Origin of the sequence: Pseudarthrobacter enclensis, from assembly GCF_001457025.1 — a bacterium.
Lineage (GTDB): Bacteria > Actinomycetota > Actinomycetes > Actinomycetales > Micrococcaceae > Arthrobacter > Arthrobacter enclensis.
In genome coordinates this window covers 57672-115342 of sequence record NZ_KQ758604.1, presented here as the reverse complement: position 1 = coordinate 115342, position 57671 = coordinate 57672, and the positions used below count along the sequence as shown (strand labels likewise).

The window sequence follows — 57671 nt, the reverse complement described above, 5'->3', positions numbered from 1 at the left end:
GTTGCAACACGGCTAAGGTTGCGAGGGAGATGTGATAGCAGCCACGGCATGCCTCCGGCCAACGAGGGCCCCGCATGCCAGCACCAAGGAGAAACCGTGAGCGAGAACGCAACCTGGCCCCTGTCCGGATTCGGCGACGAGGTGGATCCCGATCCGAACGTCCAGGCGGCCGTCCTGCTGGCCTTGGGCGCCAGCCACATCGAGGTCCGCAGCGCCTGGGGAACCAACGTTTCCGAGTTCACTCCGGAACAGGTGGAGCGGCTCAAGGCCATCCTCGATGAACGGGGACTGAAGGTTTCAGCCGTTGCCAGCCCCATCGGCAAGGTGGACGTGAGCCTGCCCGTTGAACACGAAGTGCAGCGGCTCCGCCAGGTCATCTCGGTGGCCAAGGGGCTGCAGGCCACATACATCCGGATCTTCTCCTTCTACCGCGCGGACGGCCAAAGCGCAGAAGCCATCCGCGACGACGTCATGGTCCGCATGGCCGCACTGGCAGCCGAAGCCGAAGCGGCCGGCGTCGTGCTCCTGCACGAAAATGAGAAGGACATCTACGGTGACACCCCGGAGCGCGTCCTGGACATCATGGAAACCGTAAATTCCCCTGCTTTGCGGGTGGCCTGGGACAACGCCAACTTCGTCCAGGTGGGGGTCAAGCCGTACAGCGACGGCTACGCCATGCTGCGCCCTTACCTTGAATACTTCCAAGTCAAGGACGCCCTGTCCGGCACCGGCGAAGTGGTGCCCTCCGGCCAGGGCGACGGCGAGCTGGACGCCACGGTGGCCGCCCTCAAGGCCGACGGCTTCAACGGCTTCGCCTCCCTGGAACCCCACCTTGCCAGCGCCCACGAGCTGGGCGGTTTCTCCGGTCCGGTCGCCTTCGGCATTGCCGCCCGGGCCTTTGCCGCCCTCGCCGACAAGCACGGCGTGCAGCTCAGCTGAGCCGGCCGTTCCATTACATCCTTCGAAGGAGCAGGATCATGACCACAGCGGCAATCATCGGGTGCGGCGATGTGTCCAGTGTCCACTTCGCGGCCCTGGCCGGCATGCCTGATGCCACGCTCGTGGCAGTGTGCGACGCCGATCCCGGGCGGCTGGCCGCGGCGGAAGCTGCCCACGGCGTCCCCGGCTACGCGGACCACCTCGACATGCTGGCCACGGCCCGCCCCGACGTCGTCCACATCTGCACGCCGCACCACCTGCACGCCGCAATGGCCATCGACTGCCTTGAGCGCGGGATCAACGTGATCGTCGAGAAACCGCTGGCCCACACGCTCGAGGAGGGGCGGCGGGTGGCCGCCGCGGCGGAGCAAAGCTCCGCCCGGATCGCAGTCTGCTTCCAGAACCGCTACAACGCCACGTCGCAGGCCATGCGTGAACTGCTCGACGGCGGCACGCTGGGTCGGGTGCTCGGCGCCTCCGCCACCGTGATGTGGCACCGCACTGCCGACTACTACCGGGACCGGCCATGGCGCGGCACGTGGGCCAAAGGCGGCGGCGGCCTGATGATGAACCAGGCCATCCACACCGTTGACCTGCTGCAGTGGCTGGTAGGTCCGGTGGCGAAAGTGGAAGGCAGCGCCTCGACGCGGGCCCTGGCGGCCGTCATCGAAGTGGAGGACACCGCCGAGTTTGCGGCGGAGCACGACAACGGTACCCGCAGCGTCTTTTATGCCACCCTGGCCAATCCCGTCAATGCCCCGGTGACGCTGGATATCACCACTGAGAATGCTTCCCTGAGCCTGCGCGGCGACCTCACGGTCACCTACTCGGACGGGACGGTGGAGGTGGTACCCGAACGTGTCCTGGACACCGGCGGGCGCTCCTACTGGGGAGCGTCCCATGAGCTCCTCATCAAGGATTTCTACGCCACGCTGCATGAGCCTGGGTCCTTCTGGATCGATGCGGCGGAGGCCGCGAAGTCGCTGCAGGTGGTTAAGGACCTCTACGCCCAGGCCTACCCCGACCACGCCGGCCGGGTGGCCTGACCGGCCTGCCTTTCGGGCGCTTGGAGACGGCCGGGAACCGAAACGGTTTCCGGCCTTTTCCGCGCCGATACAGGGTCAGGGACTGGAGGGGCAGCCGGCCTGGCAACATTTTTAGAAACTTTTGACAATCGGTTGCCAAGACCGTTCAAAGACCGTACCGTAAGTCCCACAGCCACAAATATGTGTCACAGAACACACTCCCGCTCTGATCCGGAACCCGTTCGCATCAGGCAAGACTCATTAGGAGCCAACAATGAAGTTAGGTCCCAAGGCGGCAGCTGCCGCCCTCGTGCTGAGTGCCTCACTGGCCCTCACTGCCTGCGGCGGCGGCAATGCCGGTGCAGGAGCGAATGCAGGCGGCACCACTGTCACGGCACTCACGCTGGGAACCCTGCGTGACCTGACCTCGTGGGATCCGGCCCAGGCCCACGTGGGCCACGCGCTCCAGCCCTACCAGGCGGCGTACGACTCCCTCCTCCTTCGTGAGCCGGACGGCAAGCTCAGCCCCATGCTGGCCACCGACTGGAAGTACAACGATGCCCGGACCAAGCTGACCCTGGACCTGCGCACCGACGTCACCTTCAGCGACGGTGCCAAGTTCGACGCCGAGGCCGCCAAGGCGAACCTGGACCACTTCAAGAAGGCCAACGGTCCGCAGATGGCGCAGCTCAGCACTGTCTCCGACGTTGCCGTGGTGGACGCGGATACCATCGACATCAATCTCAGCGCCCCGGAACCGGCCCTTGAATTCTTCCTCAGCCAGGCGGCCGGCCTGATGGGCAGCCCCAAGGCACTCGGCACGGACGCCATCAAGACCGAGCCGGTCGGCTCCGGCCCTTACGTGATGGACAAGGCGGCTTCGGTCAAGGACTCCCAGACCGTCTTCAACGCCCGCGAGGGGTACTGGAACAAGGACCTCCAGAAGTACAAGAAGCTGACCCTCAAGATCCTCCTGGACCCCACCGCCCGCACCAACGCGCTGGTCTCCGGCCAGATTGACGCCACCCTGCTGGACCCCAAGAACGGCAAGCAGGCCGAGGGGGCCAAGATGAAGCTGGAGGCCAACCAGGTGGACTGGGCCGGCCTGCTCCTGCTGGACCGCGATGGTGCCAAGAACCCGGCACTGGCCAACGTCAAGGTCCGCCAGGCCATCAACTACGCGTTCGACCGCAAGACCATCCTGGACCAGGTGATGCTGGGCCAGGGCACGCCGACGTCGCAGCCGTTCGGCAAGGACAGCGGGGCGTGGTCCGAGGAGCTGGAGAACTATTACAGCTACGATCCTGAGAAGGCCAGGCAGCTGTTGAAGGAGTCCGGCTTCGAGGGCAAGGTCAGCATCGACGTTCCCACCCTTCCCGGCGCCGAAACACTGATCTCCGTGCTCAAGCAGCAGCTCGCCGACGTAGGCATCACCCTGAACCCGGGCGCCGCCATCACCAACACCTTCACCGCGGACGTCGCAGCCCAGAAGTACAGCGCCATGTACTTCAACCTCTTCCAGGGCGAGCCCACGGTGGCCATCGACCAGATCGTCTCCACCAAGGCCCTGTACAACCCGTTCAAGACGACCACGCCTGAGCTGGAAGCCAAGATCCAGGCCGTTCGCGCGGCTGGGGATGCGGCCGGCGAAGAAGCCAAGGAAGTCAACAAGTACGTGGTGGAGCAGGCCTGGTTCGCGCCGCTGTTCCGCGTGAACCAGATGTACTACCACAATGACAAAGTCAACGTGGTGCCGCAGGCGCAGCAGGCCGTCCCCTCCATCTACAACTACTCGCCTGCCAAGTAGGACCCCATGATCAAGTTCATTGCGAAGAGGCTGGGCAGCGGGGTGGTGGTGCTGTTCGTTGTCTCCGTGCTCACCTTCACCCTGCTGTACACGGCCAGCGGCAGCATTGCCCAAAACATCCTCGGCGACCAGGCCACCCCTGAGCAGGTCGCCGCGAAGGAACATGAACTCGGGCTCGACCAGCCGCTGTTCACCCGTTACTTCTCCTGGCTGGGCGATGCCCTGAGCGGAAACCTTGGGGCCTCGTGGTTCACCAATGAACCGGTGGCCAACTCCCTGGCCACCCGGATCCCGGTCACCATGACCATGGTTTTCGCCGCAATGATCCTGATCGCCATCTGCGCAGCACTGATTGGTGTTGCCGCAGCCGTGAGGCGCGGCTGGGTGGACAGGGTGGTCCAGATCGGCGCGATCATCGGCGACTCCATCCCGGGGTACGTGATCGGCGTGTTCCTGGTGACCATCCTGGCCATCCAGCTTGGCATGTTCCCGGCAACGAGCACCATCTCCCCGGAGGTCGGGCCCGAAGCCTGGGTCGTGTCCATGACCCTCCCCGTCATCGCCCTGCTCATCAACGGCGTGACCGGCGGCGCCCAGCAGATCCGCAGCGCCGTCATCAAACAGCTCGAACGGGACTACGTCCGGACCCTCCGCAGCCGCGGAATCGGGGAGCGGGAGATCCTGTTCAAGCACGTCCTCCGCAGCGCGGCACCGGCGGGCCTCACGGTGCTGAGCCTCCAGTTGATCGGCATGCTGGGCGGCGTGGTGATCATCGAACAAATTTTCGCCCTTCCCGGCATGGGCCCGCTGGCGGTCGCGGCAACAGGGCAGACCGACCTCCCCGTCGTCATGGGCGTGGTCATGTACACCGTGGTGGTGGTCATCGTGGTGAACCTCCTGGTGGACATCCTCAATGGCTGGCTCAACCCGAAAGTACGTGTGTCATGAGCGATTCCGTAGAAACAGCAGCAGTTGCGCCGTCGGCCCTCCCCACGGGGCAAAGCGGCACCGTGGTCCGCTCCACCGTGATGCGCCGGCTCCTGAAGAACCCGCTCGGCATTGCCTCGCTGGTCATCCTCACCACCATCGCCCTGCTGGCGATCCTGGCACCGGTGCTGGCCCCCTTCGAGGAAAACTTCGCCAACATCTCCAAGACCCTGGCGGCCCCGGACTCCACCAACATCCTGGGAACGGACAGCGCCGGACGGGACACCTGGAGCCGCCTGCTCTTCGGAGCCCAGCTGACGCTGCTCTCCGCCCTGCTCTGCGCCGGGGTTGCCATCGCCATCGGCCTCCCCGCAGGACTGATCGCCGGATACTACGCCGGCAGGTTCGAGGCCGTCTCCAACTGGGTGGTCAGCATCCTCATGAGCCTGCCCGGCCTGATCGTGCTGCTCACCATCCGCGCGGCCTTCGGCCCGTCCGTGTGGTTTTCGATGATCGCTTTCGGCATCCTCATCAGCCCGTCCTACTTCAGGCTCACCCGGGCCGCGGTCCAGTCGGTCCGCAATGAGCTCTACGTGGACGCAGCCCGCGTCTCCGGCCTCTCGGACCTGAGCATCGTGGCCCGCCACATCTTCTCCGTGGTCCGTGCGCCGATCATCATCCAGACCGCCGCCATCGCCGGCGTGGCCATCGCCATCCAATCCGGCCTGGAGTTCCTGGGCCTCGGTGATCCCACCAAGGCAACCTGGGGCGTCATGCTCTCCGAAGGCTTCAAGAACGTCTACCTGACGCCAAGCCTGCTCCTGTGGCCGGCCCTGGCCATGGCCCTCACCATCGGCGGGCTGGTGCTCCTGGGCAACGCCATCCGCGATGCCCTGGAAGACGGCGAAAAGATCAAGCACCGCAGGAAGCGCGGGCCCGCTTCCGGCCCCAGCGGAGGGAGCACGACGGCGGCACCCGCCAAGGCGCGCCCGTCACGGAAGTCCGTTGCCGCCGTCGAACACGGGACCGAGCACCACCTGGTCAAGGTGACCAACCTCGGCGTCGGCTACCCCCAGGCAGACGGTTCCATCAAAAAGGTGGTGGACAACGTCTCCTTCCACGTGGACCGCGGCGAGATTCTGGGCATCGTGGGGGAGTCGGGCTCGGGCAAGTCCCAGACCGCGTTCTCCATCCTGGGCCTGCTCCCGGACAATGCACGGATCGTTGCAGGCTCCATCCAGTTCGACGGCAACTACACGGTGGCGCCGGGGGAGGACCGGGTCAGCCAGGAACGGCTGTCCAAGCTGCGCGGCAAGCGCATCTCCTACATCCCGCAGGAACCCATGAGCAACCTGGACCCGGCATTCACCATCGGATACCAGCTGGTCACTCCCATGGTCAGGGTGCTGGGGATCAGCAAGGCGGAAGCCCGGACCCGGGCGCTGAAGCTGCTGACCGACGTCGGCATCGTGAACCCGGAACGCACCTTCAACGCCTACCCGCACGAGGTCTCCGGCGGCATGGCCCAGCGCGTGCTGATCGCCGGCGCCATCAGCTGCGAACCGGACCTGGTCATCGCGGATGAGCCCACCACCGCCCTGGACGTCACCGTGCAGGCGGATGTCCTGGACCTGCTGCGCGAGCTGCAGCAGCGGCTGAATATCGGAGTCATCCTGGTGACCCACAACTTCGGCGTGGTGGCCGACCTCTGCGACCGCGTGGCCGTGATGCAGAACGGCCGGCTCGTGGAGGAAGGCACCGTCCGCGAGATCCTCCGCAACCCGAAAGAGAACTACACCCGGACCCTCCTGGGGTCCATGCTCGAAGGCAAGACGCCCATGACCATGCTGGTGTCCCCGCCCGAAGGACCCGTGGCACACGGTGAAGCATCCCGTCACGCAAGCGCAGAAAAGGAGCCGGTGGCATGAGCACAGTTTCACGGCAGGACGCACCACTGCTGAGCGTCGAGGACCTGGTGGTGGAGTACCCCAGCAAGAAGTTCCGGGCCAAACCGTTCCGCGCGCTGACGGACATCAACATCACTATCGGCCAGGGCGAAACCCTGGGCCTGGTGGGCGAGTCCGGTTCCGGCAAAACCACCCTGGGCCGCGCGGTCCTGGGCCTGGCGCCGGTCACCCGGGGAAAGGTCATCTTCGAAGGCAATGACATCAGCAACGCCTCCCGCAGGGAACGCCGGACGCTGAGCCGGGACCTGCAGGTGGTCTTCCAGGACCCCTACACGTCGCTGAACCCGGCCCTGGAGATCGGCGACATCCTCGCTGAACCCCTGGGCGTCCAGGGCCTCCAGAAGGATGCCGCCCGGAAGCGCGTCAAGGAGCTGCTGGACCAGGTTGGCCTGCCGTCGGATGCCATCCACCGGCTGCCGCGCGAATTCAGCGGCGGGCAGCGGCAGCGTGTGGCCATCGCCCGCGCCCTGGCCTTGTCTCCCAAGCTGATTGTCTGCGACGAACCCGTCAGCGCGCTGGACCTTTCCACCCAGGCCCGGGTGCTGGACCTGTTCCTGCAGATCCAGCGGGACACCGGCGTCTCCTACCTGTTCGTCTCCCACGACCTGGACGTTGTCCGGCACATCAGCCACCGCGTGGCCGTCATGTTCCGCGGCGAAATCGTGGAGCAGGGGCTGGCCGGGACCGTCACCCGGGACCCTGAACACCCCTACACGCAGCGCCTGCTCCTGGCTTCCCCGGTTCCGGACCCGGACCGGCAGGAACAACGCCGCGCCGACCGGCACCGGCTCCTGGAGCAGCAGCGCCAACAGACCGAACAGGCGGGAGCGGCAGCCTGACGCAGCCGCCCCCGCAGCACAGACCCACAAGGCCCCACCGGGCCGGAACAACGGAGGAACGACGTGGCCACAATTGGCGTACAGGCGATGATGCTCAAGGAGAGCTTCGCCGACATCGGAGCATTCGAAACCCTGCGGAAAGTCAGCGCGATCGGCTACAACGCGGTGGAGATCTCCCAGATCCCCATGACGCCGGAGAACGTGACGGAACTGGACCGTGCCCGCTCCGAGCTGGGCATGGACATCGCAGCGCTGTCCGTCAACGTCGAGGGCCGCAAAGGCATGCCCGTGGAGTCCCTGGCGGACAACTTCGACAAGATCGTTGACGACGCCAAGCGGCTGGACAGCAACCTCCTGCGCATCGGGATGCTGCCGTTTCCGGCCATGAAGTCACTGGATGCCGTGGTGGAGTTCGCCAAGCAAGCCAACGGCTACGCCGAACGCCTCCAGGAGCACGGCATCAGCCTCTACTACCACAACCACCACGTGGAGTTTGCGAAGTTCGACGGCAAGTACATGCTGGACATCATCGCGGAGAACTCCCCGGCAATGGGCATGGAGATCGACGTCCACTGGGTCCAGCGCGGCGGCCTTGATCCCGTCCGGACCCTCGAGAAGTACGCCGGAAAGACGGCCATGGTGCACCTGAAGGACTACCGGATCGGAAGCATGCCCGCGGAAGCCTTCGGCATGCTCGAAACCGGAGACTTCCCCGGCTTCATGGCCGAGTTCAAGAACGTTGTCCAGTTCGCCGAAGTGGGGGAGGGCAACCTCGACTTCCCGTCGATCGTGCCCGCGGCGGTCCAGGCCGGTGCGCAGTACCTCCTGGTGGAGCAGGACGAACTGTACGGCCGCACCGTCTGGGACGCGCTCCAGACCTCCCACGACAACCTGGTGGCCATGGGCCACAGCGGCCTTTTTTAGATTTTCAACACAGGAGAACCCACATGAGCAAGAAAGTACGCCTCGGCATCATCGGCCTGGGCCAACAGGGCGGCGCCTACGCCAAGTTCATCACCGACGGCCTGGTCCCCAACATGGAGATCGGTGCCATCTGCGACACTGACCCGGCCAAGAAGGAACTCGCAGCGTCCACGTACCCGGACGTCCCCTTCCATGACGACTACGTCGCCCTGCTGGAAAGCGGCGACGTCGACGCCGTTGTCACCTGCGTGCCGCACTACCTGCACCCGGAGATGGGCATCGCCGCGCTCCAGCGGAACGTCCACGCCCTGGTGGAGAAGCCCGCCGGGGTCTACACCAAACAGGTCAAGGAACTGAACGGGTTCGCGGCATCCAAGCCTGAGCTCTCCTTTGCCATCATGTTCAACCAGCGGAACAACCCGCTGTACCGCCGGATCAAGGAGATCGTGGACAACGGCGAGATCGGAGCCATCCGCCGCACCAACTGGATCATCACCACCTGGTGGCGCCCGCAGGGGTACTACAACTCCAGCGCCTGGCGCGCCACGTGGGGCGGCGAGGGCGGCGGCGTCCTGGTCAACCAGGCTCCGCACCAGCTGGACCTGTGGCAGTGGATCTGCGGCATCCCCAAGTCCGTGTACGCCAAGGTGGCGTACGGCTTCCGCCGAAACATCGCCGTCGAGGATGAAGTCACCGCCGTGGTGGACTACGGCGACGGCGCCACGGGCGTGTTCGTCACGGCCACGCACGACCTCACCGGAACCGACCGCTTCGAGATCCTGGGCGACCAGGGCAAGATCGTCGTCGAAGGTTCCAAGACCGCCACGGTGACCCGCCTGGCCAAGCCGGAGCGTGAGCTGAGCGACGGCATGGACATGGAGGATGTCCGCAAGCTCTTCATGGGCCAGCTCAAGCCCGAGGAGTACTACACCACCGAGGTCATCGAGTTCGAATCGGCCTGGGGCGGCCAGCACGCCGGCGTCCTGGAGAACTTCGCCGCGAACATCCTTGACGGCACCCCGCTGCTGGCGCCGGGTTCGGACGGGATCAACGGCGTCCGGCTGGCCAACGCCATCCACCTCTCCAGCTGGACCGGAACCGAGGTGGGCCTGGACTTTGACGAGGACGAGTTCCTGTCCGAGCTCAATAAACGGATCGCCGCCGAAGGCCAGTTCCCAGAGCGGAGCTGACGCGCATGTTTGGCCGGCGGTTGCCCTGCAACAACAGGGCAACCGCTGGCCATTTTCCGGTCCCTCCCTCGTTAGGATGGGGCAGTGAGCGAACCCAGGACGCAGGACCTTTCCGAGCCGCCCGCCGACGCGCCCAAGCCGGCCCGGGGCGGAAAATCGAGCCCCACCATCTACGACATCGCCAAGCTTGCCGGCGTGAATCCGTCCACGGTTTCCCGGGCGCTCAGCAAGCCCGGCCGGGTCAGCGCCAAGACGCAGAAGTTGATCGAGGACGCCGCAGCCCAGCTGGAGTACCGGGTCAACCCCTTTGCCCGCGCACTTCCCACGGGCAGGACCAACACGCTGGCGCTCATCGTCGCGGACATCACCAACCCCACGTTCTTCGGCATCATCCGCGGCGCTGAAGCCACTGCCACGGCGCGCGACTACACCATGATGCTGGCCGAGTCCGCGGAATCCCCGGATACCGAACTGACGGCCGCGCGGCGCATGCTGGCCACCGTGGACGGGATCATCCTTGCCAGCCCGCGGATGGAGGACACCAGGATCCTCGAACTGGCCAGGGAAAAGCCGGTAGTGGTGATCAACCGCCAGGTCGAGGGAGTGCCGTCTGTGGTGCCGGACGTCAATAAGGGCATCGGTGAGGCCGTCCGGAACCTGGCCGCCAACGGCCACCGGAAGATTGCCTACGTCGCCGGGCCGCCACAGTCCTGGATGACCGCGCGCCGTTGGGAGGGCGTGAAGGCGGCGTGCGAGTGGTCCCACCTGGAGTGCGTTCAGCTCCCGTCCACCAAGCCAACGGTCGACGGCGGCCGGCAGGTTGCGCGCGACGTCGTCGCCAGCGGTGCCACGGCAGTAATGACGTACAACGACCTCCTGGCCATCGGCCTGATGCAGGAGCTCCAGGCCGCCGGCATGCAGGTCCCGGACCAGATCAGCATCGTGGGCTTCGACGACATCTTCGGTGCGGACTTCACCACCCCGGCGCTGACCACTATCCGGTCGCCCATGACCGACTGCGGCACGGAGGCTGCCACGCTGCTCCTGGACCTGCTGCACGGCGGAGGGGAAGCAGTACCCGCCCTGCAGGTAGAGACCGAACTGGTCCTGCGCGGCTCCAGCGGAAGGCTCCTGGCCAGCTGACACGTCAGCCGGCGTGCGGAACGCCAACCAAATGGCAATTTTTGGCAACCGGTTGACAAAGGAAGGTTGCCAAACGGATCATTGACGTATGTCACAGTCGATTGCTTCCCACCCCGACCGGCTTCTGCCCGCTGACCCCGGAACGCGGAGCATCGCCCGCGACCTGCTGGCCCGCGTCCAGGACCTGCCCATCATTTCGCCCCACGGCCACGTTGACGCCGCTGTCATCGAGCACAACACTCCCTTTCCGGACCCGGCAGCGCTGCTGGTCAGCCCGGACCATTACGTCACCCGCCTGATTCATGCCAGCGGCGTGGACCACGACCTGCTGCGACCCCAGACCGGCGCTCACGGTGATCCCCGGGCCGTGCCGGACGCGCGGACTGTTTGGCGGGAGTTCTGCAAGGCCTGGCCCCTGTTCGAGGGCACCGCCTCCGGATATTGGCTGCGCACCCAGTTCCAGAGCGTTTTCGGCCTGCAGGAAGAGCCGGACGCCGGGAACCCCGATGCCAGCTACGACGCCATCTCCGCCCGCCTGCAGGAACCCGGCTTCCGACCGCGCGAGCTCTTCAAGGACTTCAACATCGAGGTGCTGGCCACCACCGATGATCCGCTGGACAGCCTGTCCAGCCACCAGGCCATCGCCGCGGACCCGTCCTTCCACGGCCGCGTCCTGCCCACGTTCCGTCCGGACCAGTACCTGAACATCGCCCACCCGCAGTGGCGGGACAACGTGGACCGCCTGATCACCGCGGCGGGGGACGGCGGCACCGGCTACGCGGGGTACATCACCGCCCTTGAAAACCGCCGCCGCTACTTCGTGGACAACGGCGCCGTCTCGGCGGACCACGGTGTCCGCACGCCGCGCACCCTCAAGCTCACGGACGCCGAAGCGTCCCGCCTCTTCGACGCAGCCCGGTCCGGCAAGGCCACTGCCCAGGACCGCGAGGACTTCGAGGCGCACATGATGTACCAGATGGCCCGGATGTCCGTCGAGGACGGCCTGGTGATGACCATCCATCCCGGGTCCTTCCGCAACCACCACGAACCCACCTTCAACACCTACGGCGCGGACAGCGGCCATGACATCCCGTTCGCCATCGACTACACCGAAGCCGTCCGTCCGCTGCTGGAGGACTTCGGCACGGCCAAGGACTTCCACCTGGTCCTTTTCACCATGGATGAGACGGTCTTCTCCCGCGAACTCGCGCCGCTGGCCGGGTTCTACCCCTCCGTCTTCCTGGGCGCCCCCTGGTGGTTCCTGGATGCACCGGACGCGATGCTCCGCTTCCGCTCCGCCGTCACCGAGACCGCAGGGTTCTCCCGCTCGTCCGGCTTCATCGACGACACCCGTGCCTTCTGCTCCATCCCCGCCCGGCATGATGCCTCCCGCCGGATCGAGGCCTCTTTCCTGGCCCGCCTGGTCGCCGAGCACCGGGTCAGCGAGGACCGCGCGCACGAGCTGATCCTTGACATCGTGGATGCCTCCCCGCGAAGGGTCTTCAAGCTGTGACCATGGAAAAGACTGCTCCCGGAACGTCCGACGCCGGCGCCCTCCTTCCCGGGAAAGCCTCACCTTCCGTTCCCCAACTGTCCCGCACGGTCCGCCCGGTGCCGAAGGCGCCGGTGCGGATCGTGCACCTGGGGCTGGGTGCCTTCCACCGCTCACACCAGGCCTGGTACACCCAGCATGCCGGTGACGCCCCGGACTGGGGGATCGCGGCCTTCACCGGCCGCCGGCCCGACGCCGCCGCATCCCTGTCCGGACAGGACGGCCTGTACACGGTGGTGGAGCGCGGCGATGAGGGCGACACCTTTGAAGTGGTCGGCAGCATTGTCGAAGCCGTGGATGGCGCCGATATAGGCCGGCTCGCCGGGCTGATTGCGGCCCCCGGTACCGCGGTGGTGACGTTGACCATCACGGAGGCCGCCTACGGACTCCGGGCCGACGGCCGGCTCGACCCAAAGGACCCGGGCGTTGCGGACGACCTCCAGCAGCTGAAGGCCGGCCCGGACGGCATGCCCACCACTCCGGTGGGCCGGCTGGTCAATGCCCTGGCTGCCCGCCAGGCCGCGGGCGCCGGACCACTCGCCGTCGTCTGCTGTGACAACCTCTCCCACAATGGCACCGTGGCACGCAACGCCGTGGTGGGCATGGCCGAAGCCTGGGACCCGCGGCTCGCCGCGTGGATCGACGCGAACGTCAGCTTCGTCAGCACCTCCGTGGACCGCATCACCCCGCGGACCACCGATGCTGATGTCGAGGCTGTGACGGCTGCGTGCGGCTACCGGGACAACTCCCCGGTGGTGGCCGAACCGTTCCGTAACTGGGTCCTGAGTGGGGACTTCCCTGCGGGGCGGCCGCGCTGGGAGGACGCCGGCGCCGTCTTCGTCGACGACATTGAACCCTACGAGAACCGCAAGCTGTGGCTGCTGAACGGCGCCCATTCGCTGCTGGCCTACTTGGGGCAACTGCGCGGTCACACGACGGTTGCCGAGGCGCTGGCGGACCCGGCGTGCCTTGCCGCCGTCGAGCGTTTCTGGGACGAGGCCGAAGCCAACCTCTCGGGTGCTGCTGCAGACGGCGCGGACCTGCAGATCCCGGCCTACCGGGTGCAGCTCCTGGCACGCTTCCGCAACGCCCGGATTGCCCACCACCTCACGCAGATCGCCATGGATGGCAGCACCAAGCTGCGGATGCGTGCGGTCCCCGTCCTGGCGGCAGAGCGGGAAGCCGGGCGGACCGGGGAGGGGGCAGCCGGCATGATCGCGGCGTGGGTCGCCTTCTGCGGGGCGGCTACACAGGAGGGCCAGGCCATCCAGGACCCGCTCGCCGGTGACATAGCCGCCGCGTGCGCGCTTCCCGGACCGGACCGTGTGCGGGCCCTGGTTGCGCTGTTGAACGAACCGCTTTCGCAGGACGGCGGGACTGTGGAGCTTGTGGCAACGCTCGCCGCAGGATTTGTCCGCCAGGAGGCGCAGGCGTAGAACGGGTCTGCGCCCCAACCGGTGCACCAACTGCCCGGGAGCCCTGTGCTTCCGGGCAGTTTTTTATGGTCCGGCGCCGGCCGTGGCCCCGGCACACAGGCGTTCGCGGCACCACGGGCGCACAGCAAAATCCTGCTGCGCAAAACAAAATGGCAACCGCTTGCCATTTTCTTGCCACGTGACTAGGATTACAACCAGACTCAATCGAAGTGCTGCCTCGCGGCAGTGGGTAAAGGAGCCCATCGTGAAGAAGCTGAACAGGCTCAGCATCATCGGCTATGGCGCCGGCGACGCAGCCAACAACCTCGCATTCACCACCGCCACCATGTTCCTGCTGGTCTACTACACCGATGTTGCCGGAATCTCCGCGGCCGCCGCCGGAACCCTGCTCCTGGCCGTCAGGATCTTTGACGCATTCGCCGACGTGGTGGCCGGACGGGTGGTGGACCGCACCTTCAGCAAGCGCTTTGGCAAGTTCCGCCCGTTCATCATGTTCGGTTCCATCCCGCTGCTCCTGCTCAGCGTTGCGACGTTCTCGGTGCCGCAGATCGGCGAGACCGGAACCCTCCTCTACGCCTACGTCACCTATGCCGCGCTGGGCCTGGCCTACAGCCTGGTGAACATTCCCTACGGATCCCTTGCCGGTGCCATGACCCAGGATCCCGGAGAGCGTGCCAAGCTCGGTTCGGCCCGGATGATCGGAGCGGCCCTGGTGGGCTCGTCCCTGGGTATCTTCGTTGCCCCGCTGATCAAGCCGGGCGCGGACCTGCAGGCCACGTTCACCGGCATCACCCTGGCATTTGTGGTGATCGGCGCGGCCCTCTACTTCTTCACGGTTTTCACCGCCAAGGAGCAGGTCCACCGGGCCGTCCCCAACGTCACCCTTAGGCAGAGCATCGACACCCTCAAGGGCAACAAACCGCTGATGATGCTGTGCCTGAGCTCCTTTCTCTTCCTCTCCGGATACCTGGCCCTGACCTCGGTCCAGCTCTACTACCTCCGGGACGTGCTGGGCCGGCTGGACCTGTACCCGGTGCTGTCCGTCATCCAGCTGGTGCTGACCTTCGTGCTGGCAGCCATCATGCCGCGCCTCGTCAGGGCAGTCGGGAAGAAAAACGTCTACGTCTACGCCTCGGTGGTCACGGTGGTGGGCGGCGTCATCGTCTTCCTCACCCCGGCCAGCCAGACGTGGATCGGCTTCGGTGGCCTGCTCATCAGCCTGGTGGGTGTCATGGCCGTCAGCATCGTCGTCTGGGCACTCGAGGCCGACACCGTCGAATACGGCGAATGGAAAACCGGTGTCCGCACCGAGGGCATCACCTACGCGCTCTTCTCCTTCACCCGCAAGACCGGCCAGGCCGTGGGTGGCGCACTGGCCGCCTACGCCCTGGCCCTGGGCGGCTACAAGTCAGGGGCAGCCCAGACGGCCGACGCCGTCTTTGGCATCCAGGTTGCCGCCGGCGCGATCCCGGCCGCCCTTGCACTCCTGGCTCTCCTGGTCATGACCAAGTACAACCTCACCGACGCCCTGCACGCCCGGATCCTTGCCGATATCCGCGCCCGCCGTGCTGAAGGCGAAGCTGCCGCAGCCGCTGCCGGCGCAGCGCAGGACGGAGCCGGTGAACCACTGGCAGTCAGGCCTGCTGCCGCCAACTGACAGCCAAACCTCGCTTCGACACACCCGAACCGCCACGAACTACCTGCACCAGAACCGCCCTCCACTGACCAACCCTCCCGGCCCCGCCCGAAAGGACCCGCTGTGAAAATCATTGCCGCCGACGTCTTCGTGACCAGTCCCTCCCGGAACTTCGTGACGCTCCGGATTACCACCGAGGACGGTGTGACCGGCATCGGCGATGCCACCCTCAACGGCCGTGAACTCGCCGTCGCCGCCTACCTGAAGGAACATGTCGCCCAGCTGCTGATCGGCAAGGACCCGCACCGGATCGAGGACACCTGGCAGTTCCTGTACCGCTCCTCCTACTGGCGCCGCGGCCCCGTGACCATGGCGGCCATCGCCGCCGTCGACATGGCTTTGTGGGATATCAAGGGCAAGCTGGCCGGGATGCCGGTGTACCAGCTGCTGGGCGGAGCGTCCCGCAACGGGCTGCGTGCCTACGGCCATGCCTCCGGCTCGGACATCCCCTCGCTGTTCGATTCGGTGCGGGAGCACCTGGAACTCGGGTACAAGTCCATCCGGATCCAGACCGCCGTCCCCGGCATCAAGGCCGTCTACGGTGTGGCCGCCCAGGCCCAGGCCTCGGGGGAGCGGTATGACTACGAGCCTGCTGGCCGCGGCGCGTTCCCCGTGGAGGAGGACTGGGACACCCGCGCCTACCTGCGGCACCTGCCCACCGTCTTCGAGGCCGTCCGGAATGAGTTCGGCCCGGAAATCCCGCTGCTGCACGACGGGCACCACCGCATGACGCCCATCCAGGCCGCGAAGCTCGGCAAGGCGCTGGAACCCTACGACCTGTTCTGGCTCGAGGACTGCACCCCGGCCGAGAACCAGGAGGCCCTGCGCCTGGTCCGGCAGCACACCACCACGCCGCTGGCCATCGGGGAAATCTTCAACACCGTGTACGACTACCAGACCATCATCAAGGAACAGCTGATCGATTATGTCCGCGCAGCGTCCACCCACTTCGGCGGTATCTCCCCGCTGAAGAAGGTCATGGATTTCGCCGCGCAGTACCAGATCAAGTCCGGCTTCCACGGCCCCACCGATATTTCCCCGGTGGGCTTCGCCGCCCAGCTGCACGTGGGCCTGGCCATCCACAACTACGGCATCCAGGAATACATGCAGCACTCGGACAAGACCAACGAGGTCTTCCACCAGACCATGACCTTCAAGGACGGCTACCTGCACCCCGGCGACGAACCCGGCATCGGCGTGGAGTTCAACGAGGAAGCCGCCGCGGCCTTCCCGTACCAGCAGGCCTACCTGCCCTACAACCGCCTCGTGGACGGCACGGTGCACGACTGGTGAGCGCAGGCACCACAGGTAAGGCAGCAGCAATGACCAAGCACCGCATCGTTGTCATGGGCGTTTCCGGTTGCGGAAAGACCACCATCGGTGACCTCGTGGCCCGCGAACTGGGCGTCCCGTTCGTCGACGGCGACTCCCTCCACCCGGTGGAGAACGTCGCCAAGATGGCGGCCGGGACCCCGCTGACGGACGAGGACCGCTGGCCCTGGCTCGCCACCGTCGGTTCCGAGCTGGCCAACGCCGGAAACGGGGGACTGGTCCTGGCCTGCTCGGCCCTTCGCCGCAGCTACCGCGACGCCATCCGGGCGCAGGCGCCGGACACCGTCTTCCTGCACCTGCACGGAACCAAGGACGTCCTCAAGGCCCGCACCGAAGGGCGGACCGGGCACTTCATGCCGCCCGCCCTGCTGGACTCCCAACTCGCCACGCTGGAACCGCTCGAAGCCGACGAAGCCGGGTTCGTCGTCGACATCGCCGCGCCCGTGGACGAAGTGGTGGCGTCGGCACTGGCCAATATTGCCGCCGTCGTACCCTCGGCCGAAGGTGCCGCGGGCACCCGCCCGCGGCAGTTCGACGTCGACCTTTCCGCCGCTCCGTACAATCTCGACGACGGCGCGGTGACCTGGGTGGAAGAAACCATCAGCGCCATGACGCTCAAGGAAAAGATCGGGCAGCTGTTCATCAACCACAACAACGGCTACTCGCCCGAATACCTCGACGACGTGCTGGAGAACTACCACGTGGGCGGCATGCGCTACCGGCCTGGTCCGTCCGCCGCGGTGCAGGAGCACATCCGGTACGCACAGTCGAAGTCCCGCGTCCCGCTGCTGATCGCCTCCAACCCGGAAATGGGCGGGGCGGGCAGCTGCGACGACGGCACGTTTGTCTCCACGCACCTGCAGGCCGGCTCCCACCCGGACAAGAACATTGCGCGGCAGATGGGGCAGGTGGCCGGCGTCGAGACTGCGGCCCTGGGGTGCAACTGGGCGTTCGCGCCGATCGTGGACATCCACTACAACTGGCGTAACACGGTGATCTCCACCCGCTCGTTCGGCAACACCCCGGAGATCGTGGTGGAGCGCGCCAAGGAGTACTTTGACGGCATCAGCGAGTCGCCCACCGTCTGCGCCATGAAGCACTTCCCGGGTGACGGCGTTGACGAGCGCGACCAGCACGTGGTCACGTCCTACAACACGTTCTCCTACGAGGAGTGGGACCGGACGTACGGGCATGTGTACCGCGAAATGATCGGGCACGGCGTGCAGTCCATCATGGTGGGCCACATCGGTGCACCGGAGGTGTCCCGGCACTTCCGTCCGGGCCTGTCCGACGCCGACATTCTGCCTGCGACGCTGGCGCCGGAACTTCTCCAGGACCTGCTGCGCGGCGAGTTGGGCTTCAACGGCCTGGTGCTCACCGATGCTTCCCTGATGGTGGGACTCACGCAGGCGCAGAAGCGCAAGGACCTGGTGCCGGCAACCATTGCGGCCGGCTGTGACATGTTCCTGTTCTGCCGCAATCCGGCCGAGGACTTCCAGTTCATGCTGGACGGCTACAAGTCGGGCGTCATTACCGAGCAGCGGCTGCATGACGCCCTGCGGAGGATCCTCGGGCTGAAGGCGTCGCTGGGGCTGCACCGGAAGTCCCTGGACGAGCTTGTCCCGCCGGCCGATGCGCTGTCCGTCATTGGTTCCGAAGCACACCGTGCCATTGCCGCAGAGGTGGCGGACAAGACCGTCACCCTGGTCAAGGACACCGCCGGGAACCTGCCCATCACGCCCGAAACGCATCCGCGGATCCGGCTCTACGGCATCTCCGGCGGGGCGGACTTCACCCGGGCTGATCCGCTGGCCTACCTGGACACGGTGAAGGAAGAGCTTGTTGCCGCGGGCTTCGAGGTGTCTGTGTTCCGGACAGCCGAGCAGCGCGAGGCCGCGGGGGAGACAGGAGTGAACTTCATGTCCGTCCTGGCTGAAGAGGCCACCGCGGACTACGCGGACCGGTATGACGCCGCGTTCGTGTTCGCCAACGTCAAGGGCTTCGCGCAGGAGGCAGCCATCAGGATCAAGTGGTCCTCACCGATGGCCGCAGAGATCCCCTGGTACGCCACGGAAGTACCGACCGTCTTCGTCTCCTTGAACCAGCCGAACCACCTGATTGACGTGCCGATGGTGAAGACCGCCATCCACGCGCACGCCGGCTCACGCGAGGCCATCCGGGCTGCCGTGGCGAAGATCCAGGGCAAGTCTGAATTCCAGGGCACGTTCAACGAGAACGTGTTCTGCGATTCCTTCGACACCCGGCTGTAACAGCCGCCGGGCTCAGGGCGCCGGGCGCGGGGAGATCCCCTGCGTCCGGCGCTTTTGCCTTCCCCGGGCGGGAGGCCTTGGCACCCGCAGGTCCAGTTGCAGGGTCCCTTGAGGAAATGTGGGACAAAAGCGAAGGCGCCTGGTTCGCTGTTTTATCAGCGGTCCAGACGCCTTCTGCATTGGCGGTGACGGTGGGATTTGAACCCACGTTGGCTTTTACACCAAACAACATTTCGAGTGTTGCACCTTCGGCCGCTCGGACACGTCACCAACCTGAATAGGGTACCGGAGCAAGACGCACATCCCCAAAACGACGCCTTGGCACTCTCTTGGAGAGGGACGTACTCGACGGTCCAAAGAGGCTCACTCTGAATGTCAGACCCTCGCGCGAGGATGCCTGTATGGGAAGCTCGGGCGTTGGAGCAGCAGCGATGGAGGGTCTTCGGACCTCGGTCGCCGCCCTTGGCGCACTTTTCCTGACGGACGAGGGCCTGGACCGGGCTGACCCTCAGGCCGTGGACTGCGAAGCGGTCGATGTTTTGGAGCGGAAGTCGGAGCTTCGGTTGGAGCGGCTGGCGGTATGGGCCCGCTTGGAGGCCCAGATCGCCGCAGGGAAGTCACGGGACGCCGCGGAGTTCGCGGAGTTCCAGGAAGCGATGACGCCGCCGGAGGCCACCGGGTCGGAGCGGGCGTTCGTGGAGATGTCCACAACGGCGGAGGTCGCCGGGGTCCTCACTGTCCCGGACGCTGCCGCGGCAGCGTTCATCAGCCAGTCCCGGAAAGTCTGCGCGATGCCAGCGGTCGCGGGTGCGCTGGCGGCGGGGTCGATGTCCTGGCGGCACGCGGTGATCGTGGCCGACGAAGCGGACTGCCTTGCCCCGGAGGGTGCTGCGGCGTTGGTGGCGCATTTCTTCGACCCGGACGCACCCCACCGTGCCCGGGGGTCGGAGCCCGGGGACCTCGTCCCGTCCCTGTTCCGCCGGAAAGTCAGGACCTGGCGCGAACGCACCTACCCCGCCTCCGTCCAGGAACGGCACATCAGGTGTGTGGCGGACCGGCGGATGGAATACCGGCCGGACGCCGACGGGATGGCATGGATTAACCTTCACCTGCCCGGGGACACCGCCTGCGCCATCTGGAACAAGACCACTGCCATCGCCCGCGGCCTCCAGGCACCCGACGAGACCCGCACCCTCAGCCAGCTTCGCCCGGACGTCGCCGCAGCGCTCCTGCTCGGCGCCCACACCGGTACCGCGGCCCCGGACCGGCACGACGACGGCCAACAACCAGGCAACACAGCCGGCTCCCACGGCACCGGCACGCACGGCACCGGCACGCACGGCACAGGCATCCAGGGCACCGACCCTTATGCCGTTGACCTCAGCAAGATCCCCGCCCCCAAGGCCGACGTCCTGGTCACCATCCCGATATTCACACTGCTGGGCAGCACCGACGAGCCAGCCGACCTGGACGGATACGGGCCCATCCCCGCCGCCATGGCCCGGAAACTCGTCGCCAACGGGGCCAGCTCGTTCTACCGGGTCCTTGTTGACCCCCGCAACGGTGCACCGCTCGAGATCGGCCGGACCAGCTACCGACTCACCGAAGCAATGAAACGCTGGATCAGGATGCGCGACGGACACTGCACCTTCCCCGGCTGCACCAACCCCACCCTGGACAACGAGACGGACCACCTCACCGCCTGGCAACACGCCGGAACAACAGGCGTGAGCAACCTGGCACAACTCTGCCCCAAGCACCATCGGCTCAAGCACAACAGCGGCTGGACCCCCACACCCGCCACCGAAACTGAACCACCCGGCTGGACCTCGCCCACAGGCCGCCACTACCCAGCCCAACACCCCGACCCACAACCACCACACTGGCCACCCGGACTCCCTGACGCGCTGCACATGACAGGCTCCCTGGAACAGAGGATTCTGGCCGGAGAGGCGGTCTGCCCCGACTACCTCCTTGCTGACCCACCGGATGACGAATTGCTGGACGAAGAATTCGCTTGCGGGAACCGTATTGTCCCCGACGACGTCTCCCCGGATAATCCCCTCTGGGAGGCCTTCTACGCGGGACCCTTCGAGCTGCCCTCTGATCCGCAGAAGGACCACTGGCTTCATGATCTCGCGCTCACATGACCGCCCGGGCTGAAGGCTGTAGGACATCTGTTGCTGCCCAGGTTTCCGCTCCGACGTCGGAAGCCAGCACGTTGAACCAGCCCCAGCAGAACCCTTCAGGTTGCCCTTCACCCGCACACGTGCCGCTGCTGAAATGGCGACACCCGCCGTCGGACCTTCCTCCCGAACGCGCGCCCCGCTAGATTCGACAGCAAGATGACTAATTCAGAAATGCCGCACCGCGCCACCGCCTACTGGACTACCGCGAAAGAACAAGGCGAACTCCGGTCCGAGGACTTGCCGGCTCCAGAGCCGGGGGAGGCCGTGGTCCGTGCACTGTACTCCGGTATCAGCCGGGGCACCGAGATGGTCGTCCACCGGGGCGCGGTTCCACCCCGGGTTGCTGATGAGATGCGCGCCCCGCACCAGGAAGGTGATTTTCCCGGCCCGGTAAAGTTCGGCTACCTGTCAGTCGGCGTCGTGGAGGAAGGCCCGGACGAGTGGAAGGGGCAGCGCGTTTTCTGCCTCAGCCCACACCAGGACCGGTACGTCGTTCCGGTGGCCGCCCTCACACGGATCCCTGACGGCGTCCCGTCACAGCGAGCCGTGCTTACGGGAACGGTGGAAACGGCCGTCAATGCCCTGTGGGAGGCCGAACCGAAACTGGGGGACCGCGTCGCCGTCGTAGGGGCCGGCCTGGTGGGCGGGATGGTGGCCGCCCTGTTGCGCACCTTCCCGCTTCAACGCCTACAACTCGTTGACATTGATCCAGGGCGGAAGAAGCTGGCGGACACCATCGGCGTCGACTTCACGAGCCCCGAGGACGCCCTTGACGACTGCGACATCGTGATCCACTGCTCCGCATCCCAGGAAGGCCTCGAACGCAGCCTCCAGCTTGTGGGCGACGACGGTGACGTCATTGAGATGTCCTGGTACGCCGACCGGAAGGTCACCGTCCCGCTGGGGGAGGACTTCCACGCCCGGCGCCTCTCAATCAGGGCAAGCCAAGTGGGCATGGTGGCCCGGTCCCGCCGGCACCGCCGGACCAACGCCGACCGCCTCGACCTGGCCGTCTCACTTCTCGCTGACTCCGTCTTTGACGCTTTCCTCACCGGACAGTCAGCGTTCGAGGACCTCCCGGACGTGGTCCAGGGGCTGTCCGATGGAAGCCTTGAAGCCCTCTGCCACGTCATCGAATACCCGCAGGACTCTGGCCGCCATCCGGAAAACCCGGCCTGAGGCGTCCGGCCAACCTGACGTGCACCGACCCGCCGATTCACCCCACCAGACCCATTCCGTTAAACAGAGCCAGAGGTTACCCATGTTCAGCCTGACCGTCCGCCGCCACTTCATGATCGCCCACAGCCTGCCGCGCGAGGCGTTCGGCCCGGCCCAGGGCCTGCACGGCGCAACGTTCGTCGCCGAGGTGGCGTTCCGCCGTCGTGCCTTGAATGAGAACGCAATCGTCCTGGACATCGGCGCCGCCGGAACCGTCATCGAGGAGGTCCTTGACGGGCTGAATTACAAGAACCTGGACGAACACCCCGACTTCGAGGGCAAGCTCAGCACCACCGAGGCCCTGGCCCAGTACATTGCCCAGGCCGTGGCGGCCAAGATCAGCAATGACGACGACGGCCGCCACCTTGACGGAATCGACGTCACCCTCCGCGAGAACCCCGACGCCTGGGCCACCTTCTCGCTGGACCTGCGCGCCTGATCCATGTCCCTGATCCGGCTGCTGGTCCCGGCCAATATCCGCCACAGCTCGGGCGGCAACGTCTACAACGCCCGCGTGGCTGACGGCATCCGGGACTTGGGCGTGCAGGTCGAAACCGTCCCCGTGGATGGCAGCTGGCCCGACGCGTCCGCCAAGGACCGGCGCCGCTTCGGTTCAGTTCTCGGAGCCTGGGAGCAGGAGCAGGAACACGAGCCGGGACAGCGGTCAGATGTGGCGCTGGTGGACGGGCTCGTCGCCGTCGGCGCCCCGGACGAGCTCGAATACGCAACCAAGTCAGGCCGGCAAACCTTCGTCCTGGTGCATATGCCCGTCCCGGAAACCTCCGGGCCGGAAGCGTTGCAGAAAGAAGCGAGGGCATTGCGTGCGGCGTCCGGTGTCATCTGCACCAGCAGCAGTGCGGCCGCCGTCCTCAAGGAGCGCGGGCTTCCCAACGCCCGGGTCGCCCTGCCCGGCACCGTACGTGCCGCTCCGGCAAAAGGCTCCACGCCTCCACACCTCCTCGCCGTCGCGGCCCTGCTGCCCAACAAGGACCAGCTCCTCACCGTGGCCGCCCTCGCCGGTATCCAGGACCTGGAGTGGACGGCCTCGCTGGTGGGATCGGAACAGGCAGATCCGGAGTATGCCCGGCTGGTCCGGGAAGTCGTCAGCACCAGCGGGCCGGCCGGCCGGGTGCACCTGTCCGGTGAGCTGACCGGCGCAGCGCTGGAGGCGGAGTGGGGCCGGGCCGACCTCAGTCTCCTTGTCTCCCGCGAAGAGGCGTTTGGCATGGTGGTCATCGAATCGCTGGCACACGGCGTCCCCGCGGTGGTCCGGCAGGGGACCGGGGCTGTGGAAGCCTTGGGCGTTGCGCGGCTGCAGGATGCCGACGGCGGGACGCGCCTTCCGGGTGCGGCGCTGGATTTGCCCCGCGGCGGCGAAGCGGACGCCGGCGTGCTCGGCGCCACCCTTCGTCGCTGGCTGGAGGACCACGCCACCCGGGAAGAGTGGAAAGCCTGCGCCCTTGACGCGCGCGAACGCCTGCCGGGCTGGGACATCACAGCTACTACCGTCCTCGACGTCCTGGCGGTGACGTCCTAACGGGACCGCCGCGGAAAAGCCGGGACGCAAGTTTCGTGTCCGCTGCTATGGCCGGTGCGCGGCGAAGAAACCGCGCAGCAGTGCGGCGCACTCCTCTTCGCGGACGCCGCCGTACACTTCCACCCAATGGTTCAGCCGGCGTTCGCGGAGGATGTCGAACACCGAACCTGCGGCGCCGGCTTTCTCGTCCCACGCACCGAACACCACCTTGGGAATCCGCGCCAGGACGATTGCCCCGGCACACATGGCGCACGGTTCCAACGTGACCACGAGCGTGCAGTCGGAGAGCCGCCACCCGTCACCGCTGCCGCCGTTGAGCTGTGCCAGCTCCCGCAGCCGGTCAGCGGCCTGCCGGATGGCCACTACCTCCGCATGGGCGGTGGGGTCCCCGAGTTCCTCCCGCTGGTTGCGACCGGAACCGAGCACCGCGCCGTCGGGTCCAAGTACCACCGCGCCGATCGGCACGTCGGCAGTATCCAGGGCACGATGGGCCTCCGCCAGGGCGAGGCCCATCCACTCGTCGTGGCTGTTCGATGCGGAGACCATGGCTCAATGATAGTTTCGGGGGATAGTAAGCCTGCGTACTGATGTCGGGAGGCACCGTGAGTACCGTCAAGGACCGCGTGGACAAGTGGATCAAACCCTATGCAGCGCTGTGGCTGACCATGATCATCGGCGGCACGCTGGTGGTCGCCATGGCGCTGACGGGCGCAGAGGTGTATTCCGACGTTGTTGATGACGAGGGGCTCGCGAGCCTGGACATCCCGGCGCTGGAGTACTCGCAATCCCTGCGCACCCCCGAGGTGGACGCCTTCGTCACGGGCTTCACCAACATTGGCGGCGGCATTGGGATGCCCATCCTCGCCACGATCCTGACCGCGTGGCTGACGTTCCTCAGCAGGTCATGGCGCCCGCTGCTGCTGGTGGGCGGTGCAGCCGCTGTTTCCACGACGGCGACCACCCTGGGGAAGCGGCTGGTGGGCCGCACCCGGCCGGATCATGCTGATGCCGTTCCGCCGTATGAGGACTCGCCGTCCTTCCCCAGCGGGCACACCTTGAACACCACCGTGGTGATTGGCGTGCTGGTGTACATCATCTGCCTGCAGTTCCAGGTCCTCAGTGCCCGCATCACAGCCATCACCGCCGGCGCTGTCTTCATCATTGCCATGGGCTTGAGCAGGGTCTTCCTGGGCCACCACTGGCTAACGGACGTCATTGCCGGCTGGACGCTGGGCCTGGCGTGGGTGGGCTTCGTCATCCTGGCCCACAGGATGTTCCATCTCATACGGCGCCGGGAGCACGCCGGTCCGGCGCCCACATTCGAGCATCCCGTGGTGCGGGACGTCGTCGCCGATGCCATGCACCACGACGGCGGCACCCACCGCGGCGCAGATCAGGACAGCGCAGATCAGGACAGGGCAGGGCACAACAGCGCTGATCAGGACAGGGCAGGGCACAACAGCGCTGATCGCCACAGGGCAGCCCACAGCAGCGCAGGGCACGACGCCGAGGCGCACCGGGGCGGGAGCTCCCGGGGCCCGGAGCGGCGAACCGGGGACACCGGCGGCAACGTCCCCGGATGATAGTTTTGACCAATGCGCACTCTCGTTGTGGACCACCCGCTGGTCGCCCATAAGCTCACCGTTCTCCGGGACAAGAACACCCCGTCGCCGGTGTTCCGGCAGCTGACGGAAGAACTGGTAACGCTGCTGGCGTACGAGGCCACCCGCGAGGTCCGCACCGAACCCGTCACCATCCAGACGCCGGTGAGCACCACCGTGGGTACCGCGTTCACCAAACCCACTCCGCTGGTCGTGCCCATCCTGCGCGCCGGCCTGGGAATGCTTGAGGGTATGACCAAGCTCGTCCCCACAGCCGAGGTTGGCTTCCTGGGCATGGCCCGGGATGAGGAAACGCTGGACATCATCACCTATGCCGAGCGCCTGCCGGAGGACCTCACCGGACGCCAGGTCTTCGTGCTGGACCCCATGCTGGCCACCGGCGGAACGCTGCGCGAGGCCATCAAGTTCCTGTTCAAACGCGGCGCATCGGATGTCACCTGCATCTGCCTGCTGGCGGCCCCGGAAGGCCTGGCCAAGCTGGAAGAGGAGCTGGGCGAAGCAAACGTGCACATCGTCCTCGCCTCCATTGACGAGAAGCTGAACGAAAAGTCGTACATCGTCCCGGGCCTCGGGGATGCGGGAGACCGCCTGTACGGCATCGCCGGCTGAGGTTCAAGGCTTCCCCGCAGGGCCGCCCGGCCGTAGCCTGTGCGCATGGACTGGAAACTTGAGCTCGTCTTTGTCCCCGTGTCCGATGTGGACCGCGCCAAGGATTTCTACGTTAACAAGGTTGGTTTCAATGCCGACTTCGATGCCCGCCCGTCGGAGTCCATCCGCTTTGTGCAGCTGACCCCACCAGGTTCTGCGTGCTCAATCTGCATCGGCGAAGGCCTCACGGACGCGCCTCCGGGCACAGGATCCAACCTGCAGATGGTGGTCAGTGACATTCAGGCAGCCCATGACCACCTGAAGAACAACGGCGTGGACGTCAGCGACATCGACGTCCAGGACTGGGGCCACTTCGTATACTTCGCGGATCCTGACGGAAACCGATGGGCCGTGCAGTACATCCCCGGCCGCTAGCAGCCCAGGCTTAACGACGGCCGCCGCCGAACCTGGGTAAGGTTCGGCGGCGGCCGCGTGAGGGTTCAACCGCGGTTTAGTACCAGTTGTTGCCCAAGTGGAAGTTCAGTGCGCCGCACGGGGACTGGTAGCGCTCCTTGATGTAATTCAGGCCCCAGTTGATCTGCGTGCGGTAGTTGGTCATGTAGTCAGGCCCGGCGCTCGCCATTTTTTCGGCGGGCAGCGACTGGACAATGCCGTAGGCGCCGCTGCTGGCGTTGGTGGCGGTGGTGGTCCAGTCCGATTCCTTGGTCCAGAGCGTCACGAGGCACTGCATCTGGTCCTGCGCCCAACCGTAGTTTGCCAGCTGCCCGGCAGCGTAGGCCTGGGCTCCTGCGGGGTCGTTCACCGCGACGGCAGGTGCGGGCTCGGGTGCCGGCTCGGGTGCTGGAGCCGGTGCGGGGGCTGGGGCAGGAGCGGGTGCCGGCTCGGGTGCGGGAGCCGGCGCGGGTGCGGCCTCCTGCGGCTGGACCTTGATATCCGCCGGTGCCGGCGACTCAGCCGGGTTGGAACGGATCTCGCTCTTCTCGATGCTCATTTGCGCATCCGAGGCCGAGGGGGACGCGGACCCGGTTGCAGCGACGCGGGACATGGCGTCGGTGGCCTGGCCTGCGGCACCCACTCCCACGAGCAGGGCTGCGGACGCGGCAAGGACTGCGGCCCGCTTGCCGAAGGAGGTTTTCTTGCGCGTGTCAGCTCCTGCCCGGTGGCTGGCTGACGATTTTGGGCGCGGTTCTACCGTGAATTTGGACATGTTTGATTCGCCTCTCACACACCTGCGGAGTTAGCTGTCGGGTTCGGATGAGGGCATCCGGCCGCACGGATCGAACACGTGCTGGCTTAACCCCAAGGGCAAACGGATTGCCCGGGACGTGGGTCCCCCGCCTCTGCCTCAGTTCAAGCGAAATCCGGGAAGTGGCAGAGCTTGGCGTCATCCGGATATGCGGTCCGAACGGGAACCGCACCATATCGACGGTACAGGAGCCGGGCGCTTAAGTCACATTAAGGTAACGGACATCATAACGGTCGGCGAGTCGCGTTGCCCGCTTTTCCAGTAAGCGTGTAGGGGTGCATCGGGTTCCAGGGACGTTTACTGACCAGCATGTTATCCGTCCGTGACTCAGCGGGCAGTAACTATGCCCTGCGTCCTGAGGTGCGCGAGCCGGCCGCGGGCTGACGCGGCCGCGGCTGGCCGCACCGGTGGTCCTGTCAGGGGGTGGGCAGTGGCGCGTCAGGCACGGGCCGTGGCCGAGGGAAGGCGGACGGCGAACTCGGTCCTGCCCGGACGGGAGTTCAACTCGACGCTGCCGCCGTGTGCTTCCACGATGGACTCAACAATGGAAAGGCCCAGGCCTGAGGAACCCTCCTGCCCCGACCGGGAGGCGTCCGCCCGGGTGAAGCGGGAGAAGATCCGGTCCTGGAATCCGGCAGGGATGCCCGGGCCGTCGTCCGTTACGGTCACCACCACGCTGTCGTCCGCGGACCGCATCACCCCGGTGGAAACTGTGGTTCCCGCCGGCGTGTGCTTGCGGGCGTTGGAGAGCAGGTTGGCCAGGACCTGGTGAAGCTGGGTGGCGTCGCCGCGCACGGTAATGGGCTCGTCCGGCAGCCGCAGCTGCCAGGTGTGGTCCGGTGCCATGATCTTTTCGTCACTGACGGTTTCCACCACCAGTTGCGTCAGGTCCACGTCGGTGGTCTCCATGGCCTTGCCCTCGTCCAGCCGGGCCAGCAGCAGCAGGTCCTCCACCAGCGCAGTCATCCGCAGTGACTGGCTCTGGACACGCGCCAGCGATTTGCGGCCGTCCTCGGAAAAGTCCTCGGTCATGCGCAGCAACTCCGTGTAGCCACGGATGGCCGTCAGGGGCGTACGGAGCTCGTGCGAGGCGTCGGCGACGAACTGGCGGACCTTCGTCTCGCTTCTCTGCCGGGCTTCGAGGGCGCGGGAGACGTTGTCCAGCATCAGGTTAAGCGCGTGGCCCACGCTGCCCACTTCGGTGCCGGGGTGTGCAGCGGTGGCCGGGACACGGACGGCCAGGGCAACTTCGCCTGCGTCGAGGGGCAGCTGCGACACCCTGGTGGCGACGTCGGACAGCTGTTCGAGCGGCCGCATGGTCCGCCGGATCAGGGCCGTACCTGCAAGGCCGATGACCACCAGGCCCCCCAGTGACACCAGCATCATGGTCAACACCAGTGAGACCTCGGTGCTGTGCTTCGTGGCCAGCGGCAGGCCGGTGATCACCACATCGCCGTAGGGGGTCTCGGTGGCCAGCAGCCGGTATTCACCGTTGGACAGCGCGCGGTCCACCGGTTGGCCGTCGTGCGGGAGGTCCTGCAGGGTGGCGACGTCGCTTGAGGTCAGGGCGGTGCGGGTGGCGTCGGAGGACAGGAAGCCGGCCTCGCGGCTGATCTGCCCGTTCACCACCCTCGCGTTGAGCGTGCCGACACTTTGTCCCCGTGCGTCCAGCGGGTCGGGACGTCCGGAGGGATTGCCCTCGGGTGGACGGCCGCGGGAGGCCTGCGTCAGCTGCGCGTCGAGCTGGTTGGTGAGGACCACGTCCATCGTGGCGTAGCTGACCACGCCAATGGCTCCGGAAATTGCCACCAGCAGGGCCATGGAGAGCAGGATCAGGCGGGTCCGCAGATGCCAGGTGGCGGGCTTGAACAAGGACCGGCCAGTGGGCCGGGAAGCACCGGACAGTGAAGACATGCGGTTCCCTGGCTAATCCGCAGGCTTGATGACGTAGCCTGCGCCCCGCACGGTGTGGATCATGGGCGGATGGTTGGCGTCGATCTTCTTGCGCAGGTACGAGATATAGAGTTCCACAATGTTGGCTTGGCCGCCGAAGTCGTAGTCCCACACCCGGTCCAGGATCTGGGCCTTGCTGATCACCCGCTTGGGGTTCTCCATCAGGTAGCGCAGCAACTCGAACTGCGTCGCGGTCAGCTGGATGTCTTCGCCGCCGCGGGTCACTTCGCGGGTATCGACGTTGAGGGTCAGGTCGCCCACCACCAGTTCGGCGGTATCCATGGCGGCGACGCCCGACCGCTGGACCAGGCGGTGCAGCCGCAACAGGACTTCCTCCATGCTGAAGGGCTTGGTGACGTAGTCGTCGCCGCCGGCGGCCAGTCCCACGATGCGGTCCTGGACGTCGTCCTTGGCCGTGAGGAAAAGCGCAGGCACCTCGGGGGCAAAGGCACGGATCCGTCCCAGCAGCTCCACGCCGTCGAACCCGGGCAGCATGACATCGAGGACCAGGACGTCCGGGTGGAAGTCCTTGGCCAGCTTGACGGCAGCGGGTCCATCCGCGGCGACGGCCACGGACCATCCCGCCATGCGGAGGCCCATGCTCATGAGCTCTGACAGGCTTGGCTCGTCGTCAACCACCAGGGCGCGGATGGGAGAACCGTCCGGATGGGTGAGCTGGGGAAGGTTGTTGGTCATGGAGTGCGGGGATGCCATGGCACAACTCTCCAATCTGTCAGTTAGCCAATGCTTTGCGGATGCTGTGTTCCAGCTGTGAGCCCAAGCCTAGCCACCTGAATGTGCCGCGTCCCGTAAACCTGCGCACGCGCGTGCAGCCGACAAAGGGCGGCGTCCCGGCGTCGGATGGTCCGTCACAGGCAAGATTGCCCCGCAGCACAGCCCCCGCACAGGAATCCAGCCGACGCTGAGGGCACAACAGCAGAGGGAGCCGGCAGGTTCCTGTTCCGAGGAGCACATCATGGACCAGCAGAACAACCGGGCCGTCCCGCAACCGGCAGAACAGAACGGGGAGCCGCAGCCGGCGCCTGATGCGGCGGGCAGGCCCGGCGCAACGGAGGGCCATGGCAGCGCGGCAAACCAATGGGAGGTCTTTCCCGCCGGACGCGGCACTGGCCATGGACCGTCCGGATGGGAAACCCCGGGCATCACGGAGGGTACTGCGCCGGAGGACCGGCGAGGCGCCGGCTCCGCCCCTGGAAGCGGTTGGGGTACGACGGCGGAGCCTCCCCGGGCAGGCAGCCCGGCGTCAGAGTGGGGTACGACGGCGGAGCCTCCCCGGGCAGGCAGCCCGGCGTCAGAGTGGGGTACGACGGCGGAGCCTCCCCGGGCAGGCAGCCCGGCACCGGTGTGGGGTACGACCTGGGCGCCTGCGCAGGAGGGACCGTCCGGCGGAGCTGAGGGCAGGGGCCGGCCGGCCCGGAGGGGCCTCATCATCGGCGGGGTTGCAGTGGCGGTGGCGGCGGCCGCAGGCGCCGGTGCCTACGCGGCCGGCCACAGCCAGGCGGTTGCTGCGGACAACACGCCGGGAGTGGGAGGAACTGACGGGCAGGCCGGGGCCGGCGGGCAACTCGTGCCGGGCGACCAGCCCGGCATGGCCGCTCCCGACGGCTCCACCGGCGGCATGGACGGCGGCAGCATGGCCGGACCGGGAGGGCTGGGAATGGGCATGGGCGGCCTGAACACCGCCATCCATTCCGAGTACGTGGTCCTGCAGGACTCGTCCTACGTGACCATGGCATCGCAGACGGGCACCGTCACCAGCGTCTCGTCCGATTCCTTGACGGTGAAAAGTGATGACGGCTTCAGCAGGACCTACGCCGTGACATCAGACGTCCAGGTATCGCAAGAAATGCGGCAGCGGGGCGCCGGAAGCACCGGCACGAGCCTGGGCCTGTCCGCCGTCACCTCCGGGGCGACTGTCCGGGTCACGGCCCTCAAGGAATCGGACACCTGGACGGCCCAGTCGATCCTGCTCCCGGCCACCAGTTCCTCCGGAGCACAAGGGTCAGGCACCACCACCAACTGACCGTGAAGCGTGGTTGTCCGGGCGGGCAGGGTGAGAGTCCGCACCCGGATGCCCGGGGCCAAAAACAGCTAGGGCGCGGCCCGGGGCTGGACAAGAGGCTTGCCCATACAAGGCGATTCAACGTCAAACGCATGAAATTCAGAGCGATTCGATGGAAGGGTGTTTTACCGAACAAAGTTCGCTGATCGACCCTCGGCAAGGCTTTAATCCGGATAACGAACGTTATTATTTGGCTTCGCTGAAATCGTGATCTGTCGCACATTTTGCGGATTCGTCTCACGATGCGGACTATCTGGTCCATTGTTACTTGCAAGTTGGCATTGTTACGCTGCACACTTCCAATGTGAACAAGAACTCAACAGCACCTGCAGCCGCAGAATATTGGCCCAGCACATCCGCTGCTGCCGACATGCGCTGTTGTCGAATGCACGCCTGACCTTCCACCACCCCATCGAAGTTCTTAGGCATTCGCCCCCAGCCCAGCGTCGGGCGCCCCTCCCCAGTTCGCAGTGCGGGGAAACCCAGCATTCGAGCCGCGCCAGCGGCCATTCACATTGAGGTAAGCATTCCATGTCAGTTGCATCCGGATACGTCCACATCTCCGTCCGTAACGCCGCCAAGGCAGGCCAGCCGTCCGGCCTACGCCCGGGCTTCGGACCCCGCCCGGCGCTTGCCCCGTCCTCCGGAAGCAGCTTCCCGGCCCAGGGCTACGCTCCGCAGGGCTACAACCCCAACTCGTACGGCCAGCTCCGCGCCGTCCAGCCTTCCGAGGCGCCAGCGCCGGTCACGGCACCCACGCCCGTCGTGGCTGGGCCCAACACCGTCCGCCCCGTCCCCAACGAGAACGTCGCCCGTGGATTCGTGCTCTACATGGGCATCGATGAGGAAACCGCTGCCGCGGCAGGTACCTCCATCGCCAAGCTGGCCCAGGAGATCCGTGCCTACGCGCAGTCCCTGGTCACCGGCGCCGAAAGCTACGCCGCGGTTGCCGTGGCGCCGGCCGGCACCCCCGGTTCCGCGCTCGACGTCGTCCGTTCCACGTTCGGCGACCCCACCGTCAATGCCCGGCAGCGCACCGAGGCTCCGCGGCCCCAGCAGCCGCAGGAACCCCGCCCCTCCGGCGTCCTGATCGACCTCGCCCGGCGCGAGGTGCACCTCGACGGCGAATCCCTCAACCTCACCTTCAAGGAGTTCGAGCTCCTGAACTACCTGGTGGAGAACGGCACCCGTACCGTGGGCCGCGACGAGCTGCTCGAGGGCCTGTGGCGCAACGCTGAGGAAGTCCCCAACGAGCGCACCATCGATGTGCACATCCGCCGCCTCCGCTCCAAGCTGGGCCGGCTGGCCAACACTGTCCGCACGGTCCGCGGCCAGGGCTACCGCTTCTACGAGCACCCCGAGGTTGTCGTCTGGGCCGCTCCGGAATACTCAATCTAGAAACTCTCATCACCGCAAGAAGGCGGCACGATCCCTCTGCGCCTGCGCTCGTTCCTCCCCACCGCCTCCCTCGCCTCGCAAGCTCGGCCAGGGAACCTGGGCGGCGTGGGCCCTGTAACAACGGCGCTTTCGGGATGTGCCGCCTTCTTGCGGTCGTGTTTTGCCCAGCCAAGCATTGACCTCAGCGGCTAAGTCGTTTGGATAGGCTTGGGGTATGAGTGAGCACCACCTTCACCGGCTTGTGATCATGCGGCACGCCAAGGCGGATTGGCCCGGAGGCGTGGCGGACCATGAGCGGCCCCTGGAGGAGCGCGGACACCGCGAAGCGCCCCTCGCAGGCCGCTGGTTGCTCAAGCACAACATCATCCCGGACTTCATCCTCTGCTCCAGTGCCCTGCGCACCCGGCAGACGTGCACCTGGGTCTGTTCGGAACTCGGCGACAAGGCGCCGACCCCCAAGCTGGAAGATGGGCTGTACGCCGCCTCGGCCCTGCGCATGCTTTCCGTGGTCAACCACGTTCCAGACACCGTGACCACGCTGATGCTGATCTCGCACCTGCCGGGCGTCCAGGACCTGGCGATGCACCTGGCCTCCCGCGACTCGGACCACGACGCCTATATGGATGCCGCCACCCGCTATCCCACCAGCGCCCTGACGGTCCTGGAGACGGAGAAAACCTGGGCCGAGCTCGACGGTCAGGACGCCCGGATCACCAGGTTCAAGGTTCCCCGGCCCCACTAGCAGCGAGCTCCCGCAGCAGCTCCGACGCGTACCGGATGCCGGGGCTGGCCGTCATGGTCCTGCGGTGGACGATGCCCACCTGACGCGCCTGGACGGGGTCGGTGACGGGCACCGCCACGACGTCCCCGGGTAACGCGGGGCGGCCCAGCCGCGGAACCAGGGCCACCACGGCGGCCTGCTCCACCAGGGCGATGTGGGTAGCGAAATCGGGGTCGTAGACCTTGATGTCGGGAACCCGGCCAAGATCGGCGAAGATCCTCAGCAGGGCTTCGTTGCAGATGGCTCCGTGCGGGGTGCTGATCCACTGCTCATCCACCAGGTCCGCCGGTGTGACTCCCGGGCGCCCCGCCAGCGGATGGCTGCTGTGCACCAGGACGTCGGCGATGTCCTCACACAGCCACTCCAGCGACAGGTGCTCGGGAATTACCAGCGGCACGGAATTCCAGTTGTGCACCAGACCCAGGTCCGCTTCGCCGTTCGCCACGCGGGCCACGGCCTCGCGTGGGTCTTCGGCAAGGACGCTGACGTCCAGGTCGCTGCCGGCCTTGGCCAGCTTGCCCAGCAGCGGCCCCACCAGCCCGCGGCATGCGGTGGAGAATGCCACCACCCGCAGTGGCCCGCTGGGCCTGGCCGGATCTGCGAGCAGGGTTGACTGCAGTTCTTCGAGTTCGGCAAGGATGCGCCGCCCATAGGCCGCCAGCGCCACGCCGCGTTCGGTGAGCAGCACGCCCCGTCCCCGGCGTTCCAGCACGGCGAAGCCCGCTTCCTTCTCCAGCTTCTTGACCTGCTGGGAGACGGCCGAGGGGCTGAAGCCCATGGCCTCGGAGGCTGCAATGACGGACCTGTGCTGTTCGATCGCGGCCAGGGCGCGGAGCGACCCGATATCAATCATGAAGCAAAGGTACACGATTAGGGATGCAAATAAGCGCTGGTGCTTCATTGGACGTTCTGCCACGCTGATGGGGTGAACCCGCGCAACTCCCTCCTCGCCGTCCTGGTCGCCATCCTGTGGGGCCTGAACTTCGTGGCCATCGACATCGGCCTGCACCCGCCCGGCCAGGACGTCCCCCCGCTGCTGTTCGTCGCCCTGCGCTTTGTCCTGGTGGTGGTTCCCTGGATCTTCTTCGTCCGCAAGCCCGATGTCAGCTGGAAGGCGATCATCGGCGTCGGCCTGTTCATGAGCGCCGGGCAGTTCGGGCTGCTCTACCTCGCCATGGCGGTGGGCATGCCTGCCGGGCTTGCCTCCCTGGTCCTGCAGGCGCAGGTGCTCCTCACGATCCTGTTGGCTGCCGTCTTCCTTGGTGAACGGCCCGGACCCCGCCAACTTGCCGGGGTGTTCCTGGGTGCAGCGGGGCTGGCCGTCGTTGCCGTGGGCCGCAGCGCCGTGGCACCCCTGCTGCCCTTCCTCATCGTCCTCGCGGCCGCACTGTCCTGGGCCGCCGGGAACGTTATTGCCCGGAAGGCGAAGGCGGCCTCGGGGCTGGGCCTGGTGGTCTGGTCCGGCGCTGTTGTCCCGTTGCCGCTGGCCGGACTGTCACTGGTGGTGGACGGCCCGGGCGCGGTGGCGGGCACGCTGGCGCACCTGCAGGCTCCCACTGTCCTCAGTGCGCTCTACACGGCTGTATTCGCCTCACTGGTGGGATACGGGATCTGGAACCGGCTCCTGGCCAGCCACCCGTCGTCGGCAGTTGTCCCCTTCACCCTGCTGGTGCCGGTGGTGGGCATGGCAACCGCGTGGTTCGTCCTGGGCGAGGTCCCCACGCCGGCGGAAATCAGCGGCGGCGTCCTGCTCCTGGCCGGGGTGGCGACGGCGGTCCTCACCCGCGGCCGCCGTTCCCCTCAGCGGCGCGGAGCGGACCCGTTGCCTGACTTGGGTGCGGGGCGCCGGGCAGGAGCAGCGGGCGACGGCGGCCGCTTGGCTGCCGGGGGCAGCACCCCTGGGGCGCGGGTCCCCGAAGCACTCTGACCCGGGGCTCTCTGGACAGCAGGCCCCTGCGCGCGGGAGCGCTGGCCTGTGGCTTTGGGGCCTGTGACTTTTTGGCTTGGGGTAACTTGGCCGGTGCTGCGCTGGTTGCCGGCGCGCGGGGCCGGTGTCCGGCCGGCTGCTGCCTTGTGGGCGGCCTTGTGGGTGGTGGCCTGCGGGGAGCGGCGTCCCTGCTTCGGCGCAGGGGAACGTCCGGAGGGCCGTGCAGCCGCAGGCCTGCGCATCCCGGCGGTGCCGCGGCGAGACGGCCAGACGACCCCTAGGAAGAGAACTGCGAGGGTAGCCAGCGCAGCGGCGGCGGCCACCATGAAGTAGTTGTCGGGATCGTCGGTGGGCAGGGGAGTGCCAAGGAAGGAGGATTCTCCGTCGAACGCCAGCTCCCAGGTGCTAAGGAACGCGAGCGAGCACGCCAGGGTAATACTGGTGCCGGCTCCCGTTGCCAGCAGGGCCACCCGCCGGCGCCGGCGCAGCAGTTCGGCAACGCCTGCCAGGTAGGCGATCGACAGGACTCCCAGGAAGGCAACCAGCACCGGCTCCGCCAGGGTCATTGCGGTGAGCACCAGCAGCCCGGCCGCGACGATGCCGCACACCACCGCAAATTTTCCGCTGTTCCCCATCTGGCGCATGTGCTCCATCATCCCCGAGGTTCGGCGTCCTTCAGGACGTAGCCGCGCATGATGGCCATGATTGCTGCAACGCTTTGGTCACGAGTGCGTTCGGGGTTGTAGGTCTGCCGGTCAAGTCCCACTACGAAGCACGCGCCGAAGATGGCCGTTTCCAGGCTGCCGCGGGACACGGACGGGTCCACCGGGTATGCCTTGGCCACGTTCTCCACGGCCTGTCCCACCACCTCGAGCAGCTCGCCGCGCAGGACGGCGAAGGTGCCCTGCCATTCGCTGGGGATGCGCCAGTTTTCGCTGACCCACAGCCTGGCGAAGGACGGGTATGCGGCCATGAAGTCCATGGCCTGGCCAATCATCGCTTCCATGGCCAGCAGCGGATCAACCGGTGGCTGTGTTCGGTCGGCCTGGTTGTGGGACCCCGGCGCGTCCAGTCCGCTGCCGGCGGCACCCAGCAGACGGGCTTTGAGGATGTCCACACCGTGCCTCAGGAGCTGGGCGATGAGCTCGGACTTGCTGCCGAAGTTGTAGTAGACCGTTCCCTTGGACACCCCGGCGGCCGCGGCGATTTCGTCCACCGTGACGTTGGCGGCACCGCGTTCCCCGATCAGTTCCATGGACGCATCGAACAGCTTCTGCCTGGTGGCCGTGGTGCGCCCCGGACGCCGCCCCTTGCCGGCGTCGTGTTGGCCCGTGGTCATACGGCGATCTCCGGCTTGAGGGTCTTCAGGGACCAGTACTTGTTCCTGCGGACCGCCAGGGTGGACAGGACCGTGCCCAGCAGGGTGTACCCCACGAGTCCTGCCACGGTGGGAAGGATCATGGAGAGGTCCGCGCCGTAGATAAGGTGCCGCATCCCGGTCACCACGTAGCCCATGGGGAGGATCTCATGCACCACGTGCAGCGGCTGCGGGGTGGTCTGCCACGGGAACGTGCCGCCGGACGAGACGAGCTGCAGCACCAGCAGGATGAGCACCGCCAGCTTCCCGGGAGAGCCAAGCAGCGCCACGATGCCCTGGATCAGGGCGCTGAACGCCATGGCCGCCGCCAGCATGAACAGCCACATCAGCACGGGGTGGGCAGGGTCCAGGCCCAGGGCAACGTTGACCACCAGCGTCAGCAGGGATGCCTGGACCACGGACACGGCCAGGAACGGGAGCCAGCCGCCCAGGGCAATCTTCCACGACGGCGCGTTGGAGGCCAGTGCCCGTTGGGTGATGGGGCGCATGGCCTGCACCAGCATGAAGATGCCGATCCACAGTGCCAGGGTCAGGAAGAACGGTGCCAGCCCCGCCCCGTAGGAGTTCGCCTTGGCCTGGGAGACGTTGCTGACGGCCACCGGGTCCGCCATGACGCGGGACAGGTTGTCCTTCTGCGCGTCATCAGGGTTGGGAACCTGGCCGGCGCCCTTGCCGATCTCGTCGGCGAGCGACCTGGAACCGTCGGCGGCGGTGCCGGCACCCTCCGCCAGCTGCGCGGCGCCGGAATCGAGCCTGCGCGCTCCGTCGGAGAGTTTGGCGGCTCCGTCCAGTGCCGACTGTTCGCCGGTGGCAAGGGCCGCGGCGCCGGTGTGCAGCTGGTCGGCTCCCCCCGAGGCCTGGCTCACGGCGTCCTTCAGTGCCGGAGTGCCGGCGGCCAGCTGGGCCGCACCCACACTGACGGCCTCTGATCCGTCGGCCAGCTGCTGGATCTGTGCCGCATCGGACTGCAGCCGGGTCTTGGCTGCTGCCACCGGACTGGAGGTGGCGGCCGCATCGAAGTCGGCAAGGATGGCGTTGGCCTGTTCCTGGGTCAGGACCCCGGAGGCCACCAGCCTGTTGTTGGATTCCACCACCCGGGTCCGCAGGCCCTGGTCCGCTGCTTCAAGCTGCGATGCCACGTCCTGGACCTTGGCGTTGAGCTGGGCATTGCCGGCTGCCACCTGCGCCGCGCCCGCGGCCAGCGTCTGGGTATCGGTGGGCAGGGACGCCGTCTTGTCCTTCAGCAGCGAAAGCCCGCTGCTTAGCTGCCCGGCGCCGTCGGTCAGCTGGTTGGCGCCGTCCCGCAGCTTCAGCTGCCCGGCCTGCAGCTCCGAGGCCCCCGCGCTCAGTTCCGTGGTGCCCTGGTACAGGGTGGCGCTGCCGTCGCGGAGGGTGGCGACGCCGTCGGCCAGTTGCCCCGCGCCGTCCGCAGCCTTAAGCATCTGGGTATGGATGGTGCCAAAGCCCGTGAGCAGCTGGTTGGCAGTTTCCTCGCCCACCTCAGTAGCGACCGTGCTGTGGACCGCCGTGGTCAGTTTGTCCACGATGGTGCTCAGGAGGTAGTTGTTGGCGTCATTGGTGGTGACGTTGAGCATGGCCTGGCTGGCGGAGTCGAAGCTCCCCGGGGACGCAAGGTTGGCCGAGAAATCCTTCGGGATCTTCAAGGCGAACGCGTACTGGCCGCTGCTGACCCCCCGGTCCGCCTCGTCGGAGTCGGCTACCGGAATCCAGTGGAAGACGTTGCCTTCCACCAGGCTGTCGGCCACTTTGGTTCCGGCCTCCAGCCGGGTTCCATCGCTGGTGGCGGCACCCGTGTCCTCCACCACCAGCGCAGCATCCAGGTTGTTCAGGTGCCCGTACGGGTTCCAGTTGGCGTACAGGTACACCGCCCCGTACAACAGGGGCACCATGGTCAGGGCGAGGATGGTCAGTTTGGGCAACAGCCCGCCGGTCATGCGCTTGAGTTCTGAGCGGGCCAGCCGCAAAACGGTCACTTGGCAACCTCGGTTTCGAGTCGTTCAGTCCGGGCATGCTGCCCGGTGCGTGCAGGGGCGGCCGGGGCGCCGGGGACGTCAACGGTGCCGCGGTCAGGGTCTCCCGGAGCCCCAGGTCCGTCGGGAACCGGCTGCCCGGCGGGCAGGTCGTTGCCCACGGACGCGGCGGGACCGTCCCACGACGGCGGAAGGGCCCGGACGGTGGCGACGACGGCCAGCGGCCTCCCGCCGTCGGACGCCAGTTCCAGGAGCCGCGGAAGCCAGTTGTCGACGTCGGCGCTGTGCCGGTCCGGCGAATCCACCACCAGCAGGTCCGTGTGGGGGTTGGCCAGGGCCAGCGCCGTGAGCAGCTCAAGGCGCCGTGCCGGTTCCAGCTGCTCGGACCAGAGCCCGGCGATGTCCTCGAAGCGGTTCACCTTCAGCCATGGCCCGCTCAGCAGGGCACCGCGGTAACGGCGCGGCACCAGGGCGAGGTCCTCGGTGACAAGGTCCCGGACGCTGAGGTGTTCCTCGGGCTCGTTGACGCCGGGGGAATCCACCAGGGCGCTGGCCAGCCTGAGCTGGCGGGTGCGCTGGTGCCTGTCCCACTCCACCGTCCCGCCAGTGGCCTTCATCCGGCCGCTCAGGGCGAGGGCAAGGGCGGTGCGCTGGTCCTGGCGGTCGCCGGACACCAGCAGCAGCTGCCCTCTCCGCACGGAGAGGGTGGTGGGGGGAAGGAGGGGGTCGCGACGGCCTTTGACGGAAAGCTGGCGTGCTGAGAGCAAGGAAAGCCTTTCACAGAATGTGCGTCTTCCCAGCGTAACCAAACTGACCGGTCAGTTCAAATACTGTTCCTAGAGGCCGTACTTTTCCAGCAGCCGCAGCCACACCTCGCTGATGGTGGGGTAGGAGGGAACTGCATGCCAGAGCCGGTCCAGGGGGACCTCGCCCACCACGGCAACGGTGGCGGCATGCAGGAGCTCGGCAACGTCAGGCCCGGCAAACGTGGCTCCCAGCAGAACCTTCCGGTCCTCGTCGATCACCAGCTGGGCCCAGCCCTCGTAGTTCTCGGCGTGCAGCGAGGAACCCGCCACCTGGATGGGAAGCTCCACGGAGGAAGCGTTGTAGCCGTCCTTGCGGGCCCGGTCCAGGCTGCGGCCCACCGTGGCAAGCTCGGGGTCGGTGAAGACCACTCCGGGGACGGCGTGTTCGTTGGCGGTCTGGGCGAAGCGGCTCCAGTCCGCCGGGCGCCCGTCCAGCCCGCCCTTCGCCCTCGCGGCGATGGCGTCACCCGTGGCCCGGGCCTCGTACTTGCCCTGGTGCGTGTACAGGTTCCTGCCGGCAGCGTCGCCCACCGCGTACAGCCAGGAACCTTCGCCGCCGGCGCCCGTGACGAGCCCGGTGTTGTCGGTTTCCAGGCGCAGCCGTCCTTCTTCGTCGGGCTCAAACCCCACGTGCTCCAGGCCAAGCCCGGCCAGGGCCGGGCGCCGCCCGGTGGACACCAGGACCTTGTCCGCCGTGAGAGTGGAACCGTCAGCCAAGGCAATATGAACCGTGCCGTCGTCGTTCGCGTGGATCCGCTCCGTGGCCGTGTGCAGGCGCAGCTCCACGCCGTCTGCACGCAGGCCGGCGGCCACGAGCTGTGCGGCCTCCTCCGGAAAGCTGCCCAGCAGGCCGCTGCGCGCAATGAGGGTCACCGAGGAACCCAGCCGGGCAAAGGCCTGCGCCAGCTCGGTCCCTGCCACTCCGCCGCCCAGCACCGCCAGCCGCTCAGGCACCTCGCCCGCGGACGTGGCCTCCCGCGTGCCCCAGGCGTCCACGTCCTGGAGGCCCTCGATGGGTGGCGTGTTGGGGACGGACCCGGTGGCTAGGACCACCGCGTGCCTGGCCTGCAGCCTGTGCTGCGTGCCGTCCAGCCCTGCCACCTCCACCGTGCGGGGCGCGGTGAGGGCGGCGCGGCCGCGGACCAGTTCAATCCCGGTGTCGCTGACCCAGTCCACCTGGCTGTCGTCCTGCCAGTTGGAGGTGAAGTAGTTACGGCGGGCCAGTACCGCGGCGGCGTCTAGTGTCCTGGTCACGGCTTCTTTGGCCCCGGGCGTGGTTTGCGCCCCGTGCAGGGCGGTGCCGGGCCGCAGCAGCGCCTTGGAGGGCATGCATGCCCAATAGGAACATTCACCGCCCACGAGTTCAGCCTCCACGAGGACCGCCGTCAGGCCGCCCCGAACCACCCGGCCTGCCACATTTTCGCCGGCGGCTCCGGCGCCGATCACCACTACGTCGAAGTCGCGCCCCACGGGCTCAGGAATCATGGGGACAGCCTACGCCCGGGGGAGGCATGCGCAGGGTTAAAGCAAAAGGTCCGCACCGGCGAACCGGTGCGGACCTTGTCTGGTGCGCCCAAAGGGATTCGAACCCCTGACCTTCTGTTCCGTAGACAGACGCTCTATCCAGCTGAGCTATGGGCGCATTCCGTTTCCCTTGGAGAAGAACCGCTCTCCCGGGAACTCGAATTACTTTACGCGAGTCTCGCCGCAGGACCAAATCGAAACGGGTGTAATCTCCGCAACTAGACCGGTATAGGTGACCTTGCTCACTTAATCGTAGACTTTTCCGCAAATATTCCTTGAATTCTCGCGGAATCAGAATTTAGGGCGAACTTGTAGCAAGCAAACTGCCAAAAACCGGCAGTGGTCCGGACCATAGCATTTAGGACACACCGATGAACCCGAGGAAGGGAACTGCAATGGGCGATCTGGCGCAGAAGCCGCTGCTTGACGAAGCACCCACCACACATGCCGGTCTGCTGGCATGGGTAGAAGAGGTTGCTGAGCTGACCCAGCCGGACCGCATCTACTGGGTTGACGGGTCCGAGGAGGAGAACACCCGCCTCACCGACGAGCTCGTTGCAGCCGGGACCCTGACCAGGCTCAACCAGGAACTGTTCCCCAACTCCTTCGCGGCCTTCTCGGACCCCGCTGACGTTGCCCGCGTCGAGGAACAGACCTTCATCTGCTCCGAAAACAAGCACGACGCCGGCTTCACCAACAACTGGATGCCCCCGGCTGAGATGAAGGAGAAGCTGCGCGGGCTGTTCGCCGGCTCCATGCGCGGCCGCACCATGTACGTCATTCCTTTCGTCATGGGCCACCTTGACGCCGAGGATCCCAAGTTCGGCGTCGAGATCACCGACTCCGCCTACGTCGTCGCCTCCATGCGCATCATGGCCCGCATTGGCACGGACGTCCTGAACCGGATCACCGAAACGAACGCTTTCTTCGTTCCGGCGCTGCACTCCCTGGGCGCCCCGCTGGAGCCCGGCCAGGCGGACGTGCCGTGGCCGTGCAACCCGGACAAGTGGATTGTCCACTTCCCCGAAGAGCGCTCCATCTGGTCCTTCGGCTCCGGCTACGGCGGAAACGCCCTGCTCGGCAAGAAGTGCTACGCCCTGCGCATCGCATCCGTCATGGCGCACGACGAGGGCTGGCTGGCCGAGCACATGCTCATCCTCAAGCTCACCTCGCCGGAAAACAAGACGTACTACGTCTCGGCCGCTTTCCCGTCTGCCTGCGGCAAGACCAACCTTGCACTCCTGGACCCCACCATCAAGGGCTGGAAGGTCGAAACCCTGGGTGACGACATCACCTGGATGCGGTTCGGCAAGGAAGGCGAACTCCGTGCGGTCAACCCGGAAGCTGGCCTGTTCGGCGTGGCTCCCGGTACCGGCTGGGGCACCAACCCCAACGCCATGCGCGCCATCGCCAAGGGCAACAGCATCTTCACCAACGTTGCGCTGACCGACGACGGCGGCGTCTGGTGGGAGGGCATGACCGAGGAAACCCCGGCGCACCTCACCGACTGGCAGGGCAACTCCTGGACGCCCGAGTCCGGCAAGCCTGCTGCGCACCCCAACTCGCGCTTCTGCACGCCGATCGACCAGATCGACATGCTGGCCGAGGAGTACCACAGCCCGAACGGTGTGGAGCTGTCCGCCATCCTGTTCGGCGGACGCCGCAAGACGACCATTCCCCTGGTCACCGAGGCCCGCGACTGGACCAACGGCATCTTCATGGGTTCCACCCTGTCCTCGGAGACCACCGCTGCCGCGGCCGGTGCTGTGGGCGTGGTCCGCCGCGACCCCATGGCCATGCTGCCCTTCATCGGCTACGACGCAGGCGACTACCTGAACCACTGGGTCAACCTGTCCGCCAAGGCCAACCCGGAGCGCCTGCCCAGGATCTTCCTGGTCAACTGGTTCCGCCGGAACTCCGAGGGCGGGTTCGCCTGGCCCGGCTTCGGCGACAACGCCCGGGTCCTCAAGTGGGCCATCGAGCGCCTCGAGGGCAAGGCCGACGCCGTGGAGACGCCCATCGGCTTCGTGCCCACCGGTGACGCCATCGACCTCGAAGGCCTGGACATGACCCCCGCTCAGGTGGAGGAAGCAGTCAAGGTGGATCCCGCTGAATGGGCCACCGAGCTTGCCTCCATCGAAGAGTGGTTCGGCAACTTCGGCGAATCCCTGCCGGACGCACTCCGAAAGGAACTCGACGGCCTGAAGAGCCGCCTGGCCTAGCGGTTCTTCGCTGAGTTCGACGGCGGCCCCGCACCTTTTGCGAAAAGGTGCGGGGCCGCCGTCGTTCCCCACGGGTTCCCATCGATTGCTCCAAAACGGCCCTTTTAGACCGTCAAAAGGGCCGGTACGGAGCAATCGATGAGTCAATCAGCTGGCCTGCCAGATGTCCGGACCGAAGACCTCGTAGTGGATCCGGGTGGCGGGGATGCCGGCGTTGATGGCCTCGTTGCGGATGTTCTTCATGAACGGCAGCGGTCCGCACAGGTACAGGGAAGCGTCGGCCGGAAGGTCGACTTCGCGCAGGGACATGAACCCCTCCTTCGCCCCGTCTGCCGGCGTTTCCAGCCAGAGCTGCAGCTCGGCGCCGCCCAGGCGTTCGACGTCGGCGGTCATCTGGCTGCGCAGCGCCCAGCTTTCCAGCGTGCTTTCGGCGTGCAGCACCAGCACCTGGCGGTCCGAGCCGGATTCGGCGAGCGAGCGCAGGATCGAGGCGGTGGGCGTGCAGCCGATGCCTGCGGATGCCAGGACCACGGGGCCGCCGCCGTCCTTGAGGGTGATCTCGCCGTAGGGGTTGGAGATTTCCAGGATGTCGCCGGGCTGGACGGTGTCGTGGAGCACCGGGGAGACTTCGCCGCCGTCGTCCCGCTTGGTGGTGAACGTGCGGCTGGTGCCGGCCTCGCCGGACAGGGAGTACTGGCGGACCTGCCGCAGGCCGTCGGGAAGCTGGACCTTAACGCTGATGTACTGGCCCGGGATGGCTTCGGTGACGGGCGTTTCGTCGGCGGGTTCGAGGGTGAAGGTCACGGACCCGGCGCCGGCGGGGGTCTTTGCCGCCACCCGCCACGGGGCCCACATCCGGTCATTGGCCTGTGCCGCGTACAGGCCCTTCTCGAGCTTGATGAGGGCGTCCGCCATGAGCCAGTACACCTCGGTCCAGGCTTCGGCGATCCCGGGGGTGATCACCTCGGCGAGGTCTTCGGCGATGGCTGCGAACAGGTGCTCGTAGACCACCTGGTACTGCGATTCGGTAATGCCCAAGGATGCGTGCCGGTGCGCGATGCGGGAGAGGACCGCCTCCGGAAGCGTTCCGGGGTTGTTCACCAGGTGGGTGGCGAAGGCCGCGATGCTTCCGGCCAGGGCCTGCTGCTGGGTGCCGTTGCGCTGGTTGGAACGGCTGAAGAGGCCATCCAGCAGTTCGGGGTGGGCGGCAAACAGGCGGGAGTAGAACTTGGGGGTGATCTGCCCGATCCGGGAGCCCACCAGCGGCAGGGTGGCTTCGATGACAGGGCGTGATTTATCCGAGAGCATTGCGGACTCCTGAAGTTGGGACCGGGGCCTTCGTCCGGCCGTAATGAAATGCTGCATTTGAAATGCGAGTATTTCTGCCTTAGTTCTACACCCTGTAGAAGTTTCGAATCAAACTGGGAGGCAACACCCGGATAGGTGGGTGGGGGAGTGGCTCAGATGCCGGGCAGCTGCGTGTTCTCCGGGCCCGTGTCGAGGTCCGGGCGCAGGCCGATCATGGCGAAGACCGGGGCCATCTGGCGGGAGCCGGGAAGCTCGGCAATGACCACCGGGTCAAGCTCGCGGTAGAACGCTTCCCGGGCGCGGGCCAACGCTGCGCGGAGCCTGCATTCATTAATGAGCGGACAGTTGCCCGTGGCTGACATGCACTCGGCCGGGTCGGTGCGGGTGTCCAGTTCGCGGAGGATCTGTCCAACCGTGGCGGTGCGCCCGGCACTGCTCAGCCGGGAACCGCCGGTCCTGCCGCGTTCCACGTCGATCAGTCCCATGGTGCGCAGCCTGGCCATGGCCTTGCTGACGTGGTTGTACGGCGTCCCCACGGAATCGGCGATGTTCTGCGTGGTCAGCAGCTGGCCGTCCGGGGCGGCGGCAAGCACCATCAGGGCCCGGAGGCTGACGTCGGCGAAGGCGTTGATCTTCATGGCGCTGCGCCGGTCTAGTCCACCCAGATGACGGGCTCGTTGGTGTCCGCCTCCAGCCGGCCGAACTCCCACTCCTGCGTTGCCGTGTTCGCGGCGTAGGGGAGCACGGCGGCGAAGACGGAGCCGTCACGATGCTCCGCGGCCACATGGATGGCGTCCGAGTCGTCCTCCACCAGCAGGATGTCGCACACCAGGGCGGCGGCCCGGAAGTCGTTCCGGTTCTGCTTCAGGAGAGCCTGCAGGTCGTTGATCATGGCCTCGGCGTCGAACTCCGACCCGTCCCCGCCTGCCGTGTCAGCCGGGGAGACGGCTACCAGCCGCACTTCGCCGTCGTTCTGCACGGTGAGGGCGAACGGGAGGAACCCGCCGCCGCGCTGGAGCTGTTCCCGGGCGGCGCTGACGCCGGTCCCCAGGAGGTTTTCAAGGTCAACGGCGGTGGCTTCGGGTACCGAGTCGCGCCAGCTTCCCTGTCTTTCCGGGGCCGGGCCGGTATGGTCGGAGGCCACGGCCTAGCCCCGCACGATGGCGAGGACCCGGTCCCGGATCCGTTCCATGGTGGCCCGGTCCGTCGCTTCGGCGTTCAGCCGCAGGAACGGTTCGGTGTTGGACGGGCGGAGGTTGAACCAGTAGCTGCCGTCGTTGGCCGTGAAGGTGCTGCCGTCAAGGGTGTCGATGCTGATGTCCTCGCCGGCGAAGTCCTGGCGCACGCGCTCCACCGCAGCGGGCTTGTCCTCCACTTCGGAGTTGATTTCGCCGGAGCTGATGTAGGGCTCGTATTCGTGGCACAGCGCGGACAGCGGCCCCTCCTGCTCGCCCAGGGCGGCCAGGACGTGCATGGCGGCCAGCATCCCCGTGTCCGCGTTCCAGAAGTCGCGGAAGTAGAAGTGGGCGGAGTGTTCACCGCCGAAGACGGCACCCTCGTCGGCCATGACTGCCTTGATGAAGGAATGGCCCACGCGCGTGCGGACCGCACGGCCGCCGTCGTGCTCCACCAGTTCGGCCACGGCACGGGAGGTGAGGAGGTTGTGGATGATCGTCGGGGTGGACTCGCCCTGGGCCTTGGCCCGGGCGATCTCGCGGCGCGCAACCATCCCGGTAACGGCCGACGGCGACACGGGCTCGCCCTTTTCGTCCACCACGAAGCAGCGGTCGGCGTCGCCGTCGAACGCCAGGCCGATGTCCGCGCCGTGTTCGAGGACCGCAGCCTGCAGGTCGCGCAGGTTTTCCGGTTCCAGCGGGTTGGCGGGGTGGTTGGGGAAGGACCCATCCAGTTCGAAGTAGAGCGGGATGATGTCGAACGGCAGCTTGGGCAGCAGGGCGTCGCCCAGGACGGCGGGCGTGGTCAGCCCAGCCATGCCGTTGCCGGCGTCCACCACCACCTTGAGGGGCCGCGACCCGGAGAGGTCCACGAGCTTGCGGAGGTATTCTGCGTAATCCTTCAGCACGTCCCGTACGCCGATGAGCCCACGGGTGGCAGCGGCCGGGATGTGGCCGGTGTCCAGGTACTGCTCGGCCAGGTGCTGGATGTCCTTCAGGCCCGTTTCGGAGGAGATGGGAACGGCTCCGGCCTTGGACATTTTGATGCCGTTGTAGCCGGCCGGGTTGTGGCTGGCGGTGAACGTGGCGCCGGCCCGGTTCAGGAATCCGCAGGCGAAGTAGAGTTCGTCCGTGGAGATCAGGTCAAGCAGCTCAACGTTGGCGCCGCGCGTGGCGGCGCCGTTGGCGAACGCCTTGCTGAATTCGGGGGAGGAGGGGCGCATGTCGCCGCCCACCAGGATGGTCTGCCCTTTGAGCTGCAGGACGTCCACGAACGCGGCCCCTACGGCCTCGACGATTTCGGCGGTGATCGACTCGCCCACGATGCCGCGGACGTCGTAGGCCTTGAAGGATGCCGAAAGGTCAAAAGTCGTTGTCTGTTCGCTAGTCACGGGCTTTATCTTACGTGGGCCCGCGCGGTGCCTGTGGAGGAGGGGAGGGACCTGGCGATTGTGACGGAAGGGACGGTGTGGGCCTTTCCACATATGGCGCCGCCCGGGCGGTTCGTGTCAGGGGTGGCTGGGATACTGAATCAATGGTCGATAACCGGAACGCCACACTGTCCCCTGCCGATGCCGGACCCGACGCGGACCCGCGTTCAACCGGGGCCGCGCCTGCATCCGCCACGCATGGCCAAGCGCTGGCGGTGCTGCGTGAACTCGTGGGCAACCCGGACGCCGGATTCCATGAGGGGCAGTTCGAGGCCATCGAGGCGCTGGTCGACGGCGGCCGCAGGACCCTGGTGGTCCAGCGCACCGGTTGGGGGAAGTCGGCCGTCTACTTCGTGGCGTCGCTGCTGCTGCGCCGCAGGGGCGCAGGGCCCACCCTGATCGTGTCGCCGCTGCTGGCGCTGATGCGGGACCAGGTGGCGGCCGCCGCCAGGGCCGGTGTCCGCGCCGTCGCCATCAACTCGGCCAACCAGCTGGAATGGGACAATGTCCGCGAACAGCTGGCCGCTGACCAGGTGGACGTGCTGCTGGTCTCTCCTGAACGGCTGACCAACCCCTCCTTCCGCGAAAACCAGCTGCCGGAGCTGATCCGGCGGACCGGCCTGCTGGTGATTGATGAGGCACACTGCATCTCCGACTGGGGGCACGACTTCCGGCCGGACTACCGCCGCATCGCCGACCTCATCGATCAACTGCCGGGCACGGTGCCGGTCCTCGCCACCACCGCCACGGCCAACTCCCGGGTGGTCCATGACATCGAGGAGCAGCTCGGCGCCGGTGTCCTGACCATCCGGGGCGCCCTGGGGAGGGATTCCCTGCGGCTTGGCGTTCTGACGCTTCCGGACGCCAGGCAGCGGCTCGGCTGGCTGCTCACGCACCTGTCGGACCTCCCGGGCAGCGGCATCATCTACACCCTCACCGTGTCCGCTGCCGAGGATACCGCCCGGCTGCTGGCCGAGGCCGGCCATGAGGTGCTGTCCTACACCGGCCGGACAGACCCGGCGGACCGGGAACACGCAGAGCAACTGCTCAAGGACAACCAGGTCAAAGCGCTGGTGGCCACCTCGGCCCTGGGAATGGGATTCGACAAACCGGACCTGGGCTTCGTGGTCCATCTCGGTGCCCCGTCATCACCGGTTGCCTACTACCAGCAGGTGGGCCGTGCCGGCCGCGGTGCCGCCAACGCGGACGTGCTGCTCCTGCCCGGCAGCGAGGACCGGGACATCTGGCAGTACTTCGCCACGGCGTCCATGCCCTCGGAGGAAAAGGCCGCGGCTGTCCTGACGGCCCTGGCGGAGGCGGGGACCGCCGTATCCACCGTGGCGCTGGAAGCCCGCGTGGACCTTCGCCGGACTCCGCTCGAACTGCTCCTCAAAGTCCTGTCCGTTGACGGGGCCGTGGAACGGGTGGGCGGCGGATGGCGTTCCACCGGTCAGCCCTGGGTGTACGACGCCGAGCGGTACCGGCGCATCGCCGAGGCCCGCGTGGACGAACAGGACTCCATGATCATCTACCAGGACACCGCGGGGTGCCGGATGGAGTACATCACCTCGGTCCTGGACGACGACACCGCGCACGCCTGCGGCCGGTGCGACAACTGCGCGGGGCAGTGGTTCCCGTCCGACGTCGCCTCCGACGCCACGGCCGCGGCCGGGCAGACGCTGAGCCGGGCAGGGGGTGTCCTGGAACCGCGGCTGCAATGGCCCAGCGGCATGGACCGGCTGGGTGTCCCCGTCAAGGGAAAGATCAAGCCTGCGGAGTCGGTCGGCGAAGGGCGGGTCCTGGCCAGGCTCACGGACCTGGGGTGGGGCGGCGCGCTGCGGACGCTCTTCGCCGCCGGCGCCGAGGACCGTCCCGTTGACCCCGCCATGCTGCAGGCCTGCGTCCAGGTCCTGCGCGAGTGGGGATCCGGTGACACCCGTACGCCCGGCTGGAGTGGAGCAGGGCGGCCCGCAGCCATCGTGAGTATCCCGTCACGCACCAAGCCCCAGTTGGTCGATTCCCTGGCGCGGGGCATTTCCGACATCGGCCGGATACCATACCTGGGTTCGCTGGAGTTGGCGCACGGCGGCCCCACCGGCAGCCGGGGCGGCAACAGCGCCTACCGGCTGGCCGGCGTCTGGGACCGCCTGGTGCCGGGGCCGGAACTTGAGGCCGCGCTGGGCGGCATCCAGGGCCAGAGCGTCATGCTGATCGATGACCTTGCGGACAGCAGGTGGACCCTCACGGTCGCCGGGCGGGCCCTCCGGCAGGCCGGGGCCGGGGCTGTCCTTCCGCTGGTGCTGGCCCAGGCGGGCTGACATCAGGCTCAGGTTCCTGTGCCGCCGGGACACGGCTGACCTCCGCCCCGGCATGCCGTGGCAGGAGGATGCTGTCCAGGGTGCTGGCGAGCATCAGGGCCGCCATGGCCAGGAAGGCGCCCCGGTAAGGGCCGGCGTCGTCCGAGGGAAAGGTGCCCAGCCCGTCGAAGACCCGGATCAGCAGGGCAGCCACGGCGATCCCGGCGCCGGTGGCCAGCTGCACCAAAGTGGCCGAGACGGTGTTGGCTGAGGTCAGCTGGGCAGGAACGATGTCTGCGTACTGCACCGAGGCGTAGGACGAGAACCCGATGGAGCGGAACGCACCGCTGCAGACCAGGAGGGCGAAGGTCAGGGCCTGCGGCGTGTCCTGAGTCAGCAGGGCACAGAGTGCGAACGTGGCGGCAGAGGCCAGGGACGCGAAAACCAGCATGGCCTTGAACCCGAAGCGGCGGATCAGCGGCGTGGTTGCCGGTTTGATGCCGATGTTGCCGATGAACACGGCGGCCACCATGATGCCTGCGTGGATTGGTGTCCAACCGAAGCCCGCTTGGAACATGAGGGGCAGCAGGAAGGGCACGGAGCTGATGGTCAGGCGGTAGACGAAGCCGCCGGTTGCCATGGCGCGGAAGGTCCGGGTGCGGAACACAGCAAGGTTGAACAGCGGGTTCCGGGCCCGGCGCATCCAGAGCACGGCCGCAAGCAGGGAAACCGCTCCGGCCGCCGCGCTGAGGGCAGCCCACGGGCCGTCAGGGTGGGAGCTGGCCAGCTCGAGGCCCACCACCAGGGCCCCGACACCCACTGTGGTCAGGAACAGCCCGGGCCAGTCCAGGCGCCGCTGTTTGTCGCCGGCGGACGGAGGTACCAGCCGCAGTGCTGCCACGAATGCCGCCACTCCCAGCGGGAGGTTGATCAGGAAGATCCAGTGCCAGGACAGGTAGGTGGTGAGCGCCCCACCCACCAGGGGTGCCAGGACTGGAGCCAGGAGCCCGGGCCAGACCAGGAACGCCGTGGCGCGCAGCAGCTCCGATTTCGGCGTGCCGCGGAGCACCACCAGTGTGCCCACGGGAACCATCATGGCGCCGCCGGCCCCCTGCGCGACGCGGCTGAGCGTCAGGGTGGCGAGATCCTGGCTGAGGGCGCAAGCCAGGGAGGCGACGGTAAAGACGGCGATGGCCAGGCAGAAGATCCGGCGCGCACCGAACCGTTCGGCCAGCCAGCCGCTGATGGGAATGCCCACGGCGACGGTCAGCAGGTACGCGGTCATGGTGATGTTGACGTCTGCGGCGGGGACAGCGAAGTCGGCTGAAATGTTGGGGATGGCCGTGGTGAGGACGGTCCCGTCCAGGAACTCCATGAAGAAGGTGGCCGCCACCAGGAGGGCCAGCCTGGGACTCCAGTCCTGGGTGTTTCCGGGGGGCTGCGTGCCGTCCTGGCGCGCGCGGGCCCGATCGTGTGATGCCATCCGTTTATCCTGCCACCGCGCGGCGGCTGCCAGCAGGCGCGGTCCGCACCCCGGACGGCCCTTGGAAGGGCTGCTGGAGGGGCCGTTCCGGACCGGTGGGGCGTCGGGGCGCCAGGCAGGGATTGCCGGGCTTTCCCCGGATTGCCCCAGGAACGCAAAAGGCCCCGGTCCATAGACCGGGGCCAAACGCGGAGACGGGGGGATTTGAACCCCCGGTCGAGTTTAACCCCGACCCTTCATTAGCAGTGAAGTCCATTCGGCCGCTCTGGCACGTCTCCAATTGCTGTTGCCAGCCCACCAAGGATACGCAGATCCGGGCATTCAGTGCAAAACGTCGATGGGCCCGCGCGCAGGCCGCACTGCAGGCAGCGCGGCCTGTGCAGACCGGCGCCGGACCTCACGACGGCACCCCGGGAAGCAAGGGGCGGTGTTCTCGGCAGCACGGCGCGTTCCGGGTGTTGCTATGCGGGAGGCCCGTCGGGGCGCACCATCCTGATTTCGGGCAGGTCCTCCCAGCTGGCCAGCCTGTCCTCGGCGCCGTCGGGTTCAAAACCGAAGCGCCGGTAGAAACCAATGGCCCGGCTGTTGCCCGCCGCTACCCACAGGCTCGCCGCCCGGCTGCCGAGGGCGGCCTCCAGCAACTGCCGGCCCAGGCCCAGCCCCTGATGCGAGGCCAGCAGGTACAGCCCCCACAATTCCAGGTTCCCCGAGGCCGGCGGCGGGTGTCCCTCCGGGGATCCCGGGGCGGGGAGGGTGCGGGCACCGGAAAAGCCCACCACCGTGGCGCCGTCGCACGCCACCCAGGCCTCCGCCGGGTCCGGCCTGTCCAGCAGGTGCCGCCACAGGGCGAGCCGGTCGTCACGGCTGGACGACGCCAGGAAGGCGTCGGACAGCATTCCCCGGTAGGTCTCCCGCCAGCACTGGACATGGACGTCCGCGAGCCGCTCCACGTCCGGTGCCAAGGCGCGCCGGACGGACAACCCGGCGGACGTGCCCGGAGTCACGGCGTTCCGCCCGCCAGCGCTTTCCACAGGAAGTGCTGGCTGCGGGCCTGCAGGGCGGCTGCCTGGCGGTTGTCCGACGCACCGGCGTGGCCGCCTTCCAGGGCCTCGTGGAACCACACGTTGGGGATGCCCATCGCGAGCATGCGGGCAGCCATTTTCCTCGCTTGGACAGGACCCACACGATCATCCGAGGTTGCCGTCCAGATGAAGGTTTCGGGGTACTCCACCCCGTCCTTGAGCAGGTGGTAGGGCGAGAAGGTCCGGATGAACTCCCACTGGGCCGGGTCGTCAGGGTCGCCGTACTCGGCAATCCAGGAATGCCCGGCGGACAGCCTGGTGTAGCGGCGCATGTCCAGCAGCGGCACGCCGCAGGAGACCGCCCCGAAGAGTTCCGGGTACCGGGTGAGCATGTTGCCCACCAGCAGCCCGCCGTTCGAACCACCCACGCACCCCAGCCGTTCGGGCGAGGTGACACCCCGGGAGATGAGGTCCCTGGCCACGGCGGCGAAGTCCTGGTAGGCCTTGTGGCGGTTTTCCTTCAGGGCCGCGCGGTGCCACGAGGGGCCGTATTCGCCGCCGCCACGGATGTTGGCCACCACGTAGACTCCGCCGCGTGAGTGCGGCGCCGCGCCGCCGTCGCCCGGCAGTCCGGCGGTGCGGCGCTCCAGCCACGCCCGGCCCACCGTTCCGCTGTAGGCAGGCGTGCGGGATACCTCGAAGCCGCCGTAGCCCGAGAGCTGCGTGGGGTTCTGGCCGTCGAGCGGCAGGTTGTGCGCCGCCACCTGGAAGTAGGGGACACGCGTTCCGTCCTCCGAGACCGCGAAGTGCTGCTGGACTTCGTAGTCGGCATCGGAGAAGAACGACGGCGAAGACTTCACCGCCGCGTGCCGGCTCACCACCCCGGCCGTTCCCGGCTCCCCGCGTTCCAGCGTCCCCCGGAGCAGCGTGCTTGGGGTGGTGAAGCCCGTGGCGACCAGCCAGAAATCGTCGCCCGCACCGCCGTCGGCTGCTGCGTCATCCTCGTCATCCACCGCGTAGGCGGTGACGTCGTGCAGCGGCGGGCAGGCGTCCAGGGGAGTGGACGCCCAGGCGCAGCCGTCGCCGGATGCGCCCGGAAGGGAGGGATCCAGGACCCGGATCTCCGAGGAGACATCCTGCAGGAGGTTGAGCAGGAGGAAGTTGCGCGTCCAGCTCCACGACTGCAGCGAGGTCCGGGCATCCGGCGTGAACAGCACGGACAGGCTGCGGGCGCCTGCGAGGTAATCCTCGAAATCTGCGGCCAGCAGCGAGCCAGCCGGGTAGGTGGCGCCGTCCACGGACCAGTCCTGCTGGGGGCGGAACAGCAGCCACTGGCGGTGGGCGCTGACATTGACGTCCGTGGGTACATCGATGGCCACCCATTCACCGTCCCGCAGCACCAGGTTGGTCCGGTTGAAGAAATCGATGTAGTCCACGGCGAACGTTCGCTCGAACCCGGGGGTGGAATCATGCGCCACCACGGCCATCATGTGCTGCTCGGGAACGTCGAAGATCCTCGGCGAGCCTGCCAGGGTGCCGCCGCGCTTCAGGGTGACACCGGTCCGGGCGTAGGAGGACGCGGTTTTAGGCAGGCCGTCCGCCGTCGAGGAAACGAGAAGGGTGTCCGCGTCCAGCCACGAGACGTTGCCCTTCGCCGTCGGGAGGTCGAAGCCCCCGGCGGCCGGGTCCACGAACGTGCGGGAGTCGACGTCGAACTCCCGGTACCGGTTCGCGTCGCCGCCGTCGGGAGAGAGGGCCAGCAGCGCCCGGCGGTAGGGTTCGCCGGCGGCCGGGCGCAGGAACGTGGCGCCGTGGAACACCCACTCCTCACCCTCGGCGGCGGCCAGCGCGTCCACGTCCAGCAGGACGTCCCACTCCGGGGCGTCCGTGCAGTAGCTCTCCCAGCTGGTGCGGCGCCACAGGCCCTTGGGGTTGTTCCCGTCCTTCCAGAAGTTGTAGTACCAGTCCCCGCGTTTGCCCACCATGGCGATCCGGTCCGTCGAGTCCAGCACCTCAAGGATGCTGGATTCGAGGGAGGCGTAGGCCGCGTCCTCGAGGAGGTCCTCCGTGCGGGAGTTCTGCTCCGTGACCCAGGCCAGCTGCTCCTCGCCGTAGATGTCCTCCAGCCAGGCGTTTTCATCGGCCGGCTCCGGAGCGGAACCGGCCGGCGCCGGGCCCGCGGGGGCAGTTGCTGCCGGGGCCGCGCCCGCGGGCGCACCGTCCTCGTCGGGGAGGGCGGGGCCGGGCACGGGCGCTGAATCAGCTGCAGTGGTGGTCATCCGCCCATCCAAACAACATCCGCTCAGCGCTGGCAAGTCAACCGGCCGGGCCATTCTCCGCGCCGAGCCCGTACTCTGGAAGGCGTGGAAAAAACGCAGAGCATCCGGACCGCCATCATCGGTGCCGGCCCCCGGGGCACCAGCGTCCTGGAACGCCTGCTCGCCCACGCTGCGGACCTCCTAACCGCCGGAAACCCCGGCTCGGTGGCGGACGGGTCGGCTCCCTTCACCCTCCATATCGACGTCGTCGACCCCTATCCCGCAGGCCCGGGACACGTGTGGCAGCCCGGCCAGTCGCGGCTGTTCCTGATGAACACGCAGTCCTTCTACCCCACGCTCATCCCCGAGGACCCGGCGCTGCCCGCTGCCCTGGCCGGGAGCACGTTCGAGCGGTGGCGGCAACGGCAGCAGCAGGACCCGCTGCCGTCGCTCACCGACGAGGAACGGGCCGAACTCGCTGTCCTGGGAACCAACGACTTCCCCAGCCGCGCCCTGTACGGCCGCTACCTGAGGTCAACGCTGGATGACCTGCTGGCCAGGGTGCCCGACGGCGTCACCATCGACTTCCACGAAACGTCCGCGCTGTCGGTGCGCAACGGGGCGGACGGAATGTTCGACGTCGAACTGGCCACCGGTGCGGCGCTCCGCACCGGTTCCGTGGTCCTGGCGCTCGGCCACATACCGTCGCGCCTCAACCCGGAACAACGTGAACTGCAGGCCGCAGCGCAGCAGTTGGGGCTGACGTACCTGCCACCTGCTGTGCCCGCGGACGTGGACTGGGCACAGATACCGGCCGGCGAACCGGTGCTGGTCCGCGGCATGGGCCTGAACTTCTTCGACACCATGGTCCAGCTCACTGAGGGCCGGGGCGGAAAGTTTGTCGAGACCGGCGGCCTGGACGGGAGGCTGGAGTACGAACCTTCCGGCCAGGAGCCGCTGATCATTGCCGCCTCCCGCCGCGGCACCCCTTACCGGGCCAAAGCGGCCCTGGCGGGCTACTACGCCTCGTCGGTGACGCTCCGCTACCTGACCGAAGCTGCCGTGGAGCGGTTCGCCGCGGCCGGGATCAGGCCCGGTTTCGACCACGACCTCTGGCCGCTGCTGCACCGTGATGCCCTGTGGGCCTACTACTCCACACTGGTGCGCTCGCAGCCCGGCGCCGTCCCGGACAGTGCCGCGTTCCTGGCCGCGCTCGAGGAAGCCCTGCATCCGCACGCCCACAGCGCGGCCAACTGGGAGGACGCCGTGGAGAGCGTCCTTGCCGTGCACGTCGGCCCGCGGCACCGGCTTGACCTCCCCGGCCTTGCGGCCCCGCTGGCGGAACGCACGTTCGCCTCACGCGCCGATCAGGACGCTGCCGTCGTCGAATTCCTCCTTGATGACGCCCGCCGCTCCGCCCTGGGCGAGGAGGACCCGGTGAAGATGGCCATCGCCGCCCTCCACCACGGGCGCGCCGTCCTCAAGACAGCAGTGGCCGACGGCGGCATCACCGACGAATCCTGGGTCGCCGGCCTGCGCGGCTGGTTCGAATCGTTCGTCGAGGGGCTGGCCAGCGGTCCGCCAGCGCTGCGCTCGGAGCAGCTGGCCGCCCTGGCGCGGGCCGGCGTGGTCAGTTTCGTGGGGCCGGACCCCAAGTTCGGGGTGGACCGCAGGGCCCGGACCTTCATCGCTTCCTCGCCGTGGGTTGCCGGGCAGCCCGCTGCGGCGCGCACCATGGTGGAGGCGCTCGCGCCCGGCAACAGGGTGTCCGCCAACGACTCCCCGCTCCTGCAGCAGCTGCTCGACGACGGGATGGTCCGGTCGCGGCACATGATGACCGCGGAGGGGGCGCCCGTGCAGTCGACCGGTCTGGACGTCGAGCCGCACCCGTACCGGCCCGTGGCGGCCAACGGGTCCGTCACCGAAGGACTGTACGTGCTGGGCCTGCAGCTGTCCTCCGCGCAGTGGGGCACGGCCATCGCCGCCGAGGCGTACCAGCCGGGCGGGCCCGCCTACCGGAGCGGCCAGCGTACGCTCCGGGACGCGGACGAGATCGCGGCAGCCATCCTCCGCCGCTGACCCCGGTTCCGATACGGACACTCATTTTCGACGCGCATATTCTCTGACGCCCCGGGTATTGGGGCCGCGTCACCGGATTTGCGCGTCGAAAAGGGAGCAACCCGACTTCATAAGTCTGCCCGCGGAAAAGAAATATCCGACGCCGGAAACGCGCTCCGGCCGGCGCGGCCTCCCCTTGACTTGACCCGGCCGCCCGCTGCGCCTCCGAAGCGGAGCGTAATAGGGGCCCGGGATGCCGGAGGTCGGACAACTGTGTGTCATTCTGCTGTGTTCCGTGACGAACTGTGCAGGGCATCCCGATCTGGTTTTTGATGCCGGATGTCGTCCCGGGTCCGCGCATGACGCGGGTGGTCCCAGCTGGTCGCAGCGTGTCCCGGCAAGAACGCGCACAGCGCCGGATTGCCCCGTATTTCCCTTGGTTTCCCGCGGTGAAACGGCCCTTTCATGCCTTGCGGCGGCTCTGCTCTAGTGGTTGCCACGAGCCAACCGGCCCTGACTACGACACCGGAGAAAGACCACCATGACGAACCGACTCCTGCCCGCCAGAAGACTATCCGCCGCAGGAACAGCGGCTGCCGTGGCCGCCGCTGCGGCACTCTCGCTGGTCCTCTCGGGCTGCAGCGGCCAGGCCATTGCCGGGGCCGGGCCCGACGGCGGGACCGAGGTCAAGACCATCCGCTACCAGGGCTCACCCAACAATGTGGCGCTGCTGGAGGTGGCCGAGGACCTGGGCTACCTGGGGGACGTCAAGCTCGAATGGGTCAGCAACACCACCAGCGGCCCGCAAAGCATCCAATCAGTGGCCACTGAGCAGACGGACATCGGCGGCGCCTTCACCGGCGCGGTCATCAAGCTGATCGAGGCCGGCGCCCCCGTCCAGGCGGTCATCAACTACTACGGCGAGGACAAGGACACCTTCACCGGCTACTACGTCGAGGAAGGCAGCCCCATCCAGACCGCCAGGGACCTCATCGGCAAGAAGATCGCCGTCAACACCCTCGGCGCCCACCATGAGGCCGTGATCACCACGTACCTGAAAAACAGCGGCCTGACGCCGGAGGAGATCAAACAGGTGCAGCTGGTGGTGG

Annotated in this window: 45 protein-coding genes, 3 tRNA genes and 1 riboswitch (1 of these 49 only partly in view); of the genes, 29 read left to right on the top strand and 19 right to left on the bottom strand. The window is 67.3% G+C overall.

The window, feature by feature from the left end:
• Positions 1–96 precede the first annotated feature (96 nt).
• The 14 genes from AS031_RS14410 (at position 97) to AS031_RS14345 (ending at position 19047) form a co-directional block, all read left to right on the top strand.
• Complete coding sequence (locus AS031_RS14410; protein WP_058268853.1) at positions 97–939, top strand: sugar phosphate isomerase/epimerase family protein; 843 nt, start codon at positions 97–99, stop codon at positions 937–939.
• A gap of 38 nt (positions 940–977) precedes the next feature.
• Entirely contained in the window at positions 978–1985 is a 1008-nt protein-coding gene (locus AS031_RS14405) for a Gfo/Idh/MocA family protein (RefSeq protein WP_058268852.1), read from the top strand.
• A gap of 253 nt (positions 1986–2238) precedes the next feature.
• Positions 2239–3771: an ABC transporter substrate-binding protein gene (locus AS031_RS14400; RefSeq protein WP_058268851.1), complete on the top strand. Its 1533-nt coding sequence runs from the start codon at positions 2239–2241 to the stop codon at positions 3769–3771.
• 6 nt (positions 3772–3777) lie between these two features.
• Positions 3778–4719 carry an ABC transporter permease gene (locus tag AS031_RS14395; protein WP_058268850.1) on the top strand — a complete coding sequence of 314 codons (942 nt, stop codon included), beginning with the start codon at positions 3778–3780 and terminating at the stop codon, positions 4717–4719.
• Positions 4716–6626 carry a dipeptide/oligopeptide/nickel ABC transporter permease/ATP-binding protein gene (locus AS031_RS14390; RefSeq protein ID WP_058268849.1) on the top strand — a complete coding sequence of 637 codons (1911 nt, stop codon included), beginning with the start codon at positions 4716–4718 and terminating at the stop codon, positions 6624–6626. The genes AS031_RS14395 and AS031_RS14390 overlap by 4 nt, the downstream gene beginning before the upstream one ends.
• Positions 6623–7504 carry an ATP-binding cassette domain-containing protein gene (locus AS031_RS14385; RefSeq protein ID WP_058268848.1) on the top strand — a complete coding sequence of 294 codons (882 nt, stop codon included), beginning with the start codon at positions 6623–6625 and terminating at the stop codon, positions 7502–7504. The genes AS031_RS14390 and AS031_RS14385 overlap by 4 nt, the downstream gene beginning before the upstream one ends.
• A gap of 63 nt (positions 7505–7567) precedes the next feature.
• Positions 7568–8428, top strand: a complete 861-nt coding sequence (locus AS031_RS14380) for a sugar phosphate isomerase/epimerase family protein (protein ID WP_228379642.1) — start codon at positions 7568–7570, stop codon at positions 8426–8428.
• A gap of 23 nt (positions 8429–8451) precedes the next feature.
• Positions 8452–9618, top strand: coding sequence for a Gfo/Idh/MocA family protein (locus AS031_RS14375; protein WP_058268846.1), 1167 nt, complete (start codon positions 8452–8454; stop codon positions 9616–9618).
• A gap of 84 nt (positions 9619–9702) precedes the next feature.
• On the top strand, positions 9703–10761 hold the full coding sequence (locus AS031_RS14370; RefSeq protein ID WP_058268845.1) for a LacI family DNA-binding transcriptional regulator: 1059 nt from the start codon (positions 9703–9705) through the stop codon (positions 10759–10761).
• 88 nt (positions 10762–10849) lie between these two features.
• Complete coding sequence (gene uxaC, locus AS031_RS14365) at positions 10850–12274, top strand: glucuronate isomerase (RefSeq protein ID WP_058268844.1); 1425 nt, start codon at positions 10850–10852, stop codon at positions 12272–12274.
• Between the two features lie 2 nt (positions 12275–12276).
• Positions 12277–13749 carry a mannitol dehydrogenase family protein gene (locus AS031_RS14360; protein WP_082642022.1) on the top strand — a complete coding sequence of 491 codons (1473 nt, stop codon included), beginning with the start codon at positions 12277–12279 and terminating at the stop codon, positions 13747–13749.
• A 244-nt stretch (positions 13750–13993) separates the two neighbouring features.
• A complete protein-coding gene (gene uidB / locus AS031_RS14355; RefSeq protein ID WP_058268843.1) occupies positions 13994–15406 on the top strand; it encodes a glucuronide transporter in 1413 nt (470 codons plus the stop codon).
• Positions 15407–15508: 102 nt separating this feature from the next.
• Positions 15509–16738, top strand: a complete 1230-nt coding sequence (gene manD / locus AS031_RS14350) for a D-mannonate dehydratase ManD (protein ID WP_058268842.1) — start codon at positions 15509–15511, stop codon at positions 16736–16738.
• A 29-nt stretch (positions 16739–16767) separates the two neighbouring features.
• Positions 16768–19047, top strand: a complete 2280-nt coding sequence (locus AS031_RS14345; protein ID WP_058268841.1) for a gluconokinase, GntK/IdnK-type — start codon at positions 16768–16770, stop codon at positions 19045–19047.
• Between the two features lie 180 nt (positions 19048–19227).
• Here the strand turns inward: AS031_RS14345 and AS031_RS14340 are convergent.
• A tRNA-Ser gene (locus AS031_RS14340) sits at positions 19228–19317 on the bottom strand.
• Positions 19318–19448: 131 nt separating this feature from the next.
• Between AS031_RS14340 and AS031_RS14335 the strand changes: the two genes are divergently transcribed.
• From AS031_RS14335 to AS031_RS14320, 4 genes are all read left to right on the top strand, one after another.
• Positions 19449–21197 carry an HNH endonuclease signature motif containing protein gene (locus tag AS031_RS14335; RefSeq protein ID WP_228379641.1) on the top strand — a complete coding sequence of 583 codons (1749 nt, stop codon included), beginning with the start codon at positions 19449–19451 and terminating at the stop codon, positions 21195–21197.
• Positions 21198–21392: 195 nt separating this feature from the next.
• Positions 21393–22415, top strand: a complete 1023-nt coding sequence (locus AS031_RS14330; RefSeq protein WP_058268839.1) for a zinc-dependent alcohol dehydrogenase — start codon at positions 21393–21395, stop codon at positions 22413–22415.
• A gap of 82 nt (positions 22416–22497) precedes the next feature.
• Positions 22498–22893, top strand: coding sequence for a 6-pyruvoyl trahydropterin synthase family protein (locus AS031_RS14325; RefSeq protein ID WP_058268838.1), 396 nt, complete (start codon positions 22498–22500; stop codon positions 22891–22893).
• Positions 22894–22896: 3 nt separating this feature from the next.
• Entirely contained in the window at positions 22897–23991 is a 1095-nt protein-coding gene (locus tag AS031_RS14320) for a glycosyltransferase family 4 protein (RefSeq protein ID WP_082642021.1), read from the top strand.
• A gap of 45 nt (positions 23992–24036) precedes the next feature.
• On the opposite strand, the gene tadA is transcribed toward AS031_RS14320, so the two are convergent.
• Positions 24037–24537 carry a tRNA adenosine(34) deaminase TadA gene (tadA, locus tag AS031_RS14315; protein WP_058268837.1) on the bottom strand — a complete coding sequence of 167 codons (501 nt, stop codon included), beginning with the start codon at positions 24535–24537 and terminating at the stop codon, positions 24037–24039.
• A gap of 56 nt (positions 24538–24593) precedes the next feature.
• Between tadA and AS031_RS14310 the strand changes: the two genes are divergently transcribed.
• The 3 genes from AS031_RS14310 to AS031_RS14300 are packed head-to-tail and all read left to right on the top strand — an operon-like array spanning position 24594 to position 26636.
• Positions 24594–25574: a phosphatase PAP2 family protein gene (locus tag AS031_RS14310; RefSeq protein WP_371325992.1), complete on the top strand. Its 981-nt coding sequence runs from the start codon at positions 24594–24596 to the stop codon at positions 25572–25574.
• Positions 25575–25586: 12 nt separating this feature from the next.
• Positions 25587–26222: a uracil phosphoribosyltransferase gene (upp, locus tag AS031_RS14305; protein WP_045729924.1), complete on the top strand. Its 636-nt coding sequence runs from the start codon at positions 25587–25589 to the stop codon at positions 26220–26222.
• 45 nt (positions 26223–26267) lie between these two features.
• Positions 26268–26636, top strand: a complete 369-nt coding sequence (locus tag AS031_RS14300; RefSeq protein ID WP_058268835.1) for a glyoxalase superfamily protein — start codon at positions 26268–26270, stop codon at positions 26634–26636.
• 76 nt (positions 26637–26712) lie between these two features.
• Here the strand turns inward: AS031_RS14300 and AS031_RS14295 are convergent, their stop codons facing one another.
• The 3 genes from AS031_RS14295 to AS031_RS14285 all read right to left on the bottom strand — a co-directional run bounded on the left by AS031_RS14295 (position 26713) and on the right by AS031_RS14285 (position 30135).
• On the bottom strand, positions 26713–27429 hold the full coding sequence (locus AS031_RS14295) for an aggregation-promoting factor C-terminal-like domain-containing protein (protein WP_058268834.1): 717 nt from the start codon (positions 27427–27429) through the stop codon (positions 26713–26715).
• 4 nt (positions 27430–27433) lie between these two features.
• Positions 27434–27589, bottom strand: a riboswitch (cyclic di-AMP (ydaO/yuaA leader).
• Positions 27590–27906: 317 nt separating this feature from the next.
• Positions 27907–29382, bottom strand: coding sequence for a sensor histidine kinase (locus AS031_RS14290; RefSeq protein ID WP_058268833.1), 1476 nt, complete (start codon positions 29380–29382; stop codon positions 27907–27909).
• A gap of 12 nt (positions 29383–29394) precedes the next feature.
• Positions 29395–30135: a response regulator transcription factor gene (locus AS031_RS14285; protein ID WP_058268832.1), complete on the bottom strand. Its 741-nt coding sequence runs from the start codon at positions 30133–30135 to the stop codon at positions 29395–29397.
• A gap of 262 nt (positions 30136–30397) precedes the next feature.
• On the opposite strand from AS031_RS14285, the gene AS031_RS19855 reads away from it, so the two are divergent.
• The 3 genes from AS031_RS19855 to AS031_RS14270 all read left to right on the top strand — a co-directional run bounded on the left by AS031_RS19855 (position 30398) and on the right by AS031_RS14270 (position 33644).
• A complete protein-coding gene (locus tag AS031_RS19855; protein ID WP_141688845.1) occupies positions 30398–31465 on the top strand; it encodes a hypothetical protein in 1068 nt (355 codons plus the stop codon).
• Between the two features lie 570 nt (positions 31466–32035).
• Positions 32036–32902 (top strand): winged helix-turn-helix domain-containing protein, encoded by an 867-nt coding sequence (locus AS031_RS14275; protein WP_058268830.1) that lies wholly within the window; start codon positions 32036–32038, stop codon positions 32900–32902.
• A gap of 214 nt (positions 32903–33116) precedes the next feature.
• Positions 33117–33644 carry a SixA phosphatase family protein gene (locus tag AS031_RS14270; protein ID WP_058268829.1) on the top strand — a complete coding sequence of 176 codons (528 nt, stop codon included), beginning with the start codon at positions 33117–33119 and terminating at the stop codon, positions 33642–33644.
• Here AS031_RS14270 and AS031_RS14265 read toward each other — a convergent pair.
• Positions 33622–34536, bottom strand: a complete 915-nt coding sequence (locus AS031_RS14265; protein WP_058269034.1) for a LysR family transcriptional regulator — start codon at positions 34534–34536, stop codon at positions 33622–33624. The genes AS031_RS14270 and AS031_RS14265 overlap by 23 nt on opposite strands.
• 72 nt (positions 34537–34608) lie before the next feature.
• Between AS031_RS14265 and AS031_RS14260 the strand changes: the two genes are divergently transcribed.
• On the top strand, positions 34609–35610 hold the full coding sequence (locus AS031_RS14260; protein ID WP_058268828.1) for an EamA family transporter: 1002 nt from the start codon (positions 34609–34611) through the stop codon (positions 35608–35610).
• Between the two features lie 652 nt (positions 35611–36262).
• Here AS031_RS14260 and AS031_RS14255 read toward each other — a convergent pair.
• The 5 genes from AS031_RS14255 to AS031_RS14235 all read right to left on the bottom strand — a co-directional run bounded on the left by AS031_RS14255 (position 36263) and on the right by AS031_RS14235 (position 41427).
• Positions 36263–36949, bottom strand: coding sequence for a TetR/AcrR family transcriptional regulator (locus tag AS031_RS14255; RefSeq protein WP_058268827.1), 687 nt, complete (start codon positions 36947–36949; stop codon positions 36263–36265).
• Positions 36946–38982 carry a YhgE/Pip family protein gene (locus AS031_RS14250; protein ID WP_058268826.1) on the bottom strand — a complete coding sequence of 679 codons (2037 nt, stop codon included), beginning with the start codon at positions 38980–38982 and terminating at the stop codon, positions 36946–36948. Before AS031_RS14250 ends, AS031_RS14255 begins: the two co-directional genes overlap by 4 nt.
• A complete protein-coding gene (locus AS031_RS14245) occupies positions 38979–39746 on the bottom strand; it encodes a hypothetical protein (protein WP_058268825.1) in 768 nt (255 codons plus the stop codon). Before AS031_RS14245 ends, AS031_RS14250 begins: the two co-directional genes overlap by 4 nt.
• 69 nt (positions 39747–39815) lie before the next feature.
• The gene (locus AS031_RS14240) at positions 39816–41270 is read right to left on the bottom strand and encodes a dihydrolipoyl dehydrogenase family protein (protein ID WP_058268824.1); all 1455 of its coding nucleotides are present in this window, start codon (positions 41268–41270) and stop codon (positions 39816–39818) included.
• An 80-nt stretch (positions 41271–41350) separates the two neighbouring features.
• Positions 41351–41427 (bottom strand) — tRNA-Arg (locus AS031_RS14235).
• Between the two features lie 277 nt (positions 41428–41704).
• On the opposite strand from AS031_RS14235, the gene AS031_RS14230 reads away from it, so the two are divergent.
• Entirely contained in the window at positions 41705–43531 is a 1827-nt protein-coding gene (locus AS031_RS14230) for a phosphoenolpyruvate carboxykinase (GTP) (protein ID WP_058268823.1), read from the top strand.
• 147 nt (positions 43532–43678) lie between these two features.
• Here AS031_RS14230 and AS031_RS14225 read toward each other — a convergent pair whose 3' ends face one another.
• The 4 genes from AS031_RS14225 to AS031_RS14210 all read right to left on the bottom strand — a co-directional run bounded on the left by AS031_RS14225 (position 43679) and on the right by AS031_RS14210 (position 47405).
• Positions 43679–44839, bottom strand: coding sequence for a globin domain-containing protein (locus AS031_RS14225; protein WP_058268822.1), 1161 nt, complete (start codon positions 44837–44839; stop codon positions 43679–43681).
• Between the two features lie 152 nt (positions 44840–44991).
• Positions 44992–45477, bottom strand: coding sequence for an RrF2 family transcriptional regulator (locus tag AS031_RS14220; protein WP_058268821.1), 486 nt, complete (start codon positions 45475–45477; stop codon positions 44992–44994).
• 14 nt (positions 45478–45491) lie between these two features.
• The gene (locus AS031_RS14215) at positions 45492–45983 is read right to left on the bottom strand and encodes a hypothetical protein (RefSeq protein ID WP_058268820.1); all 492 of its coding nucleotides are present in this window, start codon (positions 45981–45983) and stop codon (positions 45492–45494) included.
• 3 nt (positions 45984–45986) lie between these two features.
• Positions 45987–47405 carry a phosphomannomutase/phosphoglucomutase gene (locus AS031_RS14210; protein ID WP_058268819.1) on the bottom strand — a complete coding sequence of 473 codons (1419 nt, stop codon included), beginning with the start codon at positions 47403–47405 and terminating at the stop codon, positions 45987–45989.
• A gap of 143 nt (positions 47406–47548) precedes the next feature.
• Between AS031_RS14210 and AS031_RS14205 the strand changes: the two genes are divergently transcribed.
• Positions 47549–49762 carry a RecQ family ATP-dependent DNA helicase gene (locus tag AS031_RS14205; RefSeq protein WP_058268818.1) on the top strand — a complete coding sequence of 738 codons (2214 nt, stop codon included), beginning with the start codon at positions 47549–47551 and terminating at the stop codon, positions 49760–49762.
• On the opposite strand, the gene AS031_RS14200 is transcribed toward AS031_RS14205, so the two are convergent.
• The 4 genes from AS031_RS14200 to AS031_RS14185 form a co-directional block, all read right to left on the bottom strand.
• Complete coding sequence (locus tag AS031_RS14200) at positions 49686–51224, bottom strand: MFS transporter (RefSeq protein ID WP_058268817.1); 1539 nt, start codon at positions 51222–51224, stop codon at positions 49686–49688. The genes AS031_RS14205 and AS031_RS14200 overlap by 77 nt on opposite strands.
• Positions 51225–51413: 189 nt before the next feature.
• Positions 51414–51502: transfer RNA gene (locus AS031_RS14195), tRNA-Ser, on the bottom strand.
• Between the two features lie 183 nt (positions 51503–51685).
• Positions 51686–52228, bottom strand: a complete 543-nt coding sequence (locus AS031_RS14190; RefSeq protein WP_228379640.1) for a GNAT family N-acetyltransferase — start codon at positions 52226–52228, stop codon at positions 51686–51688.
• Positions 52225–54525: a prolyl oligopeptidase family serine peptidase gene (locus AS031_RS14185; protein ID WP_058268816.1), complete on the bottom strand. Its 2301-nt coding sequence runs from the start codon at positions 54523–54525 to the stop codon at positions 52225–52227. Before AS031_RS14185 ends, AS031_RS14190 begins: the two co-directional genes overlap by 4 nt.
• A gap of 84 nt (positions 54526–54609) precedes the next feature.
• Here AS031_RS14185 and AS031_RS14180 point away from each other — a divergent pair, with 84 nt between their 5' ends.
• Both AS031_RS14180 and AS031_RS14175 read left to right on the top strand, forming a co-directional pair.
• Positions 54610–56583 carry an FAD/NAD(P)-binding protein gene (locus AS031_RS14180; RefSeq protein WP_058268815.1) on the top strand — a complete coding sequence of 658 codons (1974 nt, stop codon included), beginning with the start codon at positions 54610–54612 and terminating at the stop codon, positions 56581–56583.
• A 520-nt stretch (positions 56584–57103) separates the two neighbouring features.
• Positions 57104–57671: the 5' portion of an ABC transporter substrate-binding protein gene (locus AS031_RS14175; RefSeq protein WP_058268814.1), read on the top strand. 533 nt of this gene lie beyond the right edge of the window; 568 of the gene's 1101 nt are visible here — the first part of the coding sequence; its start codon is at positions 57104–57106; the stop codon falls past the right edge of the window.

Coding starts and splice junctions, on each gene's coding strand:
- AS031_RS14360 (WP_082642022.1), top strand. CDS start 12,277: ATGGAAAAGACTGCTCCCGGAACGTCCGACGCCGGCGCCCTCCTTCCC.
- AS031_RS14385 (WP_058268848.1), top strand. CDS start 6,623: ATGAGCACAGTTTCACGGCAGGACGCACCACTGCTGAGCGTCGAGGAC.
- AS031_RS14230 (WP_058268823.1), top strand. CDS start 41,705: ATGGGCGATCTGGCGCAGAAGCCGCTGCTTGACGAAGCACCCACCACA.
- AS031_RS14295 (WP_058268834.1), bottom strand. CDS start 27,429: ATGTCCAAATTCACGGTAGAACCGCGCCCAAAATCGTCAGCCAGCCAC.
- AS031_RS14335 (WP_228379641.1), top strand. CDS start 19,449: ATGGGAAGCTCGGGCGTTGGAGCAGCAGCGATGGAGGGTCTTCGGACC.
- AS031_RS14395 (WP_058268850.1), top strand. CDS start 3,778: ATGATCAAGTTCATTGCGAAGAGGCTGGGCAGCGGGGTGGTGGTGCTG.
- AS031_RS14225 (WP_058268822.1), bottom strand. CDS start 44,839: ATGCTCTCGGATAAATCACGCCCTGTCATCGAAGCCACCCTGCCGCTG.
- AS031_RS14255 (WP_058268827.1), bottom strand. CDS start 36,949: ATGACCACGGGCCAACACGACGCCGGCAAGGGGCGGCGTCCGGGGCGC.
- uxaC (WP_058268844.1), top strand. CDS start 10,850: ATGTCACAGTCGATTGCTTCCCACCCCGACCGGCTTCTGCCCGCTGAC.
- AS031_RS14275 (WP_058268830.1), top strand. CDS start 32,036: ATGTCAGTTGCATCCGGATACGTCCACATCTCCGTCCGTAACGCCGCC.
- tadA (WP_058268837.1), bottom strand. CDS start 24,537: ATGGTCTCCGCATCGAACAGCCACGACGAGTGGATGGGCCTCGCCCTG.
- AS031_RS14200 (WP_058268817.1), bottom strand. CDS start 51,224: ATGGCATCACACGATCGGGCCCGCGCGCGCCAGGACGGCACGCAGCCC.
- AS031_RS14270 (WP_058268829.1), top strand. CDS start 33,117: ATGAGTGAGCACCACCTTCACCGGCTTGTGATCATGCGGCACGCCAAG.
- AS031_RS14345 (WP_058268841.1), top strand. CDS start 16,768: ATGACCAAGCACCGCATCGTTGTCATGGGCGTTTCCGGTTGCGGAAAG.
- AS031_RS14290 (WP_058268833.1), bottom strand. CDS start 29,382: ATGTCTTCACTGTCCGGTGCTTCCCGGCCCACTGGCCGGTCCTTGTTC.
- AS031_RS14405 (WP_058268852.1), top strand. CDS start 978: ATGACCACAGCGGCAATCATCGGGTGCGGCGATGTGTCCAGTGTCCAC.
- AS031_RS14330 (WP_058268839.1), top strand. CDS start 21,393: ATGACTAATTCAGAAATGCCGCACCGCGCCACCGCCTACTGGACTACC.
- AS031_RS14205 (WP_058268818.1), top strand. CDS start 47,549: ATGGTCGATAACCGGAACGCCACACTGTCCCCTGCCGATGCCGGACCC.
- AS031_RS14265 (WP_058269034.1), bottom strand. CDS start 34,536: ATGATTGATATCGGGTCGCTCCGCGCCCTGGCCGCGATCGAACAGCAC.
- AS031_RS14185 (WP_058268816.1), bottom strand. CDS start 54,525: ATGACCACCACTGCAGCTGATTCAGCGCCCGTGCCCGGCCCCGCCCTC.
- AS031_RS14325 (WP_058268838.1), top strand. CDS start 22,498: ATGTTCAGCCTGACCGTCCGCCGCCACTTCATGATCGCCCACAGCCTG.
- AS031_RS14375 (WP_058268846.1), top strand. CDS start 8,452: ATGAGCAAGAAAGTACGCCTCGGCATCATCGGCCTGGGCCAACAGGGC.
- AS031_RS14320 (WP_082642021.1), top strand. CDS start 22,897: ATGTCCCTGATCCGGCTGCTGGTCCCGGCCAATATCCGCCACAGCTCG.
- AS031_RS14285 (WP_058268832.1), bottom strand. CDS start 30,135: ATGGCATCCCCGCACTCCATGACCAACAACCTTCCCCAGCTCACCCAT.
- AS031_RS14300 (WP_058268835.1), top strand. CDS start 26,268: ATGGACTGGAAACTTGAGCTCGTCTTTGTCCCCGTGTCCGATGTGGAC.
- AS031_RS19855 (WP_141688845.1), top strand. CDS start 30,398: ATGGACCAGCAGAACAACCGGGCCGTCCCGCAACCGGCAGAACAGAAC.
- AS031_RS14220 (WP_058268821.1), bottom strand. CDS start 45,477: ATGAAGATCAACGCCTTCGCCGACGTCAGCCTCCGGGCCCTGATGGTG.
- AS031_RS14240 (WP_058268824.1), bottom strand. CDS start 41,270: ATGATTCCTGAGCCCGTGGGGCGCGACTTCGACGTAGTGGTGATCGGC.
- AS031_RS14400 (WP_058268851.1), top strand. CDS start 2,239: ATGAAGTTAGGTCCCAAGGCGGCAGCTGCCGCCCTCGTGCTGAGTGCC.
- upp (WP_045729924.1), top strand. CDS start 25,587: ATGCGCACTCTCGTTGTGGACCACCCGCTGGTCGCCCATAAGCTCACC.
- AS031_RS14390 (WP_058268849.1), top strand. CDS start 4,716: ATGAGCGATTCCGTAGAAACAGCAGCAGTTGCGCCGTCGGCCCTCCCC.